Source organism: Pseudohalocynthiibacter sp. F2068 (assembly GCF_023015645.1).
In the GTDB taxonomy this organism is placed as follows: Bacteria; Pseudomonadota; Alphaproteobacteria; order Rhodobacterales; family Rhodobacteraceae; genus Pseudohalocynthiibacter; species Pseudohalocynthiibacter aestuariivivens.
The window spans coordinates 227,250-284,920 of sequence record NZ_JALKAK010000004.1 but is presented as its reverse complement, the minus strand read 5'-3'; the positions used below and the strand labels follow the sequence as shown (position 1 = coordinate 284,920).

General features: G+C 52.0%; 46 protein-coding genes and 3 pseudogenes (2 of these 49 cut by a window edge). 16 read left to right on the top strand and 33 right to left on the bottom strand.

The window, feature by feature from the left end:
• A protein-coding gene (locus tag MWU63_RS07375; protein ID WP_213888481.1) for a methyltransferase domain-containing protein crosses the window boundary here: on the top strand, positions 1–49 show its 3' end. The gene continues 1,031 nt to the left of window position 1, outside the view; 49 of the gene's 1,080 nt are visible here — the last part of the coding sequence; its start codon lies off the left edge, out of view; the stop codon is at positions 47–49.
• Positions 50–73: 24 nt separating this feature from the next.
• A complete protein-coding gene (locus MWU63_RS07370; RefSeq protein ID WP_213888482.1) occupies positions 74–1,294 on the top strand; it encodes an NAD(P)/FAD-dependent oxidoreductase in 1,221 nt (406 codons plus the stop codon).
• 998 nt (positions 1,295–2,292) lie between these two features.
• On the opposite strand, the gene MWU63_RS07365 is transcribed toward MWU63_RS07370, so the two are convergent.
• The 4 genes and pseudogenes from MWU63_RS07365 to MWU63_RS07350 form a co-directional block, all read right to left on the bottom strand.
• The gene (locus tag MWU63_RS07365; protein ID WP_247077420.1) at positions 2,293–5,439 is read right to left on the bottom strand and encodes a multidrug efflux RND transporter permease subunit; all 3,147 of its coding nucleotides are present in this window, start codon (positions 5,437–5,439) and stop codon (positions 2,293–2,295) included.
• 1 nt (position 5,440) lies between these two features.
• Entirely contained in the window at positions 5,441–6,568 is a 1,128-nt protein-coding gene (locus tag MWU63_RS07360; RefSeq protein ID WP_213888485.1) for an efflux RND transporter periplasmic adaptor subunit, read from the bottom strand.
• Between the two features lie 339 nt (positions 6,569–6,907).
• Positions 6,908–7,684: an IclR family transcriptional regulator gene (locus MWU63_RS07355; protein ID WP_213888725.1), complete on the bottom strand. Its 777-nt coding sequence runs from the start codon at positions 7,682–7,684 to the stop codon at positions 6,908–6,910.
• Between the two features lie 41 nt (positions 7,685–7,725).
• Positions 7,726–8,223, bottom strand: a pseudogene (locus MWU63_RS07350) (TRAP transporter large permease subunit); the annotation flags it as partial.
• Here MWU63_RS07350 and MWU63_RS07345 point away from each other — a divergent pair.
• Positions 8,214–8,552, top strand: a pseudogene (locus MWU63_RS07345) (GMC oxidoreductase); the annotation flags it as partial. The pseudogenes MWU63_RS07350 and MWU63_RS07345 sit on opposite strands and share 10 nt — an antisense overlap.
• 37 nt (positions 8,553–8,589) lie before the next feature.
• On the opposite strand, the gene MWU63_RS07340 reads toward MWU63_RS07345, so the two are convergent.
• From MWU63_RS07340 to glpD, 9 genes are all read right to left on the bottom strand, one after another.
• The gene (locus MWU63_RS07340) at positions 8,590–9,750 is read right to left on the bottom strand and encodes an iron-containing alcohol dehydrogenase (RefSeq protein WP_213888486.1); all 1,161 of its coding nucleotides are present in this window, start codon (positions 9,748–9,750) and stop codon (positions 8,590–8,592) included.
• 2 nt (positions 9,751–9,752) lie between these two features.
• A complete protein-coding gene (gene glpK, locus MWU63_RS07335) occupies positions 9,753–11,237 on the bottom strand; it encodes a glycerol kinase GlpK (protein ID WP_247077415.1) in 1,485 nt (494 codons plus the stop codon).
• Positions 11,238–11,391: 154 nt separating this feature from the next.
• Positions 11,392–13,104: an ABC transporter substrate-binding protein gene (locus tag MWU63_RS07330; protein ID WP_213888488.1), complete on the bottom strand. Its 1,713-nt coding sequence runs from the start codon at positions 13,102–13,104 to the stop codon at positions 11,392–11,394.
• A 75-nt stretch (positions 13,105–13,179) separates the two neighbouring features.
• Positions 13,180–13,452: a DUF2160 domain-containing protein gene (locus tag MWU63_RS07325; RefSeq protein WP_213888489.1), complete on the bottom strand. Its 273-nt coding sequence runs from the start codon at positions 13,450–13,452 to the stop codon at positions 13,180–13,182.
• Positions 13,453–13,467: 15 nt separating this feature from the next.
• Entirely contained in the window at positions 13,468–14,319 is an 852-nt protein-coding gene (locus MWU63_RS07320) for a carbohydrate ABC transporter permease (RefSeq protein WP_213888490.1), read from the bottom strand.
• Entirely contained in the window at positions 14,319–15,191 is an 873-nt protein-coding gene (locus MWU63_RS07315) for a sugar ABC transporter permease (RefSeq protein ID WP_213888491.1), read from the bottom strand. The genes MWU63_RS07320 and MWU63_RS07315 overlap by 1 nt, the downstream gene beginning before the upstream one ends.
• Positions 15,191–16,297: an ABC transporter ATP-binding protein gene (locus tag MWU63_RS07310; RefSeq protein ID WP_213888492.1), complete on the bottom strand. Its 1,107-nt coding sequence runs from the start codon at positions 16,295–16,297 to the stop codon at positions 15,191–15,193. Before MWU63_RS07310 ends, MWU63_RS07315 begins: the two co-directional genes overlap by 1 nt.
• Before the next feature lie 13 nt (positions 16,298–16,310).
• Entirely contained in the window at positions 16,311–17,399 is a 1,089-nt protein-coding gene (locus tag MWU63_RS07305) for an ABC transporter ATP-binding protein (RefSeq protein ID WP_247077412.1), read from the bottom strand.
• Between the two features lie 18 nt (positions 17,400–17,417).
• Positions 17,418–19,019, bottom strand: coding sequence for a glycerol-3-phosphate dehydrogenase (glpD, locus tag MWU63_RS07300; protein WP_213888494.1), 1,602 nt, complete (start codon positions 19,017–19,019; stop codon positions 17,418–17,420).
• A 308-nt stretch (positions 19,020–19,327) separates the two neighbouring features.
• Between glpD and MWU63_RS07295 the strand changes: the two genes are divergently transcribed.
• From MWU63_RS07295 to MWU63_RS07285, 3 genes are all read left to right on the top strand, one after another.
• Positions 19,328–20,086, top strand: a complete 759-nt coding sequence (locus tag MWU63_RS07295; RefSeq protein ID WP_213888495.1) for a DeoR/GlpR family DNA-binding transcription regulator — start codon at positions 19,328–19,330, stop codon at positions 20,084–20,086.
• A 304-nt stretch (positions 20,087–20,390) separates the two neighbouring features.
• Positions 20,391–22,208: an EAL domain-containing protein gene (locus MWU63_RS07290; protein WP_247077410.1), complete on the top strand. Its 1,818-nt coding sequence runs from the start codon at positions 20,391–20,393 to the stop codon at positions 22,206–22,208.
• A gap of 174 nt (positions 22,209–22,382) precedes the next feature.
• Complete coding sequence (locus tag MWU63_RS07285) at positions 22,383–23,384, top strand: KpsF/GutQ family sugar-phosphate isomerase (RefSeq protein ID WP_213888497.1); 1,002 nt, start codon at positions 22,383–22,385, stop codon at positions 23,382–23,384.
• A gap of 3 nt (positions 23,385–23,387) precedes the next feature.
• Here MWU63_RS07285 and kdsA read toward each other — a convergent pair whose 3' ends face one another.
• From kdsA to MWU63_RS07265, 4 genes are all read right to left on the bottom strand, one after another.
• Positions 23,388–24,215 carry a 3-deoxy-8-phosphooctulonate synthase gene (gene kdsA, locus MWU63_RS07280; RefSeq protein WP_213888498.1) on the bottom strand — a complete coding sequence of 276 codons (828 nt, stop codon included), beginning with the start codon at positions 24,213–24,215 and terminating at the stop codon, positions 23,388–23,390.
• Positions 24,212–25,018: a manno-octulosonate cytidylyltransferase gene (locus MWU63_RS07275; protein ID WP_213888499.1), complete on the bottom strand. Its 807-nt coding sequence runs from the start codon at positions 25,016–25,018 to the stop codon at positions 24,212–24,214. The genes kdsA and MWU63_RS07275 overlap by 4 nt, the downstream gene beginning before the upstream one ends.
• A 95-nt stretch (positions 25,019–25,113) precedes the next feature.
• Entirely contained in the window at positions 25,114–28,359 is a 3,246-nt protein-coding gene (locus MWU63_RS07270) for a translocation/assembly module TamB domain-containing protein (RefSeq protein ID WP_213888500.1), read from the bottom strand.
• On the bottom strand, positions 28,356–30,173 hold the full coding sequence (locus tag MWU63_RS07265) for an autotransporter assembly complex family protein (RefSeq protein WP_247077408.1): 1,818 nt from the start codon (positions 30,171–30,173) through the stop codon (positions 28,356–28,358). The genes MWU63_RS07270 and MWU63_RS07265 overlap by 4 nt, the downstream gene beginning before the upstream one ends.
• Positions 30,174–30,416: 243 nt before the next feature.
• Between MWU63_RS07265 and MWU63_RS07260 the strand changes: the two genes are divergently transcribed.
• Genes MWU63_RS07260 through MWU63_RS07250 form a run of 3 tightly spaced genes read left to right on the top strand, consistent with a single transcriptional unit; the run spans position 30,417 to position 32,637 of the window.
• Entirely contained in the window at positions 30,417–31,121 is a 705-nt protein-coding gene (locus MWU63_RS07260; protein ID WP_213888501.1) for an ABC transporter permease, read from the top strand.
• Positions 31,115–31,831 (top strand): ATP-binding cassette domain-containing protein, encoded by a 717-nt coding sequence (locus MWU63_RS07255; protein ID WP_213888502.1) that lies wholly within the window; start codon positions 31,115–31,117, stop codon positions 31,829–31,831. The genes MWU63_RS07260 and MWU63_RS07255 overlap by 7 nt, the downstream gene beginning before the upstream one ends.
• Positions 31,828–32,637, top strand: a complete 810-nt coding sequence (locus MWU63_RS07250) for a substrate-binding domain-containing protein (protein ID WP_213888503.1) — start codon at positions 31,828–31,830, stop codon at positions 32,635–32,637. The genes MWU63_RS07255 and MWU63_RS07250 overlap by 4 nt, the downstream gene beginning before the upstream one ends.
• A gap of 3 nt (positions 32,638–32,640) precedes the next feature.
• On the opposite strand, the gene MWU63_RS07245 is transcribed toward MWU63_RS07250, so the two are convergent.
• From MWU63_RS07245 to MWU63_RS07220, 6 genes are all read right to left on the bottom strand, one after another.
• On the bottom strand, positions 32,641–33,417 hold the full coding sequence (locus MWU63_RS07245) for an ABC transporter ATP-binding protein (RefSeq protein WP_213888504.1): 777 nt from the start codon (positions 33,415–33,417) through the stop codon (positions 32,641–32,643).
• Complete coding sequence (locus tag MWU63_RS07240) at positions 33,414–34,271, bottom strand: ABC transporter ATP-binding protein (protein ID WP_213888728.1); 858 nt, start codon at positions 34,269–34,271, stop codon at positions 33,414–33,416. Before MWU63_RS07240 ends, MWU63_RS07245 begins: the two co-directional genes overlap by 4 nt.
• Positions 34,265–35,191 (bottom strand): nickel transporter permease, encoded by a 927-nt coding sequence (nikC, locus tag MWU63_RS07235; RefSeq protein WP_213888505.1) that lies wholly within the window; start codon positions 35,189–35,191, stop codon positions 34,265–34,267. The genes MWU63_RS07240 and nikC overlap by 7 nt, the downstream gene beginning before the upstream one ends.
• Positions 35,188–36,180, bottom strand: a complete 993-nt coding sequence (locus tag MWU63_RS07230) for an ABC transporter permease (RefSeq protein ID WP_343229455.1) — start codon at positions 36,178–36,180, stop codon at positions 35,188–35,190. Before MWU63_RS07230 ends, nikC begins: the two co-directional genes overlap by 4 nt.
• A 66-nt stretch (positions 36,181–36,246) precedes the next feature.
• Positions 36,247–37,842 carry an ABC transporter substrate-binding protein gene (locus MWU63_RS07225; RefSeq protein WP_213888506.1) on the bottom strand — a complete coding sequence of 532 codons (1,596 nt, stop codon included), beginning with the start codon at positions 37,840–37,842 and terminating at the stop codon, positions 36,247–36,249.
• A 37-nt stretch (positions 37,843–37,879) separates the two neighbouring features.
• Complete coding sequence (locus MWU63_RS07220) at positions 37,880–38,932, bottom strand: dipeptidase (RefSeq protein WP_213888730.1); 1,053 nt, start codon at positions 38,930–38,932, stop codon at positions 37,880–37,882.
• Between the two features lie 191 nt (positions 38,933–39,123).
• On the opposite strand from MWU63_RS07220, the gene MWU63_RS07215 reads away from it, so the two are divergent.
• From MWU63_RS07215 to MWU63_RS07205, 3 genes are all read left to right on the top strand, one after another.
• Positions 39,124–40,038, top strand: coding sequence for a LysR family transcriptional regulator (locus MWU63_RS07215; RefSeq protein WP_213888507.1), 915 nt, complete (start codon positions 39,124–39,126; stop codon positions 40,036–40,038).
• A gap of 218 nt (positions 40,039–40,256) precedes the next feature.
• Entirely contained in the window at positions 40,257–41,474 is a 1,218-nt protein-coding gene (locus MWU63_RS07210; RefSeq protein ID WP_213888508.1) for an aminopeptidase P family protein, read from the top strand.
• A gap of 517 nt (positions 41,475–41,991) precedes the next feature.
• The gene (locus MWU63_RS07205; protein ID WP_213888509.1) at positions 41,992–42,543 is read left to right on the top strand and encodes a sugar O-acetyltransferase; all 552 of its coding nucleotides are present in this window, start codon (positions 41,992–41,994) and stop codon (positions 42,541–42,543) included.
• A 132-nt stretch (positions 42,544–42,675) separates the two neighbouring features.
• Here the strand turns inward: MWU63_RS07205 and doeA are convergent, their stop codons facing one another.
• The 10 genes and pseudogenes from doeA to MWU63_RS07155 all read right to left on the bottom strand — a co-directional run bounded on the left by doeA (position 42,676) and on the right by MWU63_RS07155 (position 53,995).
• Complete coding sequence (gene doeA / locus MWU63_RS07200; RefSeq protein WP_213888510.1) at positions 42,676–43,857, bottom strand: ectoine hydrolase DoeA; 1,182 nt, start codon at positions 43,855–43,857, stop codon at positions 42,676–42,678.
• A gap of 204 nt (positions 43,858–44,061) precedes the next feature.
• Positions 44,062–44,877 (bottom strand): annotated as a pseudogene (locus MWU63_RS07195) (ABC transporter permease); the annotation flags it as partial.
• Between the two features lie 43 nt (positions 44,878–44,920).
• Positions 44,921–46,192: an ABC transporter permease gene (locus tag MWU63_RS07190; protein ID WP_247077404.1), complete on the bottom strand. Its 1,272-nt coding sequence runs from the start codon at positions 46,190–46,192 to the stop codon at positions 44,921–44,923.
• 92 nt (positions 46,193–46,284) lie between these two features.
• Positions 46,285–47,379, bottom strand: a complete 1,095-nt coding sequence (locus MWU63_RS07185; protein WP_213888513.1) for an extracellular solute-binding protein — start codon at positions 47,377–47,379, stop codon at positions 46,285–46,287.
• Positions 47,380–47,491: 112 nt separating this feature from the next.
• Positions 47,492–48,592 carry an ABC transporter ATP-binding protein gene (locus tag MWU63_RS07180; protein ID WP_213888514.1) on the bottom strand — a complete coding sequence of 367 codons (1,101 nt, stop codon included), beginning with the start codon at positions 48,590–48,592 and terminating at the stop codon, positions 47,492–47,494.
• Between the two features lie 123 nt (positions 48,593–48,715).
• Positions 48,716–49,459 carry an Asp/Glu racemase gene (locus MWU63_RS07175; protein WP_247077403.1) on the bottom strand — a complete coding sequence of 248 codons (744 nt, stop codon included), beginning with the start codon at positions 49,457–49,459 and terminating at the stop codon, positions 48,716–48,718.
• Positions 49,460–49,467: 8 nt separating this feature from the next.
• Positions 49,468–50,640, bottom strand: coding sequence for a Xaa-Pro peptidase family protein (locus tag MWU63_RS07170; protein WP_213888516.1), 1,173 nt, complete (start codon positions 50,638–50,640; stop codon positions 49,468–49,470).
• Positions 50,633–51,826, bottom strand: coding sequence for a diaminopropionate ammonia-lyase (locus MWU63_RS07165; RefSeq protein ID WP_213888517.1), 1,194 nt, complete (start codon positions 51,824–51,826; stop codon positions 50,633–50,635). Before MWU63_RS07165 ends, MWU63_RS07170 begins: the two co-directional genes overlap by 8 nt.
• Before the next feature lies 1 nt (position 51,827).
• Positions 51,828–52,952 (bottom strand): amidohydrolase, encoded by a 1,125-nt coding sequence (locus MWU63_RS07160; RefSeq protein ID WP_213888731.1) that lies wholly within the window; start codon positions 52,950–52,952, stop codon positions 51,828–51,830.
• Between the two features lie 245 nt (positions 52,953–53,197).
• Entirely contained in the window at positions 53,198–53,995 is a 798-nt protein-coding gene (locus MWU63_RS07155) for a YiiX/YebB-like N1pC/P60 family cysteine hydrolase (RefSeq protein ID WP_213888518.1), read from the bottom strand.
• Between the two features lie 293 nt (positions 53,996–54,288).
• Here MWU63_RS07155 and speB point away from each other — a divergent pair, with 293 nt between their 5' ends.
• From speB to MWU63_RS07135, 4 genes are all read left to right on the top strand, one after another.
• Positions 54,289–55,236: an agmatinase gene (gene speB / locus MWU63_RS07150; RefSeq protein ID WP_213888519.1), complete on the top strand. Its 948-nt coding sequence runs from the start codon at positions 54,289–54,291 to the stop codon at positions 55,234–55,236.
• 354 nt (positions 55,237–55,590) lie between these two features.
• Positions 55,591–56,184, top strand: coding sequence for a DUF6134 family protein (locus MWU63_RS07145; RefSeq protein WP_247077401.1), 594 nt, complete (start codon positions 55,591–55,593; stop codon positions 56,182–56,184).
• Between the two features lie 10 nt (positions 56,185–56,194).
• Entirely contained in the window at positions 56,195–56,872 is a 678-nt protein-coding gene (locus MWU63_RS07140) for a response regulator transcription factor (protein ID WP_213888521.1), read from the top strand.
• Positions 56,869–57,671: the 5' portion of a HAMP domain-containing sensor histidine kinase gene (locus MWU63_RS07135; protein ID WP_213888522.1), read on the top strand. 562 nt of this gene lie beyond the right edge of the window; 803 of the gene's 1,365 nt are visible here — the first part of the coding sequence; the start codon lies at positions 56,869–56,871; its stop codon lies beyond the right edge, outside the window. Before MWU63_RS07140 ends, MWU63_RS07135 begins: the two co-directional genes overlap by 4 nt.

The following is a 57,671-nucleotide window of genomic DNA, read 5'->3' as shown; positions in this document are numbered from 1 at the left end:
CCGTCTGCCGCACGATCCGATCAACGCTTATTTCCTCGCCCGCCACTAGGTGCTCTTTTTAAGGATTTTCACAATGAAACCGAACCAATCGGAAAACGCGATCGTGATCGGCGCGGGTCTTTCTGGCCTTGCTGTGGCCAAGGAACTGCGTGCGCGCGGTATCCCGGTCACCATTCTGGAGGCATCAGACCGTGTCGCCGCACCTTGGCGTGCGCGTCACCCGAAACTTCGCCTGAATATCCACCGACACTTTGCCCGTCTTCCAGGTCACCGGACTATCCGCAACAACGATACCTTCCTGCGCAAGGATTCAGTTGTAGAGTATCTGGTCGAATATGCAGATAATTTGGATGCTCAGGTCCATTTCGAGACGCGTGTTCTCGCTGTGCAGCGCGAAGGTGACATCTGGCACATAGAAACGAACAAGGGCGATTATCACTGTGCGTATCTGATCGTAGCAACCGGACGGGAAAAGTTGAAGGACATCCCGGTTTGGCCGGGCATGAACGAATTTGGCGGAAAAGTTATCCACGCCGCCGATTTTGCTGATCCGCTTGAATATGATGGTAAAAAAGTACTGGTTATCGGTGCGGGAAACTCCGGTACGGATGTCCTGAATCACCTTTCGCGCAGCAATCCCGCGCAGGTTTGGGTGTCTGTACGACACGGCCCGGCGATCTTGCCAGCAGGAGTTCTCGGATTTCCGCTTCACCGTCTTGCAAACCTGTTCGCGTGTTTACCCAAATGGTCGCTGGATCCAATTTTTGTGATCATGCAGCGGTTGTTCTTTGGCAACTTGCGCCGCTACGGACTGCGCCGACATTCTTTGGGTGGTGGCACACGAATGATCAAAGATGGTGTGACATTCGCATTGGACGATGGATTTGTAGCTGCGCTCAAGGCTGGACGCTTTGAAGCGGTCGAGGAAACCGTAGGCTTTTCGCCGACTGCTGTTGAGTTGTCTAACGGACGCGAGATCTTTCCGGATGTAGTGATCTGCGCCACTGGCTATCGGCCCGGTCTTGATGAATTATTTGGAAATCTTGGGGCGCTGGATAGCAAGGGCTATCCTTTGCACCCAATGGGTCAAGCGGATGTTCACAATCCCGGACTCTGGTTCACCGGTTACGGCGTGATCTTCCAGGGCTTCTTTCATGCGGCCGGAATAAGCGCAAAACGTATTGCAACCAGCATAGCGTCGCGAATGGCCTCGTCCGATGAAGTTCAATCCGTGTACCGCATTGCCAATTCCAAAAAACCGCAACCCTTTTCATTGAAAGGAACAGATCAATGACGTCGATCAAGCAAGCAAATTATGGAGATAGGCGGTACGCAACTCGACATGGGGTCGTACAAATATTGAACTGGTGGGCGGAACGTTGGCACTGCGTAAAAGATCGCCGAGCAATTGCTCGTTTACCGGATCACCTGTTACGCGACATTGGCCTAGAACACCGCATCCCTTCGAACCACGCTCCAACACTCCGTAACATATGGCTCTAAGTTTCGTTCAGATTTAGGAGTTCACAAGAGTTTCAGCCCGCTTTTTCGCCCAGATACACCGGTAGATTTTTCAAAACCGGGGCTAAACCACTTGAGAAAAAGGTTGTCAGTGATTGAAGATCAGCTTTCGCGGTACGCATTTTTGAACGTAAACGGCCCGACAGCGGCTGATTTCTACCTGTTTACGCTGTGCCGTTGGATGGTTAACGTGGGTCTTTGCCTCAACGACTGGCCCTGTATTTCTAAGCATTCGGATTTGATCCGATCATGCGAAGCAGTTCAGTTAGCTTTTATCTCGGAAAACCTGTGCCCAGATTCATTGCAATGCGGAGCAAATAGAAACGTGAAACAAACTGGAATGGGATGCCGCTGGCAACAGAAACCGATGAACTCTTCAACGACCATTGCCTGCTCTGCTGAAAAATCCGCCAAACACGTTTGGCTTCACATTGAAGGCCAAAAATTCAGATCGTTCGCACATCTCCATCTTTCAAAAAAGATTAAAGTGTTGCGTCGACCCGTTGAAACCACAACCCGGACCATTCGTTTGGCACTTGGCAGCGAATATTAGCGAATGATGACCCGGGCACGAGCTGATTTCTGGACGACTAATAACGGCGGCATAGTCCAAATCTTCTAAAAAATGCATTGAACAATTCGCGCGGCAACGCGCTATTTTCAACAAACGACGACTAAAACGAAGAAGACTTTTTCAGACCGCAACCTTCGAAAAAATCTGTTGTGCAGTCAAAGCTTAAACACTGGGTGTGAAGGTGCCTGACCTTCGATCTAGGATCTACGCGCCTTGCGGTGTCCAAACATCCGCTGAAGCACGACATAAAAGACCGGTGTCAGAAACAAGCCCAACAGTGTCACACCCAACATGCCCGAGAATACAGCGGTTCCCAAGGCTTGGCGCATTTCCGCACCAGGGCCCGTCGCGATCAGCAAAGGCACGACACCCAGGATGAAAGCAAAGGCAGTCATCAGAATTGGACGCAGGCGCAGGCGGCTGGCTTCCAACACAGCCTCGACCGGACCCATTCCCTTTTCAGCTTGTGCCTGTTTGGCGAATTCCACAATCAAAATTGCGTTTTTCGCCGCAAGCCCGATCAAGACGATCAAGCCGACCTGTGTCAAAATGTTATTGTCCATCTGACGGTAGCTGACGCCAATCAACGCGGACAACATAGACAACGGCACAATCAGAATAATAGCAAAGGGCAAAACCCAGCTTTCGTAAAGAGCGGCCAGAAAGAGGAAAGCTAGGACGATAGACAGTGCAAAGACGTAAACAGCGGTATTCCCCTGGTTGCGTTCTTGCAAGGCAAGCTCTGTCCACTCATAGCTTACGCCCGGAGGAACGATTTGGTCGGCCATCGCCTCAATCGCCAACAGCGCATCACCAGTTGCAACCCCGGCAGCGGCAGAGCCTTGAATAGGGACAGATACCTGTTGGTTATACCTTTGGATCAGAATAGGCCCTGCAGTTTCGCGGAAACTGACCAACGTGCCCAGTGGGATGAGCGCGCCGGTTGCAGAGCGAACCTTCAAAGCGGCGATATCGGATTGCTCTAGGCGGAATTGTTCATCTGCCTGGGCACGCACCTGAAACAAACGACCGTAAGCATTGAAATCGTTCACATAAGCCGAGCCAAGGTTAATCGCCAGCGTTTCAAATATGTTGCCTATCGGCACGTTGAGGATTTGCGCCCGCACCCGGTCAATATCTAAATAGGTTTGTGGGCTATTCGCGGAAAATGTCGTGAAAACACCTGTGACTTTGTCAGAGGTCTGCGATGCTCCCATAATCGCATAGGCGGCGCCCAAGACCCTGCTGATGTCCGCTTCCTCGCTATCTTTGAGTTGCAATTTGAAGCCGCCACCATTGCCGACGCCGCGCACTGAAGGGGGTTGTATTGCGATGATAAACGCCTCGCGGAGCGACTGCATTCGTCCAAACAACGACCCGACAATTTGCCCGGAGGACAGCCCACTAATGGCACGGTCTTCAAAGCTGTCGAAGGGTGTGAAAATCACGCCCTGATTGGATGCATTGGTAAATGTTGCCCCTGAAAACCCAGCAAATGCAACGGCATTGGCAACGCCCGGTGTATCCAATGCTATATCTGAAGCCTGCCGCATGATGGCATCGGTTCTTTCGAGCGAAGCGCCGTCCGGTAGCTGCACAACCACAATTGCATAGCCCTGATCCGCGTCCGGAATAAACCCGGTCGGCACTTTCTGAGACATATAGATGGTCCCCGCCAACAACGCGACGAAGACCAACAAAGAAGCAGAGAGCCCGCGCCAACTGCTGACCAACATGGCAACGGTTGCCTCGAACCGGCGCGTCACTTTCGCGAATGCGCTGTTAAAGCCCGCACCCAGCAGGGACAGGAAACGGCTGATGGGATTGGTGGGCGCGCTGGTATCGTGGGAGCGCAATAAAATTGCAGAGAGGGCAGGTGACAGGCTAAGTGAATTGAGGGTCGATATCACTGTTGCGATGGAAATCGTTACCGCAAATTGAGTGTAGAACTGCCCGGTAATTCCAGGCACCATAATCGTCGGAACAAAGACCGCAATCAGTACCAGAGATGTGCCGATAATGGCGCCCGAAACTTCCTTCATCGTTATCGCCGCAGCGTCGCGTGGCGACAGGCCGTCGGCGATATTACGTTCGACATTCTCAACCACGACGATCGCATCATCCACAACGATGCCGATCGCGAGGATTAGACCGAATAAAGTCAGCAGGTTCAGCGAAAACCCCAGGACAAGCATGAAGGCAAAGGTGCCGACAAGCGACACCGGGATTGCCAACAGCGGAATGATCGCCGTGCGCCAGTTTTGTAGAAACACGACAATAACTGCAACAACCAGCAGGATAGCTTCAAAGATCGTTTTATAGACTTCGTTGATCGACGTTTCGATAAATTCTGTCGGATTGTAGACAACCTGATATTCCAGTCCGGGTGGGAAGTCTTTGGAAAGTTCTTCCATAACTTGCAGGACTTCTTCTGCGGTCGCCAAAGCATTGGAGCCCGGGCGCTGGAAAACACCAAGCGCCACAGCAGGGTTGTTGTTCAGATAGGAATTCGTGGTGTAGCTTTTGGCACCAATTTCCACTCTTGCGACGTCGCGCACCCTGACGATACGCCCGGCGTCCGTCGAGCGCACGATCACCCTGCCAAATTCTTCTGGCGTTTCCAGTCGGCCTTCGGTTGTAATGGTTACCTGAAAGGCGGTGCCCCCTTCATTGGGCGGGCTACCCAGAGAACCGCCAGACACCTGAACGTTCTGTTCACGCAGCGCGGCAACAACATCTCCGGCAGTCAGTCCCAAGGTCGACAGTTTTTCAGGATCCAGCCAAACGCGAGCCGAAAATTCACGCTCTCCAAAAAGCAATAAATCGCCCACACCGTCTAACCGCACAAGCAGGTCACGTACCCGGGACCGCGCATAATTTGACACATAAAGCTGGTCAAAACTGTTATCCGGCGACAGCATATGCACCACCATCATCAGATCTGGCGAGCTTTTCGTTGTTGTCACACCCAGATCACGTACCTCGCGCGGAAGCCTGGGTTCGGCAATCGAAACCCGGTTTTGAACCAGCACCTGCGCGGTATCCAGATCGGTCCCCTGCTTGAAGGTGATGGTAAGACTCATCGAGCCGTCAGACGTCGCAAAAGAGGACAGATAGAGCATCCCCTCGATGCCGTTGATTTCCTGCTCAAGCGGGGTCGCCACGGTTGCCGCCACCGTCGCAGCATCTGCGCCGGGATAATTCGCGCGCACCACAATCGAAGGTGGCGCGATCTGCGGATATTGCGCGACAGGCAACTGCGTGTACGCAATGCCACCAAGTATCGTCAGAACAACCGAGATAACGATCGCAAATATTGGGCGATCAACGAAGAAACTACCCATCTTATTGACCGGCCACTGGCGGAAGCACGACCAGCTCCGGTGTCACCACAGCGCCGGGGCGGGCGCGGACAATGCCTGAAACAACAATGGTTTCACTGCCAGTCAGCCCTTCACGGATTACACGGTACCCATCCACTTTCGGCCCGGGCAGAACAGGTCTTGGGCTGACGTTGCCTGCTTCATCAACCATCATCACCAGTCGGCGATTCTGGTCGGCAACAATAGCATTGTCAGGCACAAGAATACCCTCGTAGGGTAATGATCCCGGCACGCTCACACGCCCGAAAAGGCCCGGGGTCAATACACCTTCTGCATTGCCCAGAACGGCGCGGATGCGCATTGTACCAGTTGCAGGATCAATCCGATTTTCAGAAAAATCCAGGTGCCCGGAGATGGGCGGAATACTTTCATCGGACAGCGTAACTACAACTTCCAATCCGCCGCCGCCTTCTTGCAGCGTAGTCCCGCGCGTGCGGGCGTCCCTTGCGTAAGACAGATAATACCGTTCATCGATATCAAAGAAAAAATAGATGGGATCATGCGAAACGATGGTGGTCAGAATTGTCGCATTCGCATTTACCAAGTTTCCCACATCCAGAAGTTTCTGGTCGATGCGTCCCGAAATTGGCGCCCGGATTTCCGCATAATCGTAGTCAATCTGCGCACGCTCCAGAGCGGCTTTCGCTTGTTCAAGGTTGCCTCGGGCCTCAAGATGTCTCTCGCGACGCTCATCCACAACACTCTGAGAAATATTGCCGTTCTGGATCAGTGACTCGGCACGGGAGAGTTGCCCTTTGCTGAAATCAAAAGAAGCCTCAGCGATGTCGATTTGTGCCTCTGCCTGAAGCAGGGCCGTCTGAAACTCGCGTTTATCAATGGAAAACAGCAGTTCCCCGGCCTCGACCAATGTACCATCTTTGAAATGAACGCTGTCCAGATAACCGGTAACGCGTGAGCGTACTTCCACTCTTTCAAGCGCATCGAAACGGCCAACGAATTCATCGTGTTCGACAATTGTCTTCACAACCGGTTTCGCCACGGTAACTGGAGGGGGCGCTTGTTGGGCACTCACACTTTGAAAAGTCTGTAAGGTTAACAAAGCTGTCGCGAGGAACAGAATTTTTCGCATATCAATCCGATTGTCTTGTTTGCAGGTGAGTCGGCCTGGTTACTACTACTCCTTAACTGAATTTCAGTAAGCAACAACCTGAAGCATCGTATTTTTTCGTTGATCACACTTTTCTAATGCGTTGCTCGCCGGGCTGCAGGCGCTGAAGCGCAAATGTTGCTCAAGCGCCGCGTTTTGCGGCGATCCGGCGGCAGGTCGGGTCGCTTACTGGATATCACCGGCGAAGCCCGCGGATTTCAGTCGATCTATCTCGTGGGACGTGTGTTTCGGTGCGTGTAACACTCACGTGCCAGACTCTGTTTTAGCCAATCAGGCAGGGCGATCCTGCGCCCCAAAGAGCTAATCTGTCGAAATGAGGTTCGACAGCTCGGCTGCAGCGGTGCGCATAACCGGTAAAAACGAAACAGCCTGATCAAGGGGCAAACGCTGTACGGGGGCATGGAACGACAGGGTTGAAAGCAAACGCCCGTTTGATTCAACGATCGGCACAGCAACGGCAATCATGTCGTCCATGAATTCTTCATTGTCAGTTGAAAAGCCCTGCTTGCGTATCTGGGAAATTTCCTGGTGAAGAGCCTGAGGCGAAGTGAGGGTTTGTTCTGTGTGCGCAGTCATTGTTGTTGCGTTCAGATAGCTTTCAAGATGCCTGTCATCCAGTGAACTCAGGTAAAGTTTGCCGCTTGCCGTGCAGTAAAACGGTACGCGTGTACCAACTGGCAACTGGATTCGAAGCGGCCATTTGGTTTCGATCCGGTCGAGATAGATCATCGCATCACGATCAGGCAATGCGATGTTGCAGGTCTCGCCTATTTCCTCTGCAAGGCGCGACAGAATTGCGATGCGCGCCGTACGCACCCTTAGCGAAGAAAGTATTCCAGTAGAAAGGGTTCGCATTCTAAGACCGGGTGTATAACCACGCCCATCAATTTCGCGCTGGATAAAGCCTTCGTCCTCTAACGTTGCAAACAAGCGGTGAATTGTTGGCTTTGGTAACCCAAGCCCCTCATTCACCTCGGTCGGCGTTACAGGGACGCCTGCAGTTGCAATAGCCTCAAGAACCAGCAATGGGCGCAGATTGGTTGGGATACTGTTTTTATCCTCGGCCGTAGCGTCCATCACCATCGTTCATCCCAGTCGGTTGCTGTCTCACCCCCTCTTTATCGTGCGGGTAAGAGTATTGTCGATAGCGCAGGCACCAACGCGACAATGATCCACACCGAAATGAGAGCGACAAGGTAAGGCACCGTGTAACGTAATAGCCGGAAGTACTGCACACCCGTCACCCCGGACGCAACATAAAGGTTCAGACCGTAAGGCGGCGTGATAAACCCAATAGATGCACCAACTAGGAAAATAACTGCGGGTTGCACAGGCTCGACACCGACCGAAGCTGCGATTGGCGCAAGGATTGGAGCAAGAATAATCGTTACCGGCAAGCTCTCCAATACCATGCCACAGACAAACACAATTGCCATGGATGTGAACAGAACCGCATAGTAGCCGCCCATAGAGGTCACAAAATCACCAATGGTTTGTTGTGCACCAAGTATTGACAGGATTTGCTGCATCACAACCGAAAACGCGATAAATGGGGCAAGAATTCCCGTGATCTGAGCGCTTCGCATCGTAATAGCTGGCAGCTCCATTGGGCCAAAAAATTGCACGGCTTGCCCCGCTCGCCTTAAAAATATCAGAAGAATTCCGGCCAACATCGGAACTCGATATCGATGACGATGACTGCACACTGGATTGGGCGCGCAACTATTCTTCGTCAATTTACCATCCGACGGGCACATGCAAGATGGGGACAACCGGCGACAGCGTTGTGGACGCTCGACTTTGTGTCCATGAGATCACTGGTTTGCGTGTTGCTGATTGTTCGATCATGCCAGAAATCGTTTCCGGCAACGCAAATGCGCCCGCAATCATGATTGGTGAAAAAGACAGCGACCTCATTATTGAAGACAGGAAAAACACGCGCTGAAACCCGGCGCGTGACGCATCTAAGAAAACTTCCGTTGTTACCCCGCCGAGGCGAGAACACCCAAAAGTTCCTCGCTAGAAAGTGCAACTGGGTTTCCTTTCATCGAGGAAGACGCCTGTGCTGCCTCGACAATTTCACCGTGATCCGCCGGCTGAACGCCCATGTCAGACAGACGTGACAAGCCGTTTTGGTGAATCCATACCTCAAACAACTTCAAGGCAACATCTGACTCCTGCGCGCCAGTAAAATTAGAAATACTCTCGTAGACTTCTGAAATGCGCGCGGCGTAGCGTGACTGATCGATCGAAGCTTTGGCATTACAGCGCAAAACATGTGGTAAAAGAGCGCCGCAAATCGCGCCATGCGGTGCCCCGCAGTGGCCGCCGATTACGCCTGCAAATCCGTGGACCGCACCAAGGCCCGAATTTGCGAGCGCCAAGCCACCACAAAGACTTACCCAGGCGATTTCATCGCGCGCGTCGGCATCTTCACCCTCCATCAACCGCCCAAGTGCTGCGAGGCCGCGTGGGATCGCGGGCTTGCACAGCGCATCTGACAATGGCGTCGCCTTACAACTTATGTAGGGCTCTATCACCTGAGTGACAGCGTCCAGTCCGGCTGAAAGAGTTATGCCCCGGGGCAAACCATCGGTCAGGCGTGGGTCGATGATCGCGATATCCGCCATCATCCTGTCATCCCGCAGGCTTACTTTACGTTTTTTCTGCAAGACACTGATCACAGCATTTTTCGTTACTTCCGCACCGGTGCCCGCTGTTGTTGGGATCGCGACAAATGGAAGTGGTTGGCTGTCGAGCTTTTTCCCTGCGCCAACGACTTCCAGATAATCAATCGCCTGCCCCATCGCTGGCATCAAGGCCGCGACAGCTTTGCCAAGATCAATCGCTGACCCGCCGCCTACCGAAACGATGACATCTGGCTTAATAGCGCGCGCAACATCAACTGCGGTTTCAAGCAGCATTAACGAAGGCTCGTCCGGGCAGGAAAGACAACTCACGTCACCACCCTGTTCTAATATGTCATTCAACAGCCATTCGGTCCGCGAATGCGAAGCGCCATGAACGACCATTACGGTTGAACCAAACGCTGTAATCAGATTTGCGGCGTGTTTCGATTGCCCGGACCCAAACAGAATTTTTCCTGCGGTTGAGAATGAGAATGGCTGAGTACCCTCGGACATCGTCAAACGCTCAACGTTGCATTGACTGCACGTTTCCATGCCGCATATTTCGTTTCTCGCACATCGTCATTCATAGCCGGGTGAAACTGCCGCTCAAGCGCCCATGTTTCTGAGAATCCTTCCTTGTCCGGATAAATTCCTGCACGCATACCTGCGAGCCACGCTGCACCAAGTGCCGTTGTCTCGAGCACCTCTGGGCGATCAACCGCCGCGCCTATGATGTCCGAAAGGAATTGCATAGCCCAGTTGTTCGCGCTCATCCCACCGTCAACACGCAGCACGGCGGAACCGCTGCCATGCCAATCAGCGGTCATAGCCTCAAGTAAGTCGCGGGTCTGAAACCCAACGCTTTCAAGCGCTGCGCGTGCAAATTCTGCCGGGCCGGAGTTTCGTGTCAGGCCATAAACCGCACCGCGACATTCCGCATTCCAATAAGGCGCGCCCAATCCGGTAAACGCGGGAACCAGAATTACAGATTGCGAGTCATCGGCAGATTCAGCTAACTTTTGAGTTTCTTTTGCATTTTCAATTATCTGCAAGCCATCGCGCAGCCATTGAACGACCGCCCCAGCAATAAAGATTGAGCCTTCCAAAGCATAGGTTGGCTTCCCGTCAAGCTGATACGCAATTGTCGTCAGCAAGCGATTGTTTGAGACAACAGGCGTGTCACCGGTGTTCAGCAATGCAAAACACCCGGTTCCGTAGGTGGATTTCATCATGCCCGGCTTAAAACATGCTTGTCCTACGGTAGCGGCTTGTTGGTCCCCGGCCACTCCGAGTATCGAAATTCCGGCCCCTAGAAGATCGGCCTGTGTCGTTCCGAAATCGGCTGCGCAATCCTTAACCTCTGGCAGCATCGCCATTGGAATATCGAGCAACGCGCAAATACTGCTGCTCCACCTTCCTTTGCGAATATCATAAAGCAGGGTGCGCGCGGCATTTGTCGCATCGGTCACATGTGAATTGCCCCCGGTCAGCTTCCAGATCAAGAAGCTGTCGACGGTGCCAAACAGCAATTCACCTTTTGCCGCACGGTTCCGGGCGCCGTCGACATTATCCAATATCCATTTCAGCTTTGTGCCCGAAAAATACGGGTCGAGCAAAAGTCCGGTCTTTTCCGTCACCATCAGCTCATGCCCGTCAGCACGCAACGCGTGGCACATATCGGCGGTACGCCGGTCTTGCCAGACAATTGCATTGTGAATGGGTTGGCCTGTTGTGCGGTCCCAGACAAGCGTTGTTTCGCGCTGATTGGTAATACCGATTGCAGCTATGTCTGATGCGGAAATCTTCGCGCGTTCTATTGCGTCGCGGCAGGTCTCAATTGTCGTATTCCAAATATCTGATGGGTCATGCTCTACCCACCCCGAAGCAGGGTAATATTGTGGAAATTCTTTCTGGGCAACCGAGACGATTTTCATCTTCGCGTCAAACAGAATGGCGCGGCTGGATGTCGTTCCCTGATCAATTGCGAAGATGTAGCTCATGTCGCTGTACTTTTTTCTAATGCCAAAATGTACGCACGATCACACCGAGGCGTAACCGTTTCACAACAAAACAAACTTATCGGCGCAGAAGACAATATTCTCTGCACAAAGAAAAGGTAGGCCGGGGCATTTTTTCACGCCCCGGCCTTCATTTTTAGTTCCAGGATGCGATCAGTTCATCGTAGCCAATCGTAACCGGGGTTTCACGCTCGTTTTCCAGACGCGCTTTTGGCGAACCAGGCTTTGCCAGCCATTCGGCAGGATCAACCTCATCATTCAGCACCGGGCCAAGGTCGCCCTGAACGCCGGAACGCTCAAGCCGTGACAACACGCGCTCTTGTTCTGAGCAGAGTGAATCCAGTGCTTCCTGTGCTGTTTTAGCGCCTGAAGACGCGTCGCCAATGTTCTGCCACCAAAGCTGCGCGAGCTTTGGATAATCAGGAACGTTGGTGCCAGTTGGTGACCAAGCAACACGTGCAGGCGACCGATAGAATTCAATCAGACCGCCAAGGTTAGGTGCACGTTCGGTAAAGCTGTCATGGTTAATAGTGGATTCACGAATGAACGTCAGACCCGTGTGCGCTTTTTTCACGTCCACAGTTTTTGACACCACGAACTGAGCATAGAGCCACGCAGCCTGTGCGCGATCAACCGGGGTAGATTTCATCAGCGTCCAGGAACCCGCATCCTGATAGCCAACTTTCATACCCTCTTCCCAGTACGACCCATGCGGGGATGGGGCCATCCGCCAACGGGGTGAACCATCATCGTTCAGGACAGCCTCGGCACCTTCGCCAACAAGGCTCGCGGTGAACGCAGTGTACCAGAACATTTGCTGGGCAATTGCACCCTGTGATGGCACTGGGCCAGCTTCAGAGAACACCATACCAGCAGCAGCAGGTGGCGCGTAGTTTGTCAGCCAGTTCGTGTAGCTTTCAATCGCATAAACGGCTGCCGGGGAGTTTGTCGCCCCGCCGCGTGCCACACAGGAGCCGACGGGCTGGGAGTTTTCGTTTACACGAATGCCCCATTCGTCAACCGGCAGGCCGTTTGGTTCGCCAATGTCACCCATGCCAGCCATGGACATCCACGCATCGGTAAAGCGCCAGCCAAGTGACGGGTCTTTCTTACCGTAATCCATGTGGCCAAAGACGGTTTCGCCATTGATCTCGCGCCCCGTAAAGAAGGCAGCAATATCCTCATAGGCAGACCAGTTGACTGGCACGCCCAGATCGTAACCATATTCGGCTTTGAAGTCTGCCATGATTGCCGGATCTGTGAACCAGTCATAGCGGAACCAGTAAAGATTCGCGAATTGCTGGTCTGGAAGCTGATAAAGCTTGCCATCTGGCCCGGTGGTGAACTGGGTGCCAATAAAGTCATCAACGTCAAGAGTTGGCAAGGTTACACCCGCACCTTCGCCCGCCATCCAGTCGGTCAGGTTACGCACTTGCTGATAGCGCCAGTGAGTACCGATCAGGTCAGAGTCGTTGATATAGGCATCATAGATGTTTTCACCTGATTGCATTTGGGTCTGAAGTTTCTCAACAACATCACCTTCACCGATCAGGTCATGAGTGACCTTGATGCCGGTAATTTCTTCAAATGCTTTTGCCAGAACTTCGGATTCGTAAACATGGGTCGCAATCGTTTCAGAAACGACGTTGATTTCCATACCCTGATACGGCGCTGCCGCGTCAACGAACCATTGCATCTCTGCTTCTTGCTCTGCACGGCTCAGTGCCGACATTTCGCCAATTTCTGAATCCAGAAAGGCGAGCGCTGCATTCATGTCGGCAAAGGCCGGCGATCCAAGGATCGTCAGTGCCAAGCCAACAGCGGCGGTGGATTTAAATCGAAAGTTCATTTTTTCCTCCCAAATACTCCGATTTCATTGACGACTGGCCAGCCTCATACCGGCCCGTCGCATTCCTTTGCCCCGTCACACCCAGCGAAACACTGCTGCGGCATAAACCAGGCATACAATCAGCGCGCCCCATTGGGGTGCACTGACCAGTCCAAGCCAGGCCAGATTGATAAAGGCCGAGCCTAATAACGTAATGAAAAGACGATCTCCGCGTGTTGTTTCGATCCGCAAAACACCCATGCGCGGCGTTTCAGGGTATTTGATCGCCAGCACCGTAAAAAGAACGAGCAGACAAGCGATTGTACAAAAGAAAATTGCTGTCGGTAGTGTCCAGGCCATCCATGCCATAGGTCTGTTCCTTTCCTATACGCGACCGAGGGCAAAGCCCTTGGCGATGTAGTTTCGGACAAAGTAGATAACGAGCGCCCCCGGTACGATGGTCAGCACACCCGCAGCAGCAAGCACGCCCCAGTCTTGCCCGGCGGCCCCTGCAGTGCGGGTCATGATTGCAGAGATTGGCTTTGCTGCGACGGACGTCAGAGTACGGCTCAACAAAAGTTCAACCCAGCTGAACATAAAGCAAAAGAACGCTGCGACCCCAATACCAGACGCAATGAGCGGCATGAAGATTTTCACGAAGAACCGGCCAAAACTGTAGCCGTCGATATAGGCGGTTTCGTCAATTTCCTTTGGAACACCGCGCATGAACCCTTCCATGATCCAGACCGCAAGCGGAACATTGAACAGGCAGTGCGCCAACGCCACCGCAATATGCGTGTCAAACAGCCCGACAGAACTGTAGAGCTGGAAAAACGGCAAAGCGAACACTGCAGGCGGTGCCATCCGATTGGTCAGAAGCCAGAAAAACAGGTGTTTATCACCCATGAAGGTATAGCGACTAAACGCATAGGCTGCAGGCAACGCAACCGCGATAGAAATCACTGTGTTCAAAACCACATAGATCAATGAGTTGACGTAACCCATGTACCATGTCTGGTCCGTGAGGATCGTCGCATAATTCGCAAATGTCAGGCTATTTGGCCAAAGCGTGAGCGCCCCAAGAATTTCACTGTTGGTCTTCAGGCTCATGTTCAGCAGCCAATAGATCGGCAGCAACAGGAAGGTAAGGTAAAGCACCATCACCACAACGTTGCCCTTGATCTTTGGCAGGGCAATGCCACGCGAGGCCGTTTTGTTCAAACTTGCATCAGCCATCACACACCATCCCTTTTGTCGAGGTTTGTCATCACAGTGTAAAACACCCAGGATATCAGCAGGATCACGAGGAAATACATCAGCGAGAACGCTGCGGCCGGCCCAAGATCAAACTGCCCAAGCGCCATTTTCACGAGGTCGATCGACAGGAAGGTCGTGGCATTTCCCGGCCCACCCCCAGTGACAACGAAGGGTTCCGTATAAATCATGAAGCTGTCCATGAACCGCAGCAAAATAGCGATCAGAAGCACACCCTGCATCTTTGGCAGTTCGATGTAGCGAAACACCTTCCAGCGGCTTGCCTGATCAATCTTTGCCGCTTGGTAATAAGCGTCAGGAATGGATTGGAGTCCGGCATACGCGAGCAACGCGACAAGCGATGTCCAATGCCAGACATCCATAACTACAACCGTTGCCCAGGCCGCGAAACTGTCTTGGGTATAGTTATATGCAATCCCTAGGGCGTCGAGCGTGTAACCGAGCAGGCCAATATCAACCCGGCCAAAAATCTGCCAGATGGTGCCAACCACGTTCCACGGTATCAACAGAGGCAGGGCCATCAGTACAAGGCACACCGAGGCCCAAAACCCCTTTTTCGGCATGTTGAGGGCGACAAAAATACCTAACGGCACTTCGATCGCCAGAATGATCATCGAAAAGGCAATCTGACGACCCAGAGCGTTGTGCAGCCGTTCTGATTCAAGAAGCTCCTTGAACCACTCCAGACCCGCCCAATAGAACTGGTTGTTCCCGAAAGTGTCCTGCACGGAGTAATTTACCACGGTCATCAGCGGTATAACCGCGGAAAAGGCGACCAGCAAAAGAACTGGAAGCACCAGAAACCAGGCTTTTTGATTAACGGTTTTTTCCATTATGCGGCCTCCCCAGCAGGACTTGCCTGCGTGCCCATCGGCTCTACACGCCAATCATTTGCGTAAACATTGATATGCGCGGCCTCAAAAGTGACGCGGTTCATATCCGCGCCAATCTCTGCACCTTCGCCTGCAATAACATTGATTTCATTCTCGAAAAAATCGGCACGAACAATCTTGTGGCGGCCCACATCCTCCACCCGGCGAATTTTTATGGGCAACCCAGTGCCATTGCTGGACAGTGAAGCAAATTCAGGCCGTACACCAATTTCAACTTTCCCGTCGGGCACGCTGTACCCGGCACCAAGGTCTACTTCGGTCCCTTCTATGTAAGCGGTTGATCCATCAACCGTGGCAGCAAGAACATTCATCCCCGGCGAGCCAATGAAGTACCCGACAAAGGTATGCGCTGGTGTTTCAAACAACTCTTGCGGCGTGCCGATTTGCACAACACGACCGTCGTACATGACAACAACCTTGTCAGCAAAGGTCAGTGCTTCGGTCTGGTCATGCGTCACATAGATCATTGTATGCCCAAATTCGTGGTGCAAAGACTTTAGCTGGGTCCGCAGTTCCCACTTCATGTGAGGGTCAATTACCGTCAAAGGCTCGTCGAACAACAATGCGTTTACATCTTCACGCACCATGCCCCGCCCAAGGCTGATCTTCTGCTTTGCATCAGCAGTCAGGCCACGCGCCTTGTGATTAAGCTCCCCCTCCATCCCAATCATCTTGGCAATGTGTTGAACGCGATCCTGAATGTAGCTTGCGTCCGCACCACGGTTGCGTAAGGGAAATGCAAGGTTATCGCGCACTGTCATCGTGTCGTAGACCACCGGGAACTGAAAAACCTGCGCAATGTTGCGCGCGGCCGTTGGCTCTGACGTGACATCGCGATCATTGAACAGGATGCGCCCCTGTGAGGGATGTAACAGGCCAGAAATAATGTTCAGCAAGGTGGATTTACCACAGCCAGAAGCCCCTAGAAGTGCGTAGGCTTCGCCATCGACCCAGTCGTGGTTCAACTCTTTCAGTGCGTAGTCATCTTCGCTCTGCGGATTGGGCAGGTAAGAATGCGCCAGATTGTCGAGTGTGATCTTCGCCATAACCGTTTCCTCCTCAAGCCGCCAGCGCGTAGGACGCAGGCGCGACGAGGCCACCATCCTCGGCAAAAATGTAAACATGCGACGGGTCCAGATAGACAGTTAGTGCGCTACCTAGCTCAAGGTCGCGCACACCGTGAATCAACCCGACCCACCGTTCGCCCTGATGTGTGAGATGGACAAAGGTTTCTGACCCGGTGATCTCTGTCACGTTCAGATGTGCGTTGAACTTCAAGGCGTTATCACGCTTTTGTTCGAGCTTAACGTGATTAGGCCGGAACCCTGCCACATAGCGCCCGTCTGCAAGCTCAGCAAGCGCGCCCGTCGCCGCCGTTGATTGCCCATCACCAAACAGAAGTTTGGTTCCGGCCTTTGAAATCTGCAGAAAATTCATTGGAGGGTCAGAAAATACCCGCGCCGTCGTAGCATCAACAGGTTTGCGGTAGACCGATGGCGTTAGGCCAAATTGCGTTACACGCCCTTCCCACAGGGTTGCGGTGTTCCCTCCCAACAGCAAAGCCTCTTCAGGTTCTGTTGTGGCATAGACAAAGATCGACCCGGCCTCTTCAAATATCTTGGGAATCTCCGCGCGCAATTCTTCACGCAGCTTGTAGTCAAGATTTGCGAGCGGCTCATCGAGTAAAACAAGCCCCGCATCCTTCACCAAGGCCCGCGCCAGCGCACAACGCTGCTGCTGACCGCCCGACAATTCAAGCGGTTTGCGGTCCAGCAATGGTGTGAGTTGCATCAGGTCGGCAGTTTTTTGAACAGCAGCATTTATCTCTGCGTTCGTTTTGCCCAGCAGGCGCATGGGCGACGCGATATTATCATAGACTGTCATTGAGGGGTAATTGATGAACTGTTGATAGACCATCGCGACCTTGCGGTCCTGAACGCGCATACCGGTTACATCTTCGCCATGCCACAGAATGCGGCCAGTTGTCGGTACATCCAGACCTGCCATTAGGCGCATCAACGAAGTTTTCCCGGACAAGGTAGACCCAAGCAGTACGTTCATTGTACCGTTTTGCAACGTAAGATCAGTGGGTTGTATATGGGTCATACCATTTAAAACCTTTGATACCCCCTCAAGAACCAGAGTCATTGTTCTCTCCTATCGCTCTCATACTGCGGCCGATACGCGTCGACTGGAGTGCAGAGCGCCCTTCATCCATTTGTTCAACTTAACGACTTCAGCCTTGCTCATCCGCAAGCCCAGCTTTGAGCGGCGCCAGATAACATCTTCGGCGGTTCGGGCGTATTCCCGCTCCATCAACCATATCACTTCGCGCTCTGTCAGGGTTGCGCCAAATGCGACACCCATATCATCCACAGTTTCAGCACTGCTCAGTATTTCGCGTGCTTCGGTGCCATAGGCTTTGACAAGACGGCGTGCCCAAAAATCGTCAAGGAAGGCGTAATCCTTTTTCAGGCCTGCAGTCAGGTCCGCGACCCCGTTCACCGCAAAATCCCCGCCCGGTAGCGCAACACCTGCTGTCCAGTTTCCGGTCGCCTTTGGAAAAAATGGTGTGATTTTCGCCAATGCGCCCTCTGCCAAACGACGGTAGGTGGTTATTTTTCCGCCAAAGACGTTCAGTAACGGCGCCCCGGCATCTGTGTTCAGTTTCAGCACATAATCTCGGGTCGCCGCCGTTGCTGAATTTGCACCATCGTCATAAAGTGGGCGAACACCAGAATAGGTCCAGATAATGTCTTCTTTTTCGACCGGCTTTTTTAAGTAGTTCGAAGCAAAACTTCGCAGATAATCCGCTTCTTCAGGTGTGCACTCGGGTTTTTCTTCCGGGTCGTCATGCTCCGCGTCCGTCGTTCCGATTAACGTGAAATCAGTTTCATAAGGAATTGCAAAAATGATCCTGCCGTCTTCACCCTGAAAGAAGTAGCATTTGTCGTGATCAAACAGCTTGCGCGTCACAATATGGCTCCCCCGAACCAGCCTGACGCTTTCCGACGCATTTAGCCTAAGCGTTTTGGTGATCACGCTTTCGACCCAAGGGCCGCCAGCATTCACAAGCATCTTTGCCCAAACAAACTGAATTTCGTCTGTTACAGCATCGATCAGGGTTATTTTCCAAAGATCGTCCGTTCGCTCTGCCGCGACAACACGCGTACGGGTCATGATCTTGGCACCACGTGATTCCGCATCACGCGCATTCAGGACAACCAACCGCGAATCTTCGATCCAGCAGTCCGAATACTCAAACGCCTTCTTGAATCTGTCTTGCAAAGGTTTCCCAACAGGATCGGTACGCAGGTCTACAGTCGTCGTTGCAGGCAGGATTTTTCGCCCACCCAAAGTATCATACAGAAACAGACCAAATCGTATAAGCCAGGCAGGCCGCCTGCCCTTCATCCATGGCATAAGAACATTCAGGATGCGTGATGTTGGCGTTTCTCCTTCAAAGCGCATATCCCTATGATATGGAAGAACAAAACGCATGGGCCAGCTTATATGTGGCATCGCCCGCAAAAGCGTTTCACGCTCAATCAGTGCTTCCCGGACCAGACGAACTTCAAAGTATTCAAGATAGCGCAAACCACCATGGAAAAGCTTGGTCGAGGCGGAAGACGTTGCTGATGCCAGGTCGTTCATTTCAGCAAGGGACACGCTAAGCCCGCGCCCTGCAGCATCGCGCGCAATTCCGCAGCCATTGATTCCACCGCCGATCACGAAAAGATCGTAAACCTGATGCTGAACTGCCGACAATTGAACAAAGTCCCCCACTTTGCTGAAATATTTGCAATACGAAGCATGTTAATGCGCGGTTTGTCAATTATTATGTTCTTTTTTTTTCGCTTTGATAATTTTTGAACTTTTTACGAAATACATTGCCACCGCCCCTAACCTATTTATTTCAAACCACTATTTTGAAAACCCTGTCACCGAATGTGCGTTTGAGTGCGGATTCAAAGCAGAAATTCGAATTTCTTTTTCTAACCAACTTAGAAAAAGAGTTTAATTGCAGTGAAGAATTGATACGAATGTCATAAAAGGGAACCGCTAGAAAGGCCCCTATGGCACAGAGTTTTCGACAACCCGACATTCTAGAAATCGCCCGCACAGAGGGAAAAGTCACAGTTGAAGGCCTTGCTGAAAGGTTTGAAGTGACGGTTCAAACAATCCGGCGCGACCTGAGTGATCTCGCGAATGAAGGAAAGCTTGAGCGCGTTCACGGTGGGGCGATCCTGCGATCAGGGGTATCCAATATCGGGTATGAAGACCGGCGCGGGTTAAATGACGAAGCGAAAAAAGATATCGCACAGCGTTGCGCGAAGGCTATTCCTGACGGCGCGTCTTTGTTTCTGAACATCGGCACAAGCACCGAAGCGGTCGCACGTGAACTACTGCACCACCTTAACATCATGGTTGTCACTAATAATATGAATGTTGCCAATATCTTGGTCGCCAACCCTGATTGTCAGATCATGGTAGCGGGCGGGATGTTGCGACGCTCGGATGGAGGGTTGGTTGGCGATTTGACGGCGCGTGTGATCGAACAGTTCAAGGTTGACTATGCCGTGATAGGGTGTTCAGCCATGGATGAGGACGGCGACATATTGGATTTTGATGTCCAGGAGGTTGGCGTCAGTAAAGCAATCATTCGTCAGTCCAGAAAAACATTCCTTGTGTCGGATCACTCCAAATTTTCACGCAGCGCCCCTGCGCGCATTGCATCGCTTAGCGAAGTAGACTCGCTATTCACAGACAAACCGCTTTCAGAAACGCTTACGAAACGGTGCGTCGAATGGGGCACAGAGATCTATACGCGCTGAGCTTTACACAAAATGTTACGCTAATGCGCCCGAGTAACTTGGTCGGGGCGATCGCATTGCCCACAACTCGGTCTCTCAATTTCAACTAAAATTTGATGCTTTACGTTTGGTCAAAAAAAATTACCACCTGAGGTTGTATTTTTGATTTGACCATTCTATGGCTAGAGTAGAAAGGAATATTTTTTGTGAATACCGAAAAATATCGAACCTACTTTCGCTGCGACCCTTTTCGATTGGGTAAAATTTTTTCTTTCAAAAATCCTTTACTGACATCTCTGGACTTCATTGAAGGATCAAACCCGTAATGACTTATCTCTCGCTTTGGAGCCTTGCCGCCATCATTGTTGTGACTTTATGTTTGGGACTGCTTTTTCGCCTAAAGCAACGCAACAAACAGCTTTCCAAAGCTTTGAAAGCCTGCGAATCCAGCTTTCAGACCGAGAAAAATAAAACCTCATCTCAGTCAGCTTCAAAGGTTGGTGGCTGGGAATTTGATTATCAGAGTCGCGAGCTTTCCTGGGACACGCATACAAAAACAATCCATGATGTTGATGAAACATTCAGACCGACACTTAAAAAGGCTTTTCGGTTTTTGACACCAAGCTCTCGCAGGCTTTTGTTCCCCGCGATAAAAAAGGCAAAAGAGCAAATCGCTCCTTTTGACAAGGAGGTCCGGCTGGTCACCGCTGGTGGGCGCCACATTTGGGTTCGTATTTTAGGTCAACCCATTCTGGAGAATGGCATTTTGTCCAAATTTTCCGGCGTTTTTCAGGACGTAAGTCAATACAGACGTTTGCAGGATGAACTGCGCCTTGCTGCTGTGACCGATCAGTTGACAGGATTGATAAACCGACGTGGGTTGCACGAGTATCTGAACGAGCTAAACAAATCGGATCAGCACTCGCGCCATGCTGTTCTTGCAATAGATCTGGATAACTTCAAATCTGTTAATAACACCTCTGATCACGAAACCGGTGACAATCTCCTTCGCCATTGCGCAAAAATTCTTACGTCAGAAGCGGGTGATGCTGATTTGGTTGCTCGGATCGCCGGCGATGAGTTTGTGATCGTTCTCAAAGATGCAAACGACCGAGCGCAGACGAAACAGCTCGCTCTGTGCTTGATGAGAAAGCTGTCTAAACCAGTTGAGATTGATGGAAGATGCTGCCGGATCAGTGCGAGTATTGGTATAAAATTTTGGGATAAAACGGCAGAGCCAACCCTGAAACGCGTGTTGATAGATGCTGATATAGCCTTACGCCAAGCCAAGCGTGAAGGCAGAAGCCGATACCGTTTTTTCAAAGACAGTATGCGACAGCAGATTGAACGAAACTCCACGTTGGCCGAGGAGATCCGGGAAGGGTTACGGCGCGACGAATTCGCGCCTTTCTTCCAACCTCAGATCAACATTCGTACGCGTACGCTAAACGGGTATGAAGCTTTGCTTCGCTGGAAACATCCTTCGCGCGGTTGGCTGGAACCCGAAGATTTCATTCACGCAGCAAAAGATGCAGACCTACTGGATAATCTCGACAGACAAATGCTGCTGAAAAGCAGCCAGTCTCTCGCGCACCTGCAGGCACTGGGGCTACCTGCCCCGCAAATCAGTATCAACATGTCAAATTCCAGGTTGAGCGATTCCAAGGTCGTTGACAATTTGATCGACGTCGTCAAAGCGCAAGGTTTGCACCCCCATCAGATTGCCCTCGAAATTCTGGAAACGGTTTTTCTGGATGATCCCGCCGGACATATTGCAAAAAATGTACATGAGCTTTCGGCAGCGGGTTTTTCCGTGGAACTGGATGATTTTGGAACCGGGCACGCCTCAATTTCCAGTTTACGTAAATTCCCGGTCGACCGGATCAAGATAGACAGAAGCTTCGTATCGGGAATTGACCAAGACAAAAGCCTTGAAGAATTAATAGGTGCCATCGTGCATCTTGCGAAGAAACTAAACCTTACTGTCATTGCAGAGTGTGTCGAAACCGACGCAGAACTAGCAGTTCTTACCGCAATGGGATGTGACTGTGCCCAAGGATTTTATTTCGCACCTGCAATGCCGCTGGCCGAGCTTGAAAATTGGTTATCAAGTGAAACCCAATTCACGTCCCAAGCGCGTTAAAATTTCCGCAATTGCATTTCTTTTCGCTTTAGACTCGAAACAATAAAGCAGCGTTGTTTGCGAACCACGTCATTCAGCGCTTGAGGAAGGGGGCGCGCACGAGGCATATTGTGCGCAACAGTCGCGGCAAGGCCAAATGCCCGAAGGACGCCAGTAAAGGCAAAGAGGCAAGCAATGTTAGAAAAAATAGACCCACTCCAATCTGTTCTGGCATCGCTCAGATGTTTTCAGGACGGGCTGGAACAAATGCAGGCGGAGCTCACAAAAAACGGCAATGGTGACGTAATCTCCGATACGGCGCGCCTGATCCTAGAAATGAAGGGGCGGCTGATCCTGTCTGGCGTTGGGAAAAGTGGCCATATCGCGCGCAAACTTGCTGCAACATTTTCTTCAACCGGCACCCCTGCCTATTTCGTGCACCCGGCTGAAGCCAGCCATGGTGACTTGGGTGTCATACAGGACAATGACGTCGTTTTGTTGATGTCATGGTCTGGTGAAACCCGCGAACTTTCAGATGTTGTTGCCTATTGCGCGCGCTTTGATGTTCCCATGATTTCGATCACAGGAAATAGCGAAAGTACGCTCGCACGTAAAACGCAGTACCCAATCATCCTGCCCCACGCAGAAGAGGCATGCCCGCACAATCTGGCTCCCACAACATCAACATTGTTGCAATTGGCTATGGGCGACGCCTTGGCAGTTACATTGCTTCGGATGCGCGGTTTTTCCGAAGAAAGTTTTCGGAATTTTCATCCCGGCGGCAAGCTCGGTTCCGTGCTGCAGCCAATCAGTGAGCTCATGTTTAAGGGTGATCAGCTACCACTCGTCGAAATGGATGCACCTATCATCGAAGTCATCTCTGAAATTTCAAACAAAGGGTTTGGCATCGTCGGGATGCGAGACGTGGGTGGTAATCTGGTTGGTGTCATCACGGATGGCGATATCAGACGCTACCTTGAAAGCAATGCCTCTGGCACAATGAAGTCAGTGATCTGGAAGGCCACAGCCGCAAGCCTGATGACACCGGGCGGCGTGAGACTTGAGCCCGAGCGGCTAAGTGCGCGCGCCCTGAATATCCTGCAAAAAAACAAGATTTCTGCTGCTTTTGTTGTTGAAGACAGCAAGCCGGTCGGGCTTGTCACAGTATTACAGCTTCTGCAACGTGGTGTCGCCTGACCCTCAGCTGACTTCTGCTTTCGTCAAATTATCAATCGCCTTCAGGCGCTTCAGCATTGCTGCCATCTGATCGAGCGGCATCATGTTTGGCCCGTCGCTTGGCGCGTTGTCAGGGTCAGGGTGCGTTTCTATGAACAGAGCAGCACAGCCGACTGCAATTGCCGCGCGTGCAAGCGGCGGTACAAACTCTCTTTTCCCGCCAGATGATGTGCCCTGTCCACCCGGAAGTTGCACCGAGTGTGTTGCATCAAAAACCACCGGATATCCGGTATCTGCCATGATCGGCAGGCTTCTGAAATCACTGACCAGCATGTTGTAACCAAAGGATGTTCCACGGTCCGTCAAAAGTATGCGGTCGTTCCCGGTGCTGGCAATCTTGTCAGCAACATTGCCCATATCCCAGGGTGCGAGGAATTGTCCCTTTTTCACGTTTATCGCTGCCCCGGTTTCCCCCGCTGCAAGCAGCAGGTCGGTCTGACGGCACAGGAATGCTGGGATTTGCAGAATATCAACGGCTTCGGCCGCAACTGGGCACTGCTGCGCACTATGTACATCGGTCAGGGTCGGGCAGCCAAATTCAGTGGAAATTTTTGACAGAATTGACAATCCTTCGTCGATCCCAAGCCCGCGTTTACCCGACAGGCTTGACCGGTTTGCCTTATCAAAACTGCCTTTAAAAACCAGCGGAATCGCAAGATCGCTGCAGATACCAACAAGCGTTTCAGCAATCTGACGGCTGTGACCAAGGCCTTCAAGCTGGCAAGGGCCAGCGATCAGCGCAAAGGGTGCAGTGTTCGAAAAATCCGCATTTCCGACGGTTACAGTTTTCATTCTTCACCTCTTTGCTGCAGCACAGCTTCGATCCGTTCAACATCAATCGGGTTGTTTAGTTCCCAGAAAACATGGCCGCGTGCATCTACCTCGACACAGCGTACTTTAACTCCACGCTCCAGAAACCGGAGTTGTTCCAACCCTTCAAGCTTTTCCAATGGACCTTCACCCCAGTTTACATATTCAGCCAATGTAGCTGGTCGATAGGCATAGGCGCCTACATGATGAAAGACGGGTGTTTCAGCTTCATCCGCATAGTCGCTGTCGGTATATGGGATCACTTCTTTCGAAAAATAGAGTGCGTCTCGCGTTTTATCGAATACCGCAGTGGTGCCACCAACCTGATCATTTCGGCGGTCCTCACGGAAATTGGACAGGGTCTGACCGTCGCACCGCAAAACGGGCGTTGCCATCTGGACAGACACATCAGCCCGCATTTCATCAATCAGAGCTGTTAAAAACCAATGTGGGGTCAGCGGGGCGTCACCCTGAAGATTTACAACGATATCAGGAAGCTGCGAAAGGTCTTTAAGTGAATCTGCCACCCGCTCTGTTCCGTTGACGCAGGCGTCCGAAGTCATCAGAACTTCGGCGCCGAAACCGCGCGCGGCCTCTGCAATACGCGCGTCGTCTGTAGCAATATAAACAGCGGCAACACTTGGCACCTGCATCGCGGTAATCCAACTGCGTTCAATCAGGGATTTTGACTTACCTGTTGCCCCTACCAGCGGTGCCAAGGGCTTTCCTTGGAACCGGGTCGACGCATAGCGGGCGGGGATTACAATAATAACATCTTTGCTCATGCCACGGTGATGGCTTATCCAGACGACGAGTCCAAGCTTTTTGTCGCGCGAGTTTGCATTTATTGCGGCATTGCGCTGACAAGGCGAACTTTACGCTAGTAGTCTCGCTCGAAAAATACACCCATGCTGGTGTTACCATCTTGCCCAAGCCCACCTTTGACGGTCAAAGCCGGGGAAATATCCAGGTTCAGGTTAATCTCGCTCGTTCCATCGCTGCCAATCGTCACGTCGGTATAGACGTTCTCGGAAATGTACTTCCCGGCACGTACTCCGGTGGTGCCTTCTTGGTTACTGGCAACATCAAGATCATCCAGACCAAACTTGTCCCTTAGTCGCGACACGAGCCCAACACCGCCCCGCCCGGATAAGGTTGCAACAGCAGACGCAAGCTGGGCCGCCTGAAACGGAGAAATTTCTGTTATAGCGCGTCCAAAGAAGAGCCTCGAGAGCACTTCGTCCTCGGGCAGTTCAGGTTGAGATGTGAAGGATATCGTCGGATCCGCAGCATTGCCTTCAACGATAACATTGACGGTAAACTCATCTGCAGAACTTGTCGCGACGAGCCGTAAGTAGGGCACAAATTCACCCTGCAACTGTGCATAACCTTCATCAAGTGTCAGGCGTTTTCCCAGAATGTCGAGCCGCCCCCGGATCAGATCAAACCGCCCTGACGGAATGAGGTTATCCGTTGTTCCGCCCAAGCGCAGCTCACCACCAAGTTCGACGTCAAGACCGCGACCACGAACAAATATGCGCGATGGCGCAGAAATTGTCAGATCAACCGGATAAGCAGCACCTCCACTGCTTCCTGCATCGTTGTCTAGCAATCCAGCACGGCGCCGCGTTTCCCTGACGCTGGCAGGTTCATTCACATGAACAAGCCCGGGCAAGTCGCCGCCCTCTGTAAATCCAGATGTTGGAACCTGTATTTCGGTCGGTCCAAGTGTCAAATCACCGGCAATCAGCGCGCCCCCCGTAACTGGCCCATTTACGGTCACAGCGCCATTGACGTTCGTCTGATAAAGCGCCGGATCTATCAATCCAACGCTGCGCAATTGTACCGCCAGTTCGCCAGCATATGGTGGCGTCAAAGATACCGGGCCATTCACTGAAAACTGACCGCCCGATGTGACCGCACCCGTTGAGTCAATTACCGCGCGGCCACCGGAAATCTGTGCGTTTACAGCGACGTTTGTTAGCGCCAACCGCAACAATGGGATCGACGCACGCACCGCTCCCGCCGTCGCCTGACCGGAAATTGACGACAACGCGAAAGGCCCGTCCAACCGCAGATCAAACCATGCGTTACCGTCAAGCGTGCGCGGCGTAATAAGTGGGTTTGCAAGCCCCAATGGCGCATTGCCCGCCAACGCAAGGTTGGCTGATTGGCCGTCAACGACAACGCCACCAGTAATACTTAGCACGGTTCCAGCAGGGCCATCGCCATTCGCATCGATCTGCCAGTCGCCACCGTTCCGGCTTGCCGTACCGTTCAGGCTAAGCGGGCCATTCAACCCTGAAACAAATATTCCGAGGTTGTTTAAACTTGCAGCATATCTGAGATCACCAGTCTCTGATCCTAGCTGGCCGGATACGCCTGCGGTAAGTTCCGGTGTGGCGATTTCAAACTGGTTAATTCTTAGACCCGTGGTATCACGCGCGACAGCTACCGATAGATCAGCCGTGCCGCGAAGCAAACGATCAACCTCTGACTGACCTATTCCAAGGTCTTGTGTCTGGCCTTTCAGTGTCAGATCAAAAGATCCGCCCAGCAGATCACCCTGCCCCGCCAAGTTAATACGTCCAGACCCCTTCAGCGGGCGACCAACAAGCAGAGAGAAGCGTGAAAGATCGCCAGATGTTAGAAGTATTTCCCCTTCCACATTAAAATCATCTTGCAGCCCTGCAAAGGCGGCCTGTCCTGAAATGGAAAAGTTATCGCCGTTTAAGATTACGTTGCGCAATACGACGGGTTCTTCCTGAATCCATTCCACCTGAGTGTCACCGGAAATTTCAGAACCCAGCGCAGCGGCCAAACCTTCGTCCCGCAGAATTAAACCGTCCGCACTGTAAAACACTTCGCTTGTCACGCGGCCAAGCGCTGTTCCGTCTCTTGCAAAAATCTTGCCTGTTGCAGCCAGCAACAGAGTTTCAGCTGTCAGATTTTCACTGACCAGCCCATCTAACAGAAGCGTTCCTTTCCAATCGTCATCATTTGCATGATTATATGCAAGATCAAGCGTAAGGCTGTCGACAAGCGTCTTGCTTCCTGAAAGTGGTAACAAAACAGGCGAACCCGATTGATCACTAATTTCTGCTTCTAACTCAAAACGTTCTGGCCAGCCCTCTGCCCCAATCGCGCCACTCCCTTCAATCGAAACGGAGCGCGCCTTCAAGGCCAGTGTGTCCAGCGTCACCCGCCCGTCGGTCAGCCGTTCACCGCGTAGTTTCAACTGGATATCCGAGCCAAAGAAGGACCGGTAATCAGGCGCGAACAACGGCGCAATATCACCACCTATCTCAGCACCAAACGCGTGGCCAAGATTTGAGCTGTCATTTTCATCCCGCAGTGCAACAATTGTAATCTGGCCGGTAAGTCGGGGCTCGTTGTCAGACAAGAGACTTATGTCGGCTATATAGTCATCAAGAGCTCCTGTTCCCTTAACAGTCATCGCAATCGCTGGCGTATCGGGAAGATTCAATAACGTTGAAACAATGCCGCCCTTGCCTTCGCTCAAAGCGACATCCAGGCTCAATTCGCGTGTCGCGTTACTATAACCACCCGCAAAGCGAAGCGTTCCGAGTTCACCATCGATCCTTGCAATACTGACTTCTGCGTCTCCAGCACCAGCATTTAACGAAAGACTCGCCTCTAACTTGACTGTCGCTTCGCGGCTCAGAACAGCGGCACCAAGAACCACGCGGTCTGCCTTGACCGCGGCTATTTCGACAGAAACTGGCAATTCCGGCAGTGTAAATTCTGTTGCTTCAGGGCTTGGTGTGGATGCGTCGGTCTTTGGAAAGCGAGGGAGCAAAATTTCGCGCGCACTCAGTGTGTTCACCTCAAGGCGACCACGCAAAAGCGCCGATTGATTCCAGTCTAACACCACATCGCGCAACGTGATCCAGACGCCACCATCATCTGCAATGGTGAGTTCTTCAATGGTGGACTCGGCGCTTAGTGAACCTGAAAAACCTTTGACGCGCACCTCACGCCCTGCATCAGAGAGATTATCTTCCAGAAACGCCGTCAGAAAATCACGGTCATCCTTGGTCTCTGTCTGCGCGAAAGCAAAACAGGGCAGCAGAAGCAACAGAACTATTGCGGCAAACCGTTTCAAAATGATTGTCCTATGCCAACGTAGATTTGCAGACCATTCCCAGTTCCCCCTACAGGTGCGGCAACGTCAAAACGTATCGGCCCGATGCCGGTGTTGTATCGCAGTCCAAGCCCGAAGCCACCGTGCCAATCCCCGTTACCGTCATAAAAGGAACCCGAGCCAACGTATCCCGCATCTGCGAACGCGACGGCGCCCAGTTTTTCGGTAAAGCTTGTTCGCAGTTCAGAGGAAAGGCCGATAAATGAACGCCCCCCGCGGCGTATGCCACCCCCAAGATTAACGCCAAGCGACTGATAAGACTGACCCCTAACAGTACCACCACCGCCTGAATAAAACAGGTAGTCAGGCGGCGAATCGATTACAGTCGGCCCTACGACCGAGCCAAGTTGAAAACGCCCTGCCAAAACAAACCGGTTCTCTTCACCAAAGCCACGATAAGTACGTGCATCAGTTTCAATCCGCAGGCCCGAGGAGGTTGTTCCAAATCCAACGAACGGGCGCAGTTCACCGGCCAGATAAAAGCCACTTGTCGGATTTAACGCATTGTCGCGCTTGTCCCATATGAGCGTGGCAGGCAGGCTCAGCAGATTGAAATCTTTTATTCCGCTGGTGTCGGTCACACGCGCATTGCGCACTTCAATCGCAAGCTCACCTTCAAGCGTGTCTGAAAATATCCGATGTGCACCAACACCAAAACCGAGGTTGTCAGATTGAAAATCCGGTTCGTCCAAGCGTTCTGCTTCTATCGTCACAAAGACAGAAGTATCAGGACCAATCGACGCTGGCCTTTCATACCTTGCGCCAAAGCTATAATCTGTGCCACCCGTTTCACCGCCAATGCCGCTGATTTCGCCATCTATGCGCAGCCGTTCCGCACCGCCGAGAAGATTTCGGTGAATCCAATACCCAGACAACAACAGCCCTTCGAGTGTTGAAATTTCTGCGCCAACCCCGTAACGGCGCGGCTTTTCGTCAACAACTGCAGCCGTGATATCGAGTGTATTATTCGGCCCGACTGTTTCAGCTTCGCTCAATGCGACAGACCGGAACGTCCCGGTTCTGCGCAGCCGTATGGCGGCTGCCTCCACATCGTCCGGAGAAAAAACGGCGCCCTCCGGAAGACCTGCAATTGTTATGATACGTGATGTATGTACGTTACTTTGGCCTTCGACGAGAAGTTTGCCAAAGCGAAGCCTTGGGCCTGGCGCAACGCTAACATCAACCTCCAGAGTCTGTGACAAGTGATCTGCGCGCAAAGACTGGCGTTCAATATTTGCCTTTGCGTGCCCGATATTTCGCCATCCATCAATGACCGCGCTAACGGCATCACCCACCAGCGGGCTGTAGGCTGTCGCGCCTCTTGCAAAACCAGTTGGTAATTCGCTACCCCATGCAACCGGCCTTACCTGCGCGTCCCCAAACCGGAAAACCGGGCCCGGACGAATACGAACTTCTATCCTGCGAACCTCGGTCAACCGCTGAAATAGCGGGATCGAAGCTGCCTCGCGACCATCAATCAAGATGTTCACAGTCCCACTGTATCGCCCTTGCGTATAAAGTGCTGCAACCAGGCGCCCATAGTCTGCGCGCGCAGCCGCGACGAGATCTTGTGGGGCGGAAACCCCATCTCTCTGTGCAGCTAAAATCAAGGATGTCTCGCGAAGAACGTCTGTAACCCGTTCCGGCACATCCCCTGTTTCGAATAGGACGGTGTCCAGCGCTGCGGCAGGCTGAACAAACCCCATCGCCAGACAGACAGCAAAAGCACCGCTTTGCCATATCCTCGTCAGAGACCGTAAAAAATCGGCCATCATGGATATCACCCCAAAAACTCACCTTACTGATACGTCGCAACGCGTGGTCTTACCATACGGATTGTTACGTTATCTGAATATAGACGTCGGGTTCTGTATATCCTGAAAATCAAAGTTTTACTTTGTTTGACGTCAATCGAAACAGGTGTGTCGGATTGGGCTTTATCTTTTATTTTAACTTGTAGAATAACTTGGTCGGGATCATTGTGACCTTACATCAGAACAGAGTAATCGGCGCTTTAAATGAATGACATTCTGCAAGGATTAAGCGCCGCGTTTCGCCTTATCATTACCTTTGACGGTGAACTTGCAGAAATCACCCTGCGGTCGTTTCAGGTGACGCTAAGTGCAGTCGCCATCGGTTCGTTGCTGGGTTTGCCCTTTGGTGCATGGCTTGCGGTAAATCGCTTTAGAATGCGGCGTTACACGATTGCTGTGCTTAACGCCCTGATGGGGCTGCCACCCGTTGTTGTCGGGCTTTTTGTCTATATTCTGTTTTCACGTTCCGGGCCATTCGGCGTATTGGGGCTTTTGTTCACGCCAACGGTGATGATCATCGCGCAAGTGATAATTATAACGCCGCTTATTGCGTCTATCGCCCATCAGGCAATCCGGGAACTCTGGGCAGAATACCATGATCTTTTGCTGTCTCTGAACACAACGAAACGTCAAAGAATCATGACACTGATATGGGACGGAAGGCGCGCCTTGCTGACGGCAGCATTGGCTGGGTTTGGGCGCGCAATTGGCGAAGTTGGTGCGATCATGATTGTTGGTGGAAACATTGATCACGCAACACGCGTTCTGACAACCGCCATCGCGCTTGAGACAGGCAAAGGCGACTTCGCGCTCGCGCTTGGGCTTGGGTTCATCCTGATCGGTTTGGCCATCGTTCTTAACCTGGCAATCCACATTTTGTCGCGTACAGAACAGGGAGGAAGATGGTGAAATCAATCCTGCCTTTGGTGCTAACAGGTGCAGCGACCCGAAAGCGGGGCAAAACCCTTATCGGTCCCGTAGACCTGACGGTTGGGGCCAAAGGGTTTACCATTGTGATCGGGCCGAATGGGTCTGGTAAGACGAGTTTTCTTCAACTCATGCATGGCTTGGGGCGCGTTTCCAAAGGCGGTGTTCGCTGGAACGTTTCGCAAGCAGAGGCGCAACGACAACAGGCCTATGTCTTTCAGACCCCGATCATGATGCGCCGACGTGTCGTAGACTGTATTGCTTACCCGTTGCTTCTGACTGGAACGGGCAGAAAAGCTGCACGCGCGCGCGCAGCAGAATGGGCAACCCGTCTTGGTCTAGGCGAGGCGCTTGATCGCCCTGCAACGGTTCTGTCAGGGGGCGAAAAGCAAAAACTTGCACTCGCGCGCGCATTGATCCGCAAACCAGAAATTTTATTCCTGGATGAGCCCTGCGCGAATCTTGACGGTCGGGCAACCCGCGAAATCGAAACCATTTTACTGGAGGCGTACCGGGCAGGAACCAGAATCGTGATGGCGACCCATGATATGGGTCAGGCGAAGCGCTTATCAACAGAGATAGCGTTTCTTTACAAGGGTATGATCCACGAATATGGATCGGCTGAAACATTTTTTTCAGCACCCAAAACCCACGAAGCCCAAGCCTTTTTACGAGGAGACATATTGGAATGAGATTTTCTAAAATTGCGCTGGCAACCGCATTTGTCATGTCAGCATCAATCGCCATAGCAGAAGAAATTAAAGTTGCGGTAACGACTTCTTTTCACAACTCTGGCCTCTCAGATATCCTGTTGCCTGCAATCGCAGAAGATATCGGGCTTGACGTTCAGCTTTTGGTGGTTGGCACGGGTCAGGCATTACGCCTGGGTGAGGCCGGGGATGTTGACGCAATTCTCGTGCATTCCCGCAAGGCTGAAGACGCCTTCCTGGAGGCCGGGTATGGAACCCACCGACGCGAGATTATGTATAATGACTTTGTGCTGATCGGCCCCAATGACGACCCCGCAAAAATTGGTTCTGCCGAGAATGCGGCGTCTGCCCTGACGCTCATTTCCTATGCAGAAACGCCTTTCGTCAGCCGCGGTGACGACAGCGGAACACATAAGAAAGAGCGTGCGCTTTGGGCCAGCGCAGGTCTTGACGACAGTACATTTGAAAGCTGGTACCGTTCGGTTGGCGCAGGTATGGGCGCGACACTGAATACCGCTAGCGGCATGAATGCCTACGTCATGTCAGACCGGGCAAGCTGGCTTAACTTTGGTAACAAGGGCGATCTGGCTTTGCTGTTCTCGGGCGATCCGGTTCTGTTCAATCAGTACGCAATTATACCAGTGAACCCGAAGCTGCACACGCACGTAAAAAACGACCTTGCGAATGCTCTGGAGGAATGGCTGGTCAGTGACCGTGCGCGCGTTTTGATTGATGGCTACACAATAAATGGTGAAACGCTGTTCACCCACAACGCGGTGGCAGAGTAAGTCTTAGGCAACGATATCGGCGGCAGCCTCACGGCTGTAGCCGATTGACGCCTCAAGCAAGTGTTTCGTGTACGGATGGCTTGGGCGCATTGCCCGCATATCTTCGGCCGTCATCACTTCAACAATTTCGCCAAGCTGCATCACGGCAATACGTGAACACATGTGCCCAACGACCGCAAGATCATGTGACACCATCAGATATGTCAGGCCGTGTTCTGCCCTAAGGTCCGTGAGCAGGTTCAGTATCTCCGCCTGTACCGACACATCGAGCGCCGAGGTTGGCTCATCCAGCAACAGAAACGATGGCTCCGGCGCCAAAGCACGTGCAATCGCCACCCTTTGACGTTGCCCACCAGACAGCTGGTGCGGATAGCGGAACCGGAAAGATGGCCCCAACCCAACATCATCAAGCAGGGTTACAATTCGTTTTTCGATATTGTCAAAACCATGCAGGTAAAGCGTTTCACTGAGCACCTGATCCACCGAATGACGCGGATGAAGCGATGCATAGGGATCCTGAAAGACCATTTGCAGAGTCTTGTAAAATTCGTTGTCCCGGGTGTGATCCAAGGTCTTTCCAGCAACATGAATTGCGCCGGACCAATTAGGGGCAAGTTCAGTTATGGCGCGCAGAATGGTAGATTTACCAGACCCGCTTTCCCCGACGAGGCCAAAGCTCTCGCCCTTTGGAACATCAAATGTTGCGTCTTTAACAGCATCGATCCGGTCTTTTCCTGATCCGAACCAGACTTTCAGGTTTTTTACTGAGATTCCGTTCATCGCGCCCCGCTCACGCTGTCTGTATCGCGCCATGTTGCATCGCGTTCCAACACCGCGAGACGCTCTTGTTTTACGTCCAGTCGCGGCAGCGAATTCAGCAAACCACGCGTATAGGGGTGTTGCGCCTCGTGCAGTTTGTCCGCCACGCAGGTCTCAACAATCCGGCCACCATACATGATCAAAACCCGATCACAGAAAGACGACACAAGATTAAGATCATGGCTGATGAAAATCAGCCCCATGCCGCGTTCCTGCACCAGCTTGTCCATGATCCGCAGCACCTGGGTTTGCACGGAAACATCAAGGGCCGATGTCGGCTCGTCCGCAATCAGAATTCTGGGGTCGGGCACCATCATCATCGCAATCATCACCCGCTGGCCCATGCCACCTGACAATTCATGCGGATATGAACGGTAGACCCGCTCCGGATCGCGGATCGAAACAGCTTCGAGCATCTCCATTGCCTTGCGTTTTGCATCTGCCTTGGTTGACTTGGCGTGGATCGCGTATGCCTCCACAATCTGGTCTCCGACGCGCATCACGGGATTGAGCGAAAACTTAGGGTCTTGCATCACCATCGAAATGCGCTGCCCGCGAACCGAGCGCATTTCCTTTTCGCTCATCGCCATAATGTCGTCGCCTTCAACCGCGATACGTTCAGCCGTTACCTGACCCGGTGGTCGGATCAGGCGCAGAATTGCGCGGCCGGTCATTGATTTACCGGAACCGCTTTCACCAACAATACCAAGGCGTTCCTGACCAAGGGTAAAAGACACTCCACGAACCGCATCAAAAACACCGTTGCGGGTAGGAAACTTCACCCAAAGGTTTTCCACATCAAGCAGGTTCATGATCCACCATCCTTTGGATCAAGCACATCCCGCAAACCATCACCAAGCAGGTTAAACGCAAGACTGACCGTAAAAATCGCAAGCCCAGGAATGGTGGCAACCCACCAGTGATCAAGGATGAACCGTCTGCCTTCTGATATCATGGCGCCCCACTCAGGGCTCGGCGGTTGCGCGCCAAGGCCAAGGAAACCAAGCCCCGCGGCTGCTAGAATAATACCCGCCATATCGAGTGTAACCCGCACAATCAGCGACGAAATACAAAGCGGCCAGATGTGTTTCGTTACAATCCGTGTCGCCCCGGCCCCTTGCAGCTTCACGGCACTGATATAGTCGGAGTTACGAATGGTCAGCGTTTCAGCCCGCGCGATTCGCGCATAGGGCGGCCAGGCCGTAAGCGAGATTGCAAGGACAGCATTTTCAATCCCTGCACCAAGTGCTGCAACAAAGGCCAGCGCCAAGACAAGGCGTGGAAAAGCAAGGAAAATATCGGTGATCCGCATAAGGATCACATCGAGCCACCCACCAGAATACCCCGCAACCGTCCCCACCAGCAAACCCGCAACTGGCGCGATCAGCGCTACTAAAGCAACAATATACAGCGTAATCCGCGAGCCATAGATAAGACGGCTCAGAATATCACGGCCAAGGGAATCCGTGCCAAACACGTGACCCTCGGACCAGAGAGGTTGCAGCCTGTTTCCAAGTTCCTGCGCGAACGGATCATGTGGCGAAATCAAAGGTGCAAACAACGCAACCAGACCAAGACATATCAGGATGCCAAGGCCGAACATCGCCATCGTGTTGGTGCTAAATGAGAGCCACCCCTGATAAAGCGCCACCATCCGCGCCTGATGGCGCGACTGCGGCGTATCAGTCAAAAGCCATTCGCGCAAAGTTTGTTTTTGTGCTTCTGATTGACTCATTTCGCCCTCGGGTCAAAATATTTGTAAAGAAGGTCCGAGAAAATGTTCAGACAGACAAAGACCAGCCCAACAACAACGGTTCCACCCATAACTGCGTTCATATCCGCAGATAGCAAAGCAGTTGTGATGTACGAGCCGATACCGGGCCACGCGAAGATAATTTCGGTCAAAACCGAACCTTCGAGTAACCCGGCGTATGACAGTGCTATCACTGTGATCAGCTGAACCTTGATATTGCCCAGCGCATGGCGCCAAATCACAGCGCGTTCTGACAGGCCTTTCACTCGTGCTGTCGTGATGTACTCACTGCTCAGTTGCTCCAGCATGAAGCTGCGGGTCATACGGCTGATATAAGCCAAACTGTAATACCCAAGAAGCAGTGCAGGTAAGATGATGTGGCTCAACGCATCGCGGAACACATCCCAGTTGCGGTCAAGAAGACTGTCGACAAGGATCATGCCGGTCACTTCGGGAACGATATCCACATAAAAGATACCTACCCGCCCCGGTCCACCAACCCAGCCCAGAATTCCGTAAAAGATAAGAAGGGACACGAGGCCGAGCCAGAAGATCGGCATCGAATAACCAACCAGAGCCAGAACACGTGCGATCTGGTCAATCCAGGAACCGCGCTTGACCGCCGCAATCACACCCAGAGGAACACCTACGAAAACACCAATCAGGGTGCCGAGGGTTGCAAGCTCAAGCGTTGCGGGAAAAACGCGTTTAATATCATCGGCTACAGGACGTGCATTAAGAAGCGAAACACCGAAATCGCCAGTGATGACATCCCAGATGTAGGTTGCGAACTGCACGATCAGGGGTTTATCCAATCCGATCGCCTTGTACGCCGCGTCATATGTTTCCTTTGACGCACTTTCGCCGACAATGGACAAAACCGGATCAACCGGCATCACCCGCCCAATTATGAAAGTGATAAACAACAGCCCCAGCATCGTTATCGCGATGGAGCCTATAATTCGTACAATTGAAAGTAGCGCTTGTAGAAAGGGCGGAGTGTTCCGCCCTTTCGAGGTATCAGTCGTATTTGCCACTTACTTTGTCACCGGCCAGTAGGATACTGCGGTAATAGCGCCGCCGAGGCCTAGGTTCTGGACGTTGGAGCGACGACCGGTCTGTTCGATTTTCTGGAACATGACCGCAAACGGTGAAATTTCCAGGAACTTGCGCTGAATGTCGCCATACATTTGCGCCCGCACGTCACGGTCACCTTCGACAACGGCAGCCGCTGTCATTTCGGTGAGCCCTCCCGTGTCCCAGCTGTTGCGCCAAGCCAAAAGGCCAGTTGCACCTGCTTCGGTCGAGTTATCAGGGTTATACGCAAAAGTACCTGCGTTGGTATGCGGGTCAGGGTAATCCGGACCCCATGCACCAAGGTAAACGTCAAGCTCACGAGCACGGTAGCGCCCAAGGATTTGCTTCGCTGTACCGACGGTGATGTTCACCTTGATGCCCGCAAGCGCCATGGTGTTCTGGAAGCTTTGCGCGATTTCGATCCGCTCTTGTGCTTCACGTACGCCAACTTCGATTTCCAGACCTTCAACACCAGCGGCGGCAAGAAGTTCCTTGGCACGGTCAACGTTCAGGCTGTAAGGCGCATCGTCAATCGCACCCAGATAGGTCGCAGGCAAAAAGTTTTGGTGGATCGTGTATTGACCACGCAGGAAGCTGTCCTGCATACCCTCATAGTCGATCAGGTATTTGATCGCCTCACGAACTTCCGGTTTGCTAAGCACAGGGTGAGCCTGATTAAGAGAGATATACATCAGGCGGCCACGAAGTTCGCTATCAACGTCAATCCCATCAACACCCGTGATACCTGAAATGTCTTCCGGGTTCAGGTTGCGCGCAACGTCGATATCTCCTTGCTCAAGCAGCAAACGCTGCGTGGCGCTTTCCTGAATGTGACGCACGATCACGCGTTCCATTGCCGGAGCGCCTAAATAGAAATCAGGGTTGGAAACCAGAGTTACAGACTCATTTGGCTTCCAGCTTTGGACAGAGTAAGCACCGGACCCTGCAGTGTTCGTCGCAAGCCATGTGTTACCCATGTCACCGTCGACTTCATGCTCCATCACGGTTTTCATATCAACGATACCGCCGATCGTAGCCGTTAGACAGTTCAGCACAAAAGAGGTCGCATAGCGCTTGTCAGTGGTGATCGAAAGGGTGTTTCCGTCCGCCACAATCGTTTCACTGACATTTTCTGGCGTAAAGCCAAATTGCGTCAGAATGAACGCTGGTGTCTTGTTCAGGATAATTACGCGGCGCAGTGAAAACTCAGCATCAGCCGCCGTAACCGGATTGCCGGAATGGAACGTTACTCCTTCGCGCATGGTAAACGTGATGGTCCGGCCGTCTTCAGACACGGTCCAGCTTTCCGCGAGATCAGGCTGATAACCTGCGGTCAGGTCTAGTGGGTCAAAGTTTACGAGCTTGCCGTAAACATTTCGGCTAACGTCGCTGCCCGCAAACTCAAAGGATTGCGCCGGATCAAGTGTTGTTATGTCATCTATTCGGTTTGCAATCACAAGCATGTTGGCCGGCGTTTCCGCCGCCGCAGGCAATGCGGTCATCCCCGTCGCAAGCGCAAGCACTGCACCCGCGAGGATTGGTTTAAAGTTTATCATTTCTTGTCCTTCCTGTTGTTAAAAGAAGAGTGGTTTATTACGCGCCCCAGATTCTTTCCAGAACACGCAACCAGTTTTCGTGGCAAAGTTTTTTTATTAAGGCTTCGTTATAGCCGTGTTTTACCATTGCTACTCGCAATTTAGGCAGACCGGCAATGTCGCCGATCTGTTCGGGAACAACCGCCCCGTCAAAATCAGACCCAAGACCAACATGGTCCTCACCAAGGCTTTCAATCAGGTGATCAAGGTGGCGCAGCATCGTTTCCAATGGTACTTCGGGCAGCATCTGGCCGTCCTCTCGCAGAAAAGCTACAGCAAAATTAAGCCCAACCATACCATTACTTTGCTTGATTGCAGCCAATTGTTTATTCGTCAGGTTTCGCGAATGCGGGCTGATCGCGTTACAATTAGAATGGGTCGCAACCAAAGGCGCGTTGCTGTGCTTGGCAACGTCCCAGAAACCAGCTTCGTTCAGATGCGAAAGATCAATCATGATCCCGAGCTCGTTGCAGCGCTCAACCAAATTCAGTCCATGTTCGGTCAAACCACCACCAATATCGCCGTCGCTCGGAAACCGGAAAGGAACACCTTCGCCGAATATTGTTGGGCGGCTCCATACCGGCCCAATGGAACGGAGCCCAGCCCGATAAAGCACATCAAGCGCATGAAGATTTGCGTCAATCGCTTCCGCACCCTCGATATGCATGATCGCGGCAAGCTGACCTGATTGAAGACAGGTTCGAATTTCCGCAGCCGTTTTGCATATGGTCAGTGCGCCTATCTCTTGCAGCCGAAGCAAGATTGCAGCTTGTTCCAGAACAACCGGCAATGCCTCTGCGCGACCTATCTGATCAGGCAGCGGTAAATCATAGGTCGGCTTGGTCATCTGCGCGTATTTGAATTCCATGTCGATCGGAGACGGTACATAAATGGCAAAGAAACCGCCGCCAAAACCAGCCGTTTTCGCGCGGGGTAAATCAATGTCGCCGTCACGCCCCGAAACAAAGCCATCGACTGCAGATATACCCCCTGCCCTGAAGATTTTCAGCAGAACGTCGTTGTGCCCGTCAAAGACCAGAGGGTGGGTCATATCAGTCATTGCAGCGTCCAATGTTGTTTAGCCAGCCAGTTTTAATGATGTGATGTGGAATCGTTCAGCAGCCCAAGCGTCACTTCAACAAGAATGAGTGTAACAGATAGATTTTCATTCAATAGTCTCAAAGTTATGAGTATTACTCATAGAGCAATGACTAAAAACCAACTGCTTTTGGAGCGTGGAAAATGCGGAAAAACTGGCACAGCGTAAGAGAATATCAGGCTCTGCGTGCAACTATCTCTGGTGGTTCAACAACCTCTGCTGCCAGGCGGCTTGGCCTTACGCAATCGGCAATCAGCCGGTCGATTTCCAGTCTTGAAACAAGGTTAGGTAAAACACTGTTTCAGCGAGAATCCGGCCGGTTGCGCCCCACGGACGAAGCGATCCAGCTAAATGCGCGGCTTGACGATCTGTTTGTCGCGCTGGACCAGATTGACGGAGAGAATGACCAAAGACAGGAAACGCTGAAGCTTATCGCGCCCCCGACCTATGCACACCGGTTTCTGGTGACACGTGTCGCCAGCTTTCTGAAAGCTAACCCCAATATCTTTATCAGCTTTGAAATTGGAACATCTGATGAAGTGGTCACAGGTATTCTGGACAATCGGTTCGACCTTGGCATCACAGGTGTCGAGCTTACGCGAACCGGGTTGAACCTTATCCCCTTTCGCAACTCCCAAACCGTTTGCGTCATGAAGCCAGATCACCCGCTTGCAAAAAAGAAAATCATTCGTCCCGAGGACCTTGATGGTCAGGATATTGTCGCCCTGTCCTCGCGTCATGCACGACGCGCGCAGCTTGAGCGCGCCATCGCCGAAGTTGGCGCCAAGGCTCATGTTGTTGCTGAAACTGGTACAACAGTTGCCGCAATCGAAATGGTGCGTGCCGGGCTGGGGTTGGCCGTCGTCAGCCCGTTTCCCGCCATTCAAGCAAATGAGCAAGACCTGGCAGTGCGCCTGTTTGAGCCCCCTTTGCAATATCGCACTTATTTTGCCGTCTCTGACCATCGGCCGCTTTCCCGCGTCGCGAGGGCATTCATGCGGCACGTGCGTTTAACGACGCCAGGCGACAGTTTTGATACGGCACTGACAGCAGATTGAGGTGACAACACTTTTGATGCTGTAAATCTCAATCAACAGCATCATTTTATTTGACAGACTAGCTGCTCAAATATAATCCGACAGTGCGGTGTGGGCAACGATGGCGTCGTTGCATCCAATCCTATTCACACCGTGGTCATCGCACTGATGTACCAACCATCCTGCACGCCGGGGTGTGTTTGCTGGGCGTGAATTTCCGTCCGGCTTTTGGATAGGAAATGACGATGGATATTAACTCAAGACCTGAAATGTTCACGTGTCACAACGGTGACAAAGCCCCGCTGCCGTTTTCGAACGCTGAATATGAACGCCGCGTTGCCGGCCTGCGCAAAATCATGGCCGCAAAAGATGTGCCTGCCGTTCTGCTTACCTCAATGCACAACATCGCTTACTACACTGGCTTTCTGTATTGTAGCTTTGGCCGGCCCTATGCCTGCGTTGTCACGCAGGACGCAATCACAACCGTTTCGGCCAATATCGACGCGGGCCAACCCTGGCGGCGTTGTTTCGGTGAAAACGTGATTTACACCGACTGGAAGCGCAATAATTACTGGCGTGCGGTTGCATCGCTCGTCGGGTCTGCTGGCCGTATCGGCGTTGAAAACGACCATATGACACTGACAAGTCGTGCAACGCTGAAAGAGTTTTTGGGCAACACAGAACTTGTCGACATTGCTGGCGACACAATGGCAGCGCGTATGCATAAATCGGCTGAAGAGATTGTCCTGATCCGCGAAGGTGCGCGTGTAGCAGACATTGGCGGTGACGCAATCCGTGCCGCAATCCGCGAAGGCGCACGCGAGATCGATATCGCCATGGCAGGGCGCAACGCGATGGAGCTGGAAATTGCCCGTTCGCACCCTAACAGTGAAATCCGCGATAACTGGGTTTGGTTTCAGTCTGGTTTAAACACAGACGGCGCGCATAACCCCGTGACCACCCGCGCGCTGGAACAAGGCGACATCCTGAGCCTCAACACCTTTCCGATGATCTCTGGCTATTACACCGCGCTGGAACGCACCCTGTTTCTGGGCGAGCCTGATGCAGAAAGCCTGCGCCTGTGGAAAGCCAACGTCGCAACACATGAACTGGGCTTGTCGCTTATCCGCCCGGGTGTTACATGCTCTGCAATCTGTGATGAGCTGAACCGTTTTCTGGCTGACGAAAACCTTCTTCAGTACAGATCATTTGGCTATGGTCATTCGTTTGGTGTTCTTTCGCACTACTATGGCCGCGAGGCCGGGCTTGAGCTGCGTGAAGACATTGATACGGTTCTGGAACCCGGAATGGTTGTTTCAATGGAGCCAATGCTTTGGGTTCCCGAAGGAACTGCCGGCGCCGGTGGTTACCGCGAGCACGACATTCTGATTGTTGGCGACGATGGTGCAGAAAACATTACAGGTTTCGCTTACGGGCCCGAAGCCAACATAATCTGAGAAAATAGGCGCGCGGGTTCACTCGCGCGCAACTTTCCAAAGATGGAAACATAACGCCACTAGAGGGCTGAACTAGCTCAGGGTCAGAATTTATGAACTGATTGAAGGAGCCAGATGACAGTTACGATCCCATACTTTCTAATTAGTTAAAGCGTAGCTAACGTCTGCTTTCAAAATGCCGCCCTAAAACCTTTCAAAACACCACCCGTTTTGTCGCGAGTTTTCGTAATAGCGAAGCGCTTGATCTTTCAGCTTTAGATTGTTCGCGACAAAAACCACCGTTTCTTGTTCCATTTGAACTCGTAGATTCGCTTGAAAAACTTCAGTTATCTATAGGCAGGGTATCCATGATCGGCTTACTTCAAATTTTGATCTCGCTGATATTCTCGGCACACTGGCTTTCATTTATTTTTGGCAACAGGGAAGCTAAAGTTCTTGGCCTACGTTACGAAACACTGATGTTCATCAGCATTGCTAGCGCAGTTCTTGGATTCATTTTTATTAGGATTGGGATATAATGACAGAGCGACAGAAAATGGCGGCGGGCAAATGGTACACCTGTCTTGATGACGAGCTAGAGGCGCTTCGGGTCAAGGCGCGGTCAGCGGTGCATCAGCACAATACTCTGCCTTTAGAAGACCGGGGGGCAATCGGACCGAAACTTGCCCGACTCATTAAGGCTAAGAACGCCATCATCGAAGCACCGTTTCACTGCGCCTATGGCATCAACATTGAACTCGGGGACAAGGTTTTCTTAAATGCGGGCTGCACCATTCTGGATTGTGCCACAGTGACCATCAGCGATCAGTGCCAACTCGGGCCCAATGTACAAATCTATTGCGCCGAACACCATAAGGATCCGATCAAGCGATGCCTTGAAGGACTAGAGATCGCCCACCCTGTTCACATCGGCAAACGGGTTTGGGTCGGTGGTGGTGCTATCATTCTGGCGGGTGTTACAATCGGTGAAGGGGCAGTCATAGGTGCGGGTAGCGTTGTCACAAAGGACGTCGATCCTGGCCAAGTAGTAGTGGGCAACCCTGCACGGCCAATTGGCAGCACAGGGTGACTCTTTCTGCTGGTGCTCTTTTCACTCTTTGCGTCAGTATGGGCCCGCAACGATCATCCACACACTTGCAGAAAATTGTCGCTTTGTCCCGCATAGCAGCCCTTCGCTTTTCTTAGTTTATAGGTCCTGCTCTTAATCCTTCACAAACAACTTCCGGGGAGTTGCGCACAGGCATTCCACCCCTGTATCGGTGATCAGGATAGGCTCTGTTATCTCCACCCCACCATCATCAAGCCATAGTGCTGGCATAAAGTGAAAAGTCATTCCGGGTTTGAGTTCTGTACGGTCTCCGCGGCGAAAAGATACCGTTCTTTCACCCCAGTCCGGCGGGTAGGACAGACCAATCGCATAGCCACACCGACTGTCCTTTTCAAAGCCAAGCTGGTTCAGTTTCGCATTGAACGCATTCGCGATATCTTCGGCAAAGTTTCCGGGTTTGGCTTGTTCAAGACCCACTTCAACCGCTTCCAGAACCGCCTTTTCCGAATCAAGATATTTCTTTGGCGGCGCCCCAAAAAACAGGGTGCGCGATTGCGTTGCGTGGTAGCGTCTGTGAACACCTGCCAATTCAAAAAAAGTGCTTTCCCCCGCCTTAAGAGGTTTATCATCCCACGTCAGATGCGGGGCTGTTGCATCCATTCCCGATGGGGCCATAGGCACAATTGCCGGATAGTCTCCCCAATGCCCGTCAGCCCCGCGAACTGCTGTCCTGTAAATCTCGGCCACCAGATCATTCTTGCGCATGCCGGGTTCTGCGATTTCGATAATTTTTGCATGCATCGCCTCTACGATCTTCGCGGCACGGCGCATGTAAGAAATTTCAGTCTCAGATTTAATGCCGCGTTGCCAGTTCACGAGGCCAGTCATGTCCTTGAAACCGGCCGTGCTCAACGCCCCGACAAGCGACGCGTGCGCGGCGGCGGAGTAGTAGTAATTGTCGAGTTCAACACCAATGTTTCCCTGCGCCCAACCGCGCTCTGACAGCAATGCAGCAAGTGTTTCCATCGGGTGTTTTTCAGGGTTCTGGACGTAGGTATCATCATAGCCGACAATGTTGTCGTGCTGCATGAATGCGGTAAGTTTTGCACCCAGGCCATCCATCGCACGACCCCACCACACAGGTTCACCTTCCATGCCCAGAACAACCGCTTGGTGCACATAAAACGACCAGCCGTCATATCCCGTCAGCCAGTGCATATTCGAAGGGTCTGAAACAATGAGAACATCAACGCCCCTCGCTTGCATGGCGGCGCGTGTCTTGCCAATACGTGCGCTGTATTCTTCGTGGTTAAAATTCAGATTTGCTGATGACATCCCTTGAACCCTTCGGTGACTAACTTGGAAAACTTTAGCAGCACATTCAATTTATAAACGCACAAAAGCGACTTCCTAATGCTGGGTTTTTTTGCCGTTTTCTGTCGGGCTACTGCCCCGACGCTTGCTAAGGCATATGCACAATGCAGGAACAAAAAAAAGGCCGGGCAATTGCCCGGCCTTTTTTTTGGTACTTGTAGCCAATTAGGTTGGCGACATACCCCGCAGGCGCTCGGACCGGCGGCGAAGTAATTCCACAGTTGCAAGCAACAGGATCGAAATCCCCACGAGGATCGTCGCAACTGCTAGAATGGTCGGGCTGATTTGCTCGCGAAGGCCGGTGAACATCTGCCAGGGTAGTGTTTTCTGGCCAGATGAGCCAACGAACAACACAACCACAACCTCGTCAAAAGAGGTGATGAACGCGAATAGTCCACCAGAAATAACACCCGGCAGGATCAGCGGCATCTGAACCTTGAAAAAGGTCGTTACCGGGTTCGCACCCATATTCGCCGCTGCACGTGTGAGACTTCTGTCAAAACCAACGAGCGTTGCCGTGACAGTAATGATCACAAAAGGTATGCCAAGAGCAGCATGCGCCAGAACAACACCGATGTAAGTTCCCTGCAAACCGATCCGAGAATAAAAGAAATACATCCCGGCGGCTGAAATGATCAGTGGAACAATCATCGGAGAGATCAGGATCGCCATGATCGCACGCCGGAAAGGCACGTGGTCCTGGCTAAGGCCGATTGCAGCTAATGTTCCGAAACTGACCGACAGAAGTGTTGCCAGCGGAGCAATGCGCACTGAATTGTAAAGCGCATTTTGCCAATCCGAATTGCTGAAGAAATCTTGGTAGTGTTTCAGCGAATAACCTTCAGGATCAAACGCCAGCATTTCAGGTGTAAAGGTAAAGAAATCCTCTGCGTTAAAGCTTAGCGGGATAATGACGACAATCGGTGCGATCAGGAAGAAAAAGATCAACCCGCAAATCACCCGAAAGCTGTAGTACCAGACCCGCTGGGGCGTCGTTGCATATGGTGGTAAAGCGCTCATTTTGTCACCCCAGTTTCACGTTGTCGATGCCAACGATCTTATCGTAGGCCCAGTAAAGAAGGAGAACCGCCGCCAGCAGGATAGTACCCAAGGCAGCCCCAAGACCCCAGTTAAGTGAGCTTGAGATGTGGTAAGCGATCCGGTTCGAGATAAAGACACCTTTGGTTCCACCCACCAGTTCAGGCGTGATGTAGTAACCAATGGAAAGAATGAAGACGAGGATACATCCAGCTCCAATCCCCGGTATGGACTGCGGAAAGTAAACTCGCCAGAACGCTGTCCAGTTTGTCGCGCCCAGCGATTTTGCGGCGCGAAGGTAAGTCGGAGGAATAGTTTGCATCACCGAATAAAGCGGCAAGATCATGAACGGCAATAGAATATGCGTCATCGCAACAATCGTACCAAACTGGTTGTTGATCATGATCAGCCTGTTTCCATCATCCACAAGACCGACCCAGACCAGGACATCATTTATCACCCCCTGTTGTTGAAGCAGCACCTTCCAGGCGGACGTTCGCACAAGCAGCGATGTCCAGAAGGGCAACAACACCAGAATAAGCAACATGTTCGACGCTTTCGCAGACAGGTTTGCCAGCAGCCAAGCGATTGGATAGCCCAGCAGAACGCAGCTAAACATGATCGTCAAAGACATGAAAATTGTTCGTTTAAACAGTGTGATATAAATCCGCTGATCTTCTTCGCGCGCAGCTATGCCGTCGGGGCTAAGCTGCAAATCGACCGAATTCAGGAAGTAGCCACTCGTGTAGCGAGACGAATATATCTGGATCATCGCCCACATTCCGACATCAGCCCAATCTTCGTCGAGTTCAATGAATTTCTCGCGAAATGGCCCATCCGTTGCAAGGTCCCAGCGCTTGACACTTCTGCCCGATTTCCGAAACAGCGACGATATACCAGTCATTTCATAGTTTAGGCGCGAGCCAAGCCGGGTGTGGGTCTTTGTCTCGACCGCAATCACCAGATCCTCTGCCAAGGCGGCAAAAACCGCCTCATCTGGTGGCTCACCAGTCATTCGGTCCCAGCTTTCAAGCGCGACTACAGTGCGGGGAAGCGTATCCTCGACAATATTATTCTCGACAGAACGGAACAACATATCCGCAATCGGTGCGATAAACGTCACAAGGACAAAGAGAAGCAGAGGTGCAATCAACATCAACGCGCGCAATTTTTCGCGTCTCAGAGCACGATTCAGACTGCGTTTTAGCGGTGTGCCGTCGGCGGCCAGGACCGGACCGGTATCGGTTGCGTCGCTCATATCATCCCCTCGTGTTTTTTTTGTCGTCTTAAAGGTAAAAACGAATTGTTCGGAAGGCGCCCGGAAAGGGCGCCCTCCTAATTTCACTCAAATTATTGAGACAGCCATGCTTGGAATTTTGCATCCAGATCGTCACGGTAGTCTGCCCACCATTCGTAGTTATAGAGGAAGGTGTTTTTCGCATTTTCAGGATCGGTTGGCATATGTGGTGCCATGTCGATGCCCAGTTCTGCATGCATACCAACCAGAGGTGCGGAAGACGCACGTGCTGGACCGTAAGAGATGTACTTTGCCTGATCAGCAAGACGCTGTGTGTCAGTTGCAAAATAGATGTAGTCAAGTGCGCGTGCTTTACGCTCATCGCTCAGACCAGCTGGAATGATCCAACCATCAAGGTCAAACACCTGAGCGTCCCAAAGCATTCCTACAGGCTGCTTTTGCTCTTCGATCAGTGCAAAAAGACGACCGTTATAGGTAGACCCCATAACAACTTCGCCATCTGCCAACAGCTGAGGCGTGTCAGCACCAGCAGACCACCAGATCACATCTTCTTTGATGGTGTCCAGTTTTGCGAATGCCTGTGCCTGACCTTCTTCTGTTTCCAGAACGTCATACACGTCTGCTTTCGCTACGCCATCACAAAGCAGTGCCCATTCCATGTTGTTGATCGGGCGCTTTTCAAGTGACCGACGGCCTGGATAGGCGTCTGTGTCGAAAATTGCGCAAACGCTGGTTGGAGGAGTGTCGCCAACCATATCGGTGCGATAGCCAAACGTGGTCGAGTAAACGATCTGTGGAATAAAGCACTCTGAAACAAGCAGTTCACCAAAGTCTTCGCTGGCAAGGGTTCCATCAGGTGCAGGAGCGAGCTGTGTGTCCGCGTCGATTTCCATTGCCAGACCTTCGTCACACAGGCGCATTGCGTCTGCTGCAACAACGTCAACAACGTCCCATGTCACGTTTCCGGCTTCGTTCATCGCACGAAGTTTAGCCACAGCTTCCGCAGAGCTTTCATCATTGATGATGTTCACATCTGGATTAGCAGCCATGTAGGGGTCGTGATACGCGTTTTGCTGTGAAGAGGAGTATGCGCCGCCCCAGGATACGATCGTCATATCCTCGGCCAGAGCTCCCCCTGCAACCAGCGCAACAACGCTTGCCGTCATTAGTGTTTGGGTTACTTTCATTTAGGTTCTCCCTTAAAAATCCCGTTAATATCTTGCGGTTCAGCACCCCGGGCAAGGTGGCAGACCAATTGTGATGCCGTGTTTTCACACGGCACATGGTAAATCGCGCGCTTTAAGCGTCAAGCGCGCGGCAATCATCAGGCATCCAACCAATTTCAATCGTTTCACCTGGGGTCAGGCGCCGTTGATCCGGTGCATTTCTGGTTTTGACTATGAATTCGTCATTTCCGCCTACCCGCAGACGCGTCCGGAAAATATCACCCATGTAGATAAATTCCAGCACTTCAGCTTTCAACGTGTGTGCGTCGGGGCTTAGCCGGTCTCGGTTATATTCAACACGCTCTGGGCGGATCGAAACACGCGTACGCTCGCCCGCTTTGGAGACATTGATTGGTTTCGCGTCAATCATACCGCCGCTGTCCAGTTTGACCAAAGCAACGCCGTTCTTGATTTCCTCAATAGTGCCTTCCATCGTGTTGTTTTCACCGATGAATTGCGCAACAAAACTATTCTCTGGCGCTTCGTACAACTGATCGGGCGGCGCGATTTGCTGAATACGTCCGTCGTCGAAGACCGCGACGCGGTCAGACATCGTCAATGCCTCTGTCTGGTCATGGGTCACGTAGACCACAGTGATCCCCAAACTATGCGCCAGATGGGTGATCTCAAACTGCATTTTTTCGCGAAGCTGTTTGTCCAGCGCCCCCAGCGGTTCGTCCATCAAAACCAGTTCGGGTTCAAAAACCAGGGCACGGGCCAATGCAACACGCTGTTGCTGGCCACCAGACAATTGCGCCGGGCGACGTCCGCCGAAATCGCCCATTTCCACCATATCTAACGCGCGCTTAACCTTAGCCTCGCGGTCAGATTTACCTATTTTCCTGACTTCCAGCGGAAACGAAAGGTTTTCTGCAATCGTCATATGCGGAAACAAGGCGTAATTCTGAAACACCATGCCAATCCCACGTTTGTGAGGTGGGATGTTGTTGATTGGCTTGCCGCCAAGGCGGATATCACCATGTGTTGCGGTCTCAAACCCGGCCAGCATCATCAGACAAGTCGTTTTGCCAGAGCCTGATGGCCCGAGCATCGTCAAAAACTCGCCCCTGCCGATTGATAGATTAAGATCTTTTACGACGAGTATTTCGCCATCGTAACTTTTCTGAACGTGGTCGAAGACGACAAAGCCGTCATCCTTGGCACTATCTGTCAAGGCATCCCCCTATTTTTTCTGGTCAGCTTCACGCTGATCCTTTGTCTGCATGCAAGCATATCGTAAAATTCATTACAACGCTGCATTTCTTAAAACGCACACACAATTGCACAAATTCACACGTTAAAGTTGAAACAACATCCCTTTGCCGGTTTCTTTTGCGCGAATGCCAGCAAGTCGCAGCATATTCCAAGCGAGCGCTAGGTTGCTGGAAATAACGGGTTTTCCGATTCGCTGCTCGGCAACGTCTACTATGCCCGCAGTTCTGAGATTAGTACAGGAAACGACGATCGCATCGCATTCGGCCTGCGCTGCGACTCGTTCTATTGCTGACAGAATATCATTTGATTTTATGCGCGCAACGATCCTGTCGTCACCTTCTTCAAATGACCCGAATGCCACAATTTTTCGTCCGGAGTTTTCAATCATCTCACGCATCCTAGCCGAGACTTCAGCAACGTAAGGTGTCACAAATGCGATGGTTTTGGCATCAAAAGCGTCACATGCGGCGATAATACTGCTGATCGGGTCAGCCACTTTAGCGTTTGGATGAACGCTTTGAATCGCTTCTGCGACACCTTTTGGCCCGATCACTGTTGAAGCAGAGGTACAGCCGTACCCTATCACATCAAAGTCAGCAGATGACGGAAGCAACGCCGCCGACGCTGGTAAATCAGCCTGCATCGACTTCAACGTTTCAGATGTAACTTCAGGCTGCATCGGAATGCGACTATGGTACAGTGCAAGACCGTCGATATCCATCAATCGCGCGAATTCGGTTTCGATGGTTTCATCGGTCTGTAAAACGATTAGGCCCAGTGTCGCCCGCGTCCCGATCCCCTCATCTGTTTCAAATGGCAACCGCATTTTCATTCCTATCCGATCACCGGCAACTCGGGTACGGCCCGTTTTGAAAGCAGCCGAGGTGTGCCATCTCTGATCACGATATTCTCCTCATGTACCATGATACGGCCCGAACCATAGCTTAACGACGGTTCTAACGTGATGACCATATCTTCCTTTAGCACGGTCTCGTCAAAAGCTGCGTGCGATGGCCATTCGGTCAATTGCATCCCAAGCCCGTGCCCCAGACGCCCGACATCCCCGCTCTCTTTGTCAAAGGTGCTGATCACATCCTGCATGGCCGAAAACAACTCGCGGCACGTAACACCCGGTCGCGCCGCGTCCAGCCCTGCCTCTGTTGCGTGATAAAGCACCTCATAAGCCTTCTGCGAAAGTTCATCTGCTTTGCCAATCGCGAAATTGCGGTCAAAATCACAAAAGTAGCCGTCAAAAACCGACCCGGTATCGAGCATCAGAATATCACCTCTCTGAAGCGGACGGTCGGTTGGCGGTGAAATGACATCATTATACCCGCCCTGATCGGCACCACCAACCAGATATGGAACATCATCAGCACCTTCTGACAGACAGGCCATGCGAAAGGCGCGGAATACTTCAGACAGGGGCTGGCCCTCAAAAAAGAGCTTGCCTGCCTTATCGAAAGTACGGGATGCAACCCTGCAGATATGGGCGATTTTTTCAATCTCGGCTTCAGATTTCACCATTCTGAGAGAACGGATAATATCAGTAGCGTCCCCGATCTTGAGACCGGGTAAACCAGAAATCAGGCGTTCATAGTCGCCAAGGGGCATCCGAAGCCCGGTTTCATGCCCTTTTAGAATGCCAATCGTCGCGCCGCGCTTTGAATATGGCGTCAAAAGATCTATGAGTAATGAAATGCCATCATCCGACGGCGCTGGCGCGCTCCACGACCGGATATCGTCAACCCATGTTCGACGCATCAAAGCAGCGCCAATTTCAGGAATGACTGCTATAGGTTTCCCCTCCGCAGGCAGAAACAAGAACCAAGGGCGGGTTGGGCTTTGCCAAAACAAGGTTTGGAACCCGGAAAAGTAACGTATCTCCGGCTCACTCAGCAGCAGCATCCCATCAAACCCATGACGTGCCATCAAATACTGGGCTGCAGAAAGCCGCGTTTCATACTCCGCGATCTCAAAACCCCGTTTAGGAGCAACTTCAGGCATGAGCGTCCTCTTGCATCATTTGCGCATAAATCTCGGGGTCAGTGATCCCTTCAGAACCAATAACCAAAACAGTGGATGTTTCATCAAGGTTTAAGGTCATACTCAAATCCGCACGGCGTGCCGCCGCTATTACCGCCGCGAGCCCTGCCACAGCGGACTCACCGGCCTGAATTTCAGGATCACCCGGCAATGGACGCGCGAGCAAGCGTACAGTTGGGCCGACAACCGCGTCGGGTATCGTCAGAAAGTCTGACGCCTCATCATCTAGAATTTCCCAGGCCATTGCAGAAGGTTCCCCGCAGGATAGCCCTGCCATAACTGTTTCCTCGTTAATCGGAACCGACCGCATTTCGCCCATTTTCGCGCTTTCAAACAGGCAAGCTGCCAAGCCAGGCTCTGCAATCACAACGCGGGGGCTGTCTTCGCCCCAGTGCTGTCGAAAGGCCGCACAAACACCAGCGGCCAAACCGCCAACACCACCTTGCAAGATGACATGGCTGGGTGATGTTTCCAGAGCATCAGTAATTTCCTGCACCATTACACCATAGCCTGACATGACATCGCGCGGCGGGTCTGAGTATCCTTCCCAAGATGTATCCGACACAACGAACCACCCATTTGCTTCGGCCTCGCTGCGGGCCAGTTCAACCGACGCATCATAATCGCCATCAATACGAACAACCTGTGCTCCCAGATCGCGCATCGCCTGCGCGCGGCCTTCGGACACCTCGGCATGAATGTAAATCCGGCAAGGCGCGCCAAAGCGCTGGCACCCCCAGGCGAGCGACCGCCCATGATTTCCGTCTGTCGCAGAGACAAGGGTGATCTTCGAAACCACATCAGCATATTTGCCTTTGCGAATGTCCGAGAGCGTAACCTCTGCTCCAACGAATTTGGAGACTTCTCTTTGCAAAACACGAAGTGCGGCATAGGCGCCGCCCAGCGCCTTGAAACTGCCAAGCCCAAACCGCGGGCCTTCGTCTTTGTAAAGGATGTTGCTGAGCCCGAGTTCACGGGCCAAAGCCTTCAGCTCATACAGCGGTGTTGGTTCATACCCCTGCCACGTAGTAATTTCAGACCTTGCTGTTGCGAAATCTGCGCGGCTCAGAACTGTTTCTGCAGCTTGGCCAGTATGGCGTTTGTGAGGAACGTGGTGCACCTCGGCAGCATCGTATGCAGCGAACATATCAGGTATCCTTAAGTGGCAAGCGTTGTTTGGCAAGTGCAGCCCAGAACCCTGCACCTGTCAGCAACACGTCATCGTTGAAATCATAGTCCGAAGAATGCAGAGGGCGGCCATGCGCCCCGTCCTGCCCGTTCCCCAAAAGCAGAAAACAGCCGGGAACGGCGTTGCTGAAATGGGCAAAATCTTCGGAAAATGACATTGGAATGCGGTCGGGGATGATTTCGTCAGTCACTTCAGCAGCGGCTCTCAGCACGGCATTTACAGGCTCCTCAGCATTTATCGTCTCAATAAATTCGGTCCGAAAATTCACGGTAATCCTAACCCCGTGTGCCGCCGCAATCCCCTCTGTGATCTGGCGCATAAAACGCTCTACCGCAGCACGCGTTTCCGGATCACGCGTACGCACATCGCCCTTCAGCTTAGCCCGCCCTGGCAAGACATTGCGCTGCCCGTCGGTTATGAATTCAGTAACGGAAACTACGGCGCCAGCAGAGGGTGGCAATTTACGCGCAACGATGCTTTGCAAAGCCTGCACAACATCTGCACCAACAAGAATTGCATCCACCCCAACTTGTGGCATGGAGGCGTGTCCGCCTTGCCCTTCTATTTCAATTTCAAAAAGGCTTTCGCTTGAGCAGATAATCCCGACGCGAGTAGAGATTTCGCCCATGGGCGCACCGGGTAAATTATGTATGGCATAGACCTCTTCGACGGGAAACCGATTGAAAACCCCATCCTCAAGCATTGCCTTGGCACCTAACCCATGTTCCTCGTTCGGCTGGAAGAGAAACACAACGGTCCCATCGAAATCGCGGTTATCTGCCAGCCTTTTCGCAGCCCCAAGCAACATTGCCATGTGCCCGTCGTGACCGCAGGCGTGCATTTTCCCGGGTTTCTCTGAAACGTGGTTGTGTGTGCTCGCTTCATGAATTGGCAGCGCGTCCATATCGGCGCGTAGCGCGATCGCCCGGTTTCCCTTCCCATTGCGCAAAACGCCGACAACACCAACGCCCTCGTGCACTTCGAGCCCAAAACTGCGTAGCGCCTCGGCTACTTTCGCAGCAGTCTCATGTTCTTCAAACCCAAGCTCCGGTCTTTGATGAAACAAATGGCGGTACCCGACCATCAGGTCGTGCAATGCAGAGTCATCTGAACGCTTATCTTGCATGGGCAGCCCTTTAATTTCAGGTAAATCTTAGCAACTTTAGTCGCGGAAAAAACCCAAGTTTAAACCCTGATTCGCGTTATTTAGTATCTTTTATGCTCATTAGTGAATTTTTAACGCTCTGTTCGCAAAGCACTGCAAATCCCAAGAAATTGCGGCACTGCCAGTTCGACCCGCACCCAAACCTGAGGTGGTGAGCTAGAACACTACTTCTCCAACGACGCTGCGGTCGGGCTGGTCCAAACGAGTTTCTTATAGTCAAAACCTTGAACAAGCGTTGGCTTCACAACTTCAAAATAGGGTGACAGATCAAAATCGCGAGGTGTGAACAGGGAATGATGGCGAATTTGGTATATTTCCTGTCTGGCAAAATCACCCTCAGGTCCTTTTATTTTCACATCAGGTAAAATCGGGTATCGCACAGACTGGAACGCCTGCGCAATCAGGGACGAGCAAATTGCGCGCGTCGGGTCCCCCGAACCGAATGCCAGCATCCTGCGCCGCCAGCGGACGGGAACAGGGGGTGTGGGAAAGAAATACCGGAGCAGATCAAATATATGACGCAGGTCATAGCGGAGGCCAAGCTTGCCAACCATGAAATCGACGACCATGGCGCGGTCTTCGTCGGTCAAATTCTTTGCTCGGCAAATGCGGGTGTTGTAGGTTTCATATTTAGACAGGGGTGCTGCAACGCAGCCTTCACCAAGGTTGACCTCTACCAGTCGTGGGCGTTCTTCGCCCGTCTGAAGTTCGGGCAACACATCGCCCACAAAAATCGCTGCGTGCGACCAGGTTGACTGCGTCAGATACTTGATTGCATTTGAAATACGCTCATTGCCCTCAATCAAAAGAACATCGCCGGGCAGAAGCGTTTGGCAGAGCGTTTGATAGTCTGACGGCGTGTAGGGCTGATAGCCAGAGCTGCGCATATGAAGCTTGACCGCTAGGCGACCACCGATCTTGCTTAGAAAACGGCTGTAAGCTTTACCCAATCTCGTTTGCATATTCCGCCCTCCTCATTCTAATTTAGTGAAAAGCTACCCCGCTGATAAGCGAAACGAGGCATTGTTCACGCAGACGGGAATAATCGTGTCAGGCTCTGAAGTTTGCGACGCGTTTCACTTTCCAAACGCATCAACGGCAATCTTGGGTCAACGGCCCACAAAATCGTTGCGTATTTCCCCGGTAACAGCAAGTCTTGTGCTGTTATCGTTAGCAAGAGCTATCGTGTGGGCAAGCAAAAATACAGACCTGCAAGACAGTTTGCACGGGTCAGTAAAACCGGGGGAAAATCTCTATGGCATTCAATCAACCACTGGGCGGCAATGACATGCCACGTTTCGGCGGGCTACCCACTATGATGCGGCTTCCGCTTCAGGAGACTGCAAAGGGATTGGACGCGTGTTTTGTGGGAATCCCGATGGATATCGGCACCTCCCACCGATCCGGCACCCGCTTTGGACCTCGGCAAATTCGTGCAGAATCTGCAATGATCCGCCCCTATAATATGTGGAGCAAGGTTTCCCCGTTTGACTCGCTCCAGATAGCAGACATCGGCGACATCGCGATTGATACGTTTGATCTGAAAAACTCCGTTAAAATTATAGAAGAAGCTTATGACGAGATTCTGGAACATAACGTTATCCCGCTGGGCATCGGGGGCGATCACACACTCACCTATCCGATTTTACGGGCAATCCGAAAAAAACACGGCCCCGTCGGGCTGATCCATGTGGACGCGCACGCCGATATTAACGATCTGATGTTTGGGGAAAAAATCGCCCATGGCACTCCGTTTCGACGGGCTGTCGAGGATGATTTGCTTGATCTTAATCGCGTCGTTCAGATTGGGGTGCGCGCCACAGGCTATGAGGCGGATGATTTCGACTGGCCGCGAAAACAGGGCTTTCGTGTCGTTCAGGCAGAGGAGATTTGGTATAAGTCACTTGCACCGCTTATGGGTGAGGTGCGCGAACAAATGGGTGACAGCCCGGTCTACATCTCTTTTGATATCGATAGTTTTGATCCGGCTTTCGCACCGGGTACCGGCACAACGGAACCAGGCGGCCTGACTTCAATTCAAGGTATTGAAGCGATCCGAGGCTGCGTCGGCCTGAATATCGTGGGGTGCGATCTTGTTGAGGTTTCGCCGCCTTACGATCACACCGGTGCAACTGCCAACCTGGCCGCCAACATCTTGTTCGAAATGCTTTGCGTCTTGCCGGGGGTCAAACCACGTGCGTGAGAGATTCGTCTAAAAACTATTAACCCTAGTATCTCACATCCATACAGAAAATTACTGTCATCGCGGCCCTTTGAAAACCTTACAAAAGGTACAGCAGATGGAAAAATCCTCATCAAAAAGACTTAACGGTTCTTTTAGTTCCAGAATGCAATCGTTTTGCCGTAACACCTCTGTTTGTTGCAGCAATACACGGAATACCGAGTCGCGTTCTTGCTGAAACCCCTCTCCATCACCTGCGGGACAGTACAAGAAAAAGCCATCCATGATGGAAATTTGACAATCGTAAGTATTCTGTAAGCTAAACTCTTCATTTCACCAACCAGACTCAAGAAAACTCGTTTTGGTGGAGAAAACATGCGTATCCTTACATTGATTACTGGCTTGGCAATTGCCTTTGCAGCGCCGCTTAATGCGGCATCTATCCCCGCATCAGGGCAACTCAACTTTGATGTTGTGCGCAAAGGTAAGGATATCGGCGATCACAGCTATCGTTTTTCGGGCTCGCCGGGGTCATTTTCAGTGACCGTTTCAACCGATGTTATAGTGCGTGTGCCATTGATCCGCATCGCAGCCTACAGGTTCGAACATTCAAGCGTTGAAACCTGGCGAGGCGGCGAACTGCAGACACTTGTTTCGACAACAAACGACGATGGTACACCGCACGAACTGAACACCGGAAACCAAGGGCCTTTGCCCGCAAGTCTGTGGAATGGCGATATCGTGCGCAGCGGTCAGTTGATGAATACAATCGACGGAACAATTATGTCTGTTCGTGTCGCAGACCTAGGCAGTGAAAATGTCCCGGTCAACGGTGGAAACCTGAATGCCCATCACTATCGCATCTCAGGCGGCTTGGAACGCGATCTTTGGTATGATGAGAACGGCAACCTTGCGCGCGTCGCGTTCAAGGCAGAAGATGGCTCCACGGTGACATACATTCGAAAATAGGCTCTGTTTCATGCGGCTACTTTATGTAGAAGATAATGAAAAGCTGGCGCAAAATACATGCGCCAGTCTTGAGAAAAGCGGTTTCACCGTAGATACTGTGCATACGGGTGAAGATGCGCGCCATTCTGCAAGGTCCTTCACCTATGATGCCGTTATTCTTGATCTTGGCCTGCCGGATGTAGACGGTCTTTCGGTGTTGTGTGAAATCAAACAAGCAAATAGCGAGACGCCTATCATCATCTGCACTGCGCGGGATGCGCTTGATGACCGCATCAAAGGGCTGAATTCCGGCTCGGATGACTATCTGATCAAACCGTTTGACGTTTCTGAACTGGTCGCCCGGATCAAGGCCGTTATGCGCCGCCCCGGTGGGGTCCTAGGGCTGGTGCTGACATCAGGTAACATTAGCTTTGACACGATTGACCGTTCTGTTTCGATTGATGGAAATGCAGCCCGATTTTCAAAACGAGAGCTTGATTTGCTTGAGTTATTCATGCGCAAGAAGGGCCGCATCCAATCAAAAGATGCGATTGAAAATGCGCTTTACGGGTTTGATGAACCGCCAACACCCAATGCGATTGAGGTTGCAACGCACAGACTGCGAAAGAAATTGATTGATCTTGGGGCTACAACCGGCATCCATACCCTAAGGGGGATTGGGTATATGCTGGAAGATGATGGTCAATGAACACATTCGCCGCGTTGTTTGGGGAACGCTATTCCCTTCGGCGAAATTTGGTTTTCAATATTACCTTAGCGCTTTGTTTTTGTATTGCTGCTGCTTGTATTATTCTGATCCGGGAATTTTACGAGCATCTCGATGAAAACCTCGAAGCCGCGCTGAGCCTGGAAGCAAAAGAAGTTATTGGGCAGATCGACCCGGATGCAACAAACTATGGGTTGAACCCTGACGCAATTCGGTTTCGGGGCGTTGAGGGGATCTATCGATACACCGTTTTTGAAAGCTCAGGCAACCCGGTAGCCGGGGGCGAAACATCGCCTGAGATAGCGCAGCAAATGCTTGCGCTTGATCTTGGTGCAACTGAGAAAATTCGTTTGTTAGGCGACCGGATCGGCGTTGGGCTTAAGGCCAGAATTAATGACACCGATTTCTATGTACTTGTCTCGACGTACCCAGCCAACCTTGAAGAAACACGACTACAGAAACTCTATCATGAGGTCGAGGAAGAAATTGGCTGGGTCTTTCTGGGAATATTTTTAATCCTGACTGCTGCACTGCTTGCCACCCGCCAGTCCCTTAGGTCGTTGCACGAAATCTCGCAGCAGGCGCAAGACATTGGGCCAACAGACCCGGATCGGCGTTTGTCCACAGACAAGTTGCCTTCTGAAATCGCCCCATTGATTGACGCGGTAAACGGTGCCTTTGCCAGATTGGAACAAGGTTACCGTTCGCAACGCGATTTCTCGTCCAATGTTGCCCACGAAATAAGGACGCCACTGGCGGTTTTGCGTTCCAGTGTGGAAAG

Excerpts from the sequence above, each read along its gene's own strand:
- glpK (WP_247077415.1), bottom strand. The coding sequence starts at position 11,237 with ATGAGCTACATCTTCGCAATTGATCAGGGAACGACATCCAGCCGCGCC.
- MWU63_RS07310 (WP_213888492.1), bottom strand. The coding sequence starts at position 16,297 with ATGGCGAAGATCACACTCGACAATCTGGCGCATTCTTACCTGCCCAAT.
- MWU63_RS07255 (WP_213888502.1), top strand. The coding sequence starts at position 31,115 with ATGGTGAAATCAATCCTGCCTTTGGTGCTAACAGGTGCAGCGACCCGA.
- MWU63_RS07265 (WP_247077408.1), bottom strand. The coding sequence starts at position 30,173 with ATGATGGCCGATTTTTTACGGTCTCTGACGAGGATATGGCAAAGCGGT.
- MWU63_RS07360 (WP_213888485.1), bottom strand. The coding sequence starts at position 6,568 with ATGCGAAAAATTCTGTTCCTCGCGACAGCTTTGTTAACCTTACAGACT.
- MWU63_RS07275 (WP_213888499.1), bottom strand. The coding sequence starts at position 25,018 with ATGAGCAAAGATGTTATTATTGTAATCCCCGCCCGCTATGCGTCGACC.
- MWU63_RS07210 (WP_213888508.1), top strand. The coding sequence starts at position 40,257 with ATGACGATGGATATTAACTCAAGACCTGAAATGTTCACGTGTCACAAC.
- speB (WP_213888519.1), top strand. The coding sequence starts at position 54,289 with ATGGCATTCAATCAACCACTGGGCGGCAATGACATGCCACGTTTCGGC.
- MWU63_RS07290 (WP_247077410.1), top strand. The coding sequence starts at position 20,391 with ATGACTTATCTCTCGCTTTGGAGCCTTGCCGCCATCATTGTTGTGACT.
- MWU63_RS07315 (WP_213888491.1), bottom strand. The coding sequence starts at position 15,191 with ATGGAAAAAACCGTTAATCAAAAAGCCTGGTTTCTGGTGCTTCCAGTT.
- MWU63_RS07355 (WP_213888725.1), bottom strand. The coding sequence starts at position 7,684 with ATGGACGCTACGGCCGAGGATAAAAACAGTATCCCAACCAATCTGCGC.
- MWU63_RS07340 (WP_213888486.1), bottom strand. The coding sequence starts at position 9,750 with ATGTCCGAGGGTACTCAGCCATTCTCATTCTCAACCGCAGGAAAAATT.
- MWU63_RS07145 (WP_247077401.1), top strand. The coding sequence starts at position 55,591 with ATGCGTATCCTTACATTGATTACTGGCTTGGCAATTGCCTTTGCAGCG.
- MWU63_RS07285 (WP_213888497.1), top strand. The coding sequence starts at position 22,383 with ATGTTAGAAAAAATAGACCCACTCCAATCTGTTCTGGCATCGCTCAGA.
- MWU63_RS07330 (WP_213888488.1), bottom strand. The coding sequence starts at position 13,104 with ATGAACTTTCGATTTAAATCCACCGCCGCTGTTGGCTTGGCACTGACG.
- MWU63_RS07295 (WP_213888495.1), top strand. The coding sequence starts at position 19,328 with ATGGCACAGAGTTTTCGACAACCCGACATTCTAGAAATCGCCCGCACA.
- MWU63_RS07205 (WP_213888509.1), top strand. The coding sequence starts at position 41,992 with ATGACAGAGCGACAGAAAATGGCGGCGGGCAAATGGTACACCTGTCTT.
- MWU63_RS07260 (WP_213888501.1), top strand. The coding sequence starts at position 30,417 with ATGAATGACATTCTGCAAGGATTAAGCGCCGCGTTTCGCCTTATCATT.
- MWU63_RS07155 (WP_213888518.1), bottom strand. The coding sequence starts at position 53,995 with ATGCAAACGAGATTGGGTAAAGCTTACAGCCGTTTTCTAAGCAAGATC.
- MWU63_RS07175 (WP_247077403.1), bottom strand. The coding sequence starts at position 49,459 with ATGCGGTTGCCATTTGAAACAGATGAGGGGATCGGGACGCGGGCGACA.
- MWU63_RS07160 (WP_213888731.1), bottom strand. The coding sequence starts at position 52,952 with ATGGTCGGGTACCGCCATTTGTTTCATCAAAGACCGGAGCTTGGGTTT.
- kdsA (WP_213888498.1), bottom strand. The coding sequence starts at position 24,215 with ATGAAAACTGTAACCGTCGGAAATGCGGATTTTTCGAACACTGCACCC.
- MWU63_RS07365 (WP_247077420.1), bottom strand. The coding sequence starts at position 5,439 with ATGGGTAGTTTCTTCGTTGATCGCCCAATATTTGCGATCGTTATCTCG.
- MWU63_RS07225 (WP_213888506.1), bottom strand. The coding sequence starts at position 37,842 with ATGATAAACTTTAAACCAATCCTCGCGGGTGCAGTGCTTGCGCTTGCG.
- MWU63_RS07170 (WP_213888516.1), bottom strand. The coding sequence starts at position 50,640 with ATGCCTGAAGTTGCTCCTAAACGGGGTTTTGAGATCGCGGAGTATGAA.
- MWU63_RS07305 (WP_247077412.1), bottom strand. The coding sequence starts at position 17,399 with ATGACTCTGGTTCTTGAGGGGGTATCAAAGGTTTTAAATGGTATGACC.
- MWU63_RS07245 (WP_213888504.1), bottom strand. The coding sequence starts at position 33,417 with ATGAACGGAATCTCAGTAAAAAACCTGAAAGTCTGGTTCGGATCAGGA.
- MWU63_RS07165 (WP_213888517.1), bottom strand. The coding sequence starts at position 51,826 with ATGTTCGCTGCATACGATGCTGCCGAGGTGCACCACGTTCCTCACAAA.
- MWU63_RS07325 (WP_213888489.1), bottom strand. The coding sequence starts at position 13,452 with ATGGCATGGATGGCCTGGACACTACCGACAGCAATTTTCTTTTGTACA.
- MWU63_RS07220 (WP_213888730.1), bottom strand. The coding sequence starts at position 38,932 with ATGACCCACCCTCTGGTCTTTGACGGGCACAACGACGTTCTGCTGAAA.
- MWU63_RS07140 (WP_213888521.1), top strand. The coding sequence starts at position 56,195 with ATGCGGCTACTTTATGTAGAAGATAATGAAAAGCTGGCGCAAAATACA.
- MWU63_RS07185 (WP_213888513.1), bottom strand. The coding sequence starts at position 47,379 with ATGAAAGTAACCCAAACACTAATGACGGCAAGCGTTGTTGCGCTGGTT.
- MWU63_RS07370 (WP_213888482.1), top strand. The coding sequence starts at position 74 with ATGAAACCGAACCAATCGGAAAACGCGATCGTGATCGGCGCGGGTCTT.
- MWU63_RS07250 (WP_213888503.1), top strand. The coding sequence starts at position 31,828 with ATGAGATTTTCTAAAATTGCGCTGGCAACCGCATTTGTCATGTCAGCA.
- MWU63_RS07320 (WP_213888490.1), bottom strand. The coding sequence starts at position 14,319 with ATGGCTGATGCAAGTTTGAACAAAACGGCCTCGCGTGGCATTGCCCTG.
- MWU63_RS07215 (WP_213888507.1), top strand. The coding sequence starts at position 39,124 with ATGCGGAAAAACTGGCACAGCGTAAGAGAATATCAGGCTCTGCGTGCA.
- doeA (WP_213888510.1), bottom strand. The coding sequence starts at position 43,857 with ATGTCATCAGCAAATCTGAATTTTAACCACGAAGAATACAGCGCACGT.
- nikC (WP_213888505.1), bottom strand. The coding sequence starts at position 35,191 with ATGAGTCAATCAGAAGCACAAAAACAAACTTTGCGCGAATGGCTTTTG.
- MWU63_RS07190 (WP_247077404.1), bottom strand. The coding sequence starts at position 46,192 with ATGAGCGACGCAACCGATACCGGTCCGGTCCTGGCCGCCGACGGCACA.